Source organism: Bordetella genomosp. 12 (genome assembly GCF_002261355.1).
Classification (GTDB): domain Bacteria; phylum Pseudomonadota; class Gammaproteobacteria; order Burkholderiales; family Burkholderiaceae_B; genus Bordetella.
On record NZ_NEVU01000003.1, the window covers coordinates 1,139,239 to 1,196,909 of the forward strand.

Sequence of the window (57,671 nt, forward strand, 5' to 3'; positions counted from 1 at the left end):
TGCGTCGATCGGCCTGAAGCGGCCTTCATCGTTATCGAGATAATCGTGAGCTACGACTCGCTCAGTGTTCTTCTATTCGTATTGTTCGTCGGCTTACTGCTGGCTGGCGTACCGTTGGCCATTACGCTGGGCCTGGCCGGCACGGCCGTGGTGGTGTTCGCCGACCTCGGTCTGTCATCCGTGCCCCTTAATGTCTACAACAGCATTTCCAAGTACCCCCTGCTGGCGATTCCCATGTTCGTGCTCGCCGGTATCATCTTCGAGCGCGCCGGCATCGCAGGATCCATGGTTCGCTTTGCCTCTTCTATCGTCGGGCCGCGCCGTGGCGGCCTGGCGGCCACGGCGATTCTGGTGGCAATGATCCTGGGGGGAATTTCAGGCTCCGGGCCGGCAGCCTCTTCAGCGGTGGGTGCGGTGATGATCCCGCAGATGCTCAGGGCGGGCTATCCGCGCGGCTACTCCGCCGCCGTGGTCGCCGCCGGCGGATCGACCGACATCCTGATTCCGCCGTCGATCGCTTTTGTGATCTACAGCATGCTGGTACCTGCGGCCAGCGTGCCGGCATTGTTCGCCGCTGGCATGGTGCCGGGCGTGCTGGCCGGCCTGGCTTTGATATTCGGGTCGATCTGGCTGGCGCGCCGCCACAAGCTGGGCAATGAAGCGGATCTGCCTCGGCCGCCGTTCTGGCGCAGCCTGCGCGAAGCCATCTGGGCCCTGCTGGCGCCGGTCATCATTCTGGGCAGTCTGCGCACTGGCGTCGTGACCCCGACCGAGGCGGCCGTACTCGCCGTGGTCTATGGCTTCGTGATTGGCGTGGTGGTGTACAAGTCCCTCACTCCGCGCATCATCTACGACGTCCTGGTCGAGGCGTGTGAAATTTCGGCTGTCATTCTCACCATCCTGGCGATGGCCTCGGTTTTCGCGGTGGCCAGCAATGCCGTGGGGACTTTCGAGCACATGGCCCACTTCATGCTCAGCTCGATTACCTCAGAAGTGCTGATGCTTCTGGCAATCAACGTCATCCTGCTGGTCGCCGGCATGTTCATCGACGGGATATCGATATTCTTCGTCTTCCTGCCGCTGTTCATTCCCATCATGCAGCACTTCCAATGGGACCCCGTGTGGTTTGGCGTACTGATGACGCTCAACATCGCCGTGGGGCAATTCCATCCGCCGGTAGGGCTCAACCTGGTCGTAACCTGCAAGTTCGCCGAGACATCAATGGAGTCCACCACCTATTGGGCTTTCGCCCTGGTCCTGACCATGGTGGCTGTCCTGGTGCTATGTACCTTCGTACCCTCGACCGTGATGTGGCTGCCGCACGCGTTGGGCTACTGATCTGCCAGACCGGAGTGAACAGCCCTTGCCCGGAAGGGATCGTCGAGGCGTCGCGTTCACAGCGCGCTGACGCCTCCGGTCCGCAACCTGCCCGCGGATGCGACAGGCCTACGCTGATCGCAGGCGCGTCGCGCCTCTTTCGAGGCGGCCCATTCGCCGCCGCATCCTGGCGCTTCACTCCACCTTGATACCCGCCTCGCGGATGAGCTTGCCCCATTTGGCGTGCTCGCTCTGTATCAGCTGCGCAAACGCCTCTGGCGTGCCGCCTATGGGTTCGCTGCCTTCGGCCTGCAGCCGCTCGCGCACCTCTTCGCGCCCGACGACGGCGTTGACGGCCTGATTGATCTTGGCCACGATGCCAGCCGGCAAGCCGGCCGGCCCCACCAAACCAAACCACGTGGTCGCGGCGAAACCCGGATAGCCTTGCTCGGCCACGGTCGGGACGTCGGGCAGCCCCTGCAGCCGACGCGAGGACGTCACCGCCAGCGCGCGCATTTTCTTGGCCTGCAACTGCGCCATGACTGCTGGTGCGCTACCGAAATAGGTATCCACTTGCCCGCCCAGCAGATCCGCCATGGCCGGGCCGGCGCCGCGATACGGTACCTGCATCATCTCGATGCCGGCCGCACGGTCCAGCATCTCGCCGGCCAGATGGCCGACCGTTCCCAGTCCGGCCTGCGCGACGGTGTACTTGCCCGGCTCGCGCCGCGCGGCGTCGACGAGTTCTGCCAGCGTATGGAAAGGCGATTCGTTACGCACGACGAGCACCACGGGTTGCGCGCACACCTCGACGATGGGCGTCAGGTCCTTCAACGGATCGAACGGCATCTTGGCGTAGAGCGCCGGATTGATCGCCATATTGGAAGTCTGCGCCATGGCCAGCGTATAGCCATCGGGACGTGCCTTGGCCACCTGATCCAGCCCGATGTTGCCCGCGGCGCCCGGACGGTTGTCCACGATCACCTGCCATTTATCCAGCACCGTCAGTTTCTCGGCCAACAGGCGGGCGGAAGTGTCGGTGCCGCCGCCCGGCGGAAACGGGACGACCAGTTTGATGGGCGAAGCCGGCCAGGCCGCAGCCTCGGCGCGAGCCCAGGCAGGCATGAGCAGGGCCGCACTGGCAGCCGGCAAAAGCGGAGCCGCAACCGCCCCGCGCAAGAAACGACGTCTATTCATTGATATGTCTCCTCACTTTGGCCGGGTCCTCCGCGGATGTCCCGGCAACCAACCATCCGGCCAGGCCGGCAATACGTTCAAACCGGCAAGCCCTTGGCGCGCAGCACGGCGTCGAAGCGCTCCGGATCGGCGCTGCCCGTTCGATTGGCCTCGCGTATCCGGGCTTCTTTCTCCAAGTGGGCGCGGGTACGCCATAACGTTTCGGCCGCCTCCTCGGCACGGACGGCGATGACCCCATCGGCATCGGCGACGATGAGATCACCGGGCAAGACGGCCATCCCCGCGCACACGATGGGCACGTTGATCTCGCCCGGACCGTCCTTGGTCGGGCCCCTGTGCGTATGGCCGCGCGCCCATACGGGCATACCGTCCTCGGCCCACTCGACCAGGTCGCGCACAGCCCCATCGATGACGACGCCCGCCAGGCCGCGAGCCACGCAGGTCGTGCGCATCAGGCCGCCCATCAGGGCCTGCGTCACATCGCCCGCGCCATCCACCACCAGCACGTCGCCAGGCTGCACCAGCATCAAGGCCTTGTGAATCATCAGGTTGTCACCCGGGCGCACGCGCACGGTCAGCGCCGGACCGCACACGGTGGTCTCCAGCCGGGCGTGATACTGGCGCAAGCCCACGGTCCCCACCTGGCGGCTCATGGCGTCACCCACGGCGGCGGCCGGCAGACCTTGAAATCCTTGCACGATGTCCGCGGCCGGCCCGCACGCGCGCGGCTGGATACGGTAGCCCGCAGGCCATGGGGTGGAATGCGTCGGGGTCGATTCCATGCTTCGCTCCTGAGTATGCTGCGATAGAAAAACCAGTGTCCCGGCCGGGCAACGATCAATCCAGCCTGGCGCCCGAACTGTCGACCAGCTTGCGCCATTTGGGGATCTCCGTCGCCACGAAATCCCGCAGCACGGTCGGCCCGCCGGGGGTCAGGTCGATGGAGCGATCAGCGAAATACTGCTTCTCTTTGGAGTCGCCCAGGCCGTCCAGGATGGCGGTGCTGAGCTTTTGCACCACGGCGTCGGGTGTCCCCGCCGGCGCGAAAACCGCGTGCCAGGTCGCCATGCTGTAACCCGGCGCGACCGTCTCGGCAATCGTCGGCACATCGGGCAGCGAAGCCAGACGATGATCGCTGGTGACCCCCAGCGCAATGAGCTTGCCCGACTGGATATGGGGCAAGGCATTGGGCGCGTTCTCGAACATGGCGTCCAGATGGCCGCCCAGCAGGTCATTCATTGCGCCCACACTGCCTTTGTAGGGAATGTGCACCAGATCCGTATGCGTCATGGACTTGAACAACTCCCCCGCCAGGTGCAAGGAGGATCCGTTGCCGGCCGAGCCGAACCGCAGATCGCCGGGATGGCTTCGGGCGTAGTCGGTGAATTCCTGCAAGGTCCTGGCCGACACGCGCTGGGGATTGATCACAAGAATCATCGGGCTGGAGCCCAGTAGCGCCACCGGTGCAAAGTCCTTGACCGGGTCATAGGGCAGATGGGGATAGAGGCTGGCGTTGATGGCGTGTGTGCTGATCGAACCCGCCACCAGGGTGTAACCGTCGGGGGCCGCCTTGGCCACGAAATTCGTGCCGATGACGCCGCCGGCGCCGACCTTGTTCTCGACGATGACCGGTTGCCCGAGGGTCTGGCCCAGTTGCTGCCCGACGCGGCGCGTAATGATATCCACCGGCGAGCCGGCAGGATACGGCGCAATATAGGTGATCGGCCGGGTCGGCCAGGCCGGGGTGTCGGCGTGGGCAGTGGCGGCGCCGGCCAGCGGCAGGCACAGCGCGAGCAAGCGGACGGGGCGCCGCAGCAAAGAAGAAATCATGGTTTGTCTCCGGGTTTTCTGGTGTGAATGTCAAAGGGGCAATAGGCAGGCGGGCGTGGGGCTAGGGATCTCCAGCCATGGCTGCAATGCGCCGCTTGCGGCGTCGCGCGCGTAGGCACGCAGCTGGTCGGCGCCATGGCTGGCCACCCACAGCAGCCGGCCGTCGTCGTGCATGGACATAAAGCGCGGCATCACGCCCGTTCCGGTCTGCCATCCGCTGGCGATCACGGCGCAGCCATCCGCGCTCAGGGTCAAGATGGCGATGGCATCCTGCCCCCGGTTGGTGGCATACACATGCCGCCCATCGGGCGAGACGCACACGGCCGCGCTGATGTTGGCGCCGAACCAGGTCGGCGGCAGCAAGGAGTAGTTCGCGATCGGCTGCAAGCGGGCGTCCGCCTCCCGCCAGGCGAGGATGCTCAGCGAACTGTCCAGCTCATTGACCAGATACACCAGAGGCAGGCTCGGGTGCCAGGCCAGATGCCGGCAACCGGCGCCCGGGCGCTGCACGCACTGACCCGCGATACGCAAGGCGGCGGCGCCGTCAAAGGCCAGCACCCACACCAGGTCGGCGCCGCGATCCGGGACCAGCACGTAACGGCCATCGGGCGTGAAACTGATCTGATGCGGCTGGTTCCCGCTCTGCCCGCGGCGCGGCCCCAGCGCAGACGCCAGGGGCAGCACGCAGGAAGGCGGATGCAGAGCGAGGGAGGCATCCAGCGGCAAGACGGTCACATGACCGCTGCCGAAGCTCGCGGCCAGTACCGCCGAGCCATCGGGCGCGCAAGCGAGATGCGCGGCATTGCGCCCGCCCGTGGCTGCGCGCCCCAGGACCGTCAGGCACGCGTCGTCATCCGACGTGCCTACCTCCAGTGCAGTGACAAAGTCGGCGTCGCTATGGCTGACAAAAACGCGCCGAGGCGCGTGCGGATGCGCCGCGAAGTAAGAGGGGTCGTCCAGCGGCAGCGTCGCCAGCGTCCGGGCTCCCTGCCCGGCCAAATGCAGCAGGCTGACACCCTGGGCTCGCCCGTGTCGTCCCGGGCGCGTGAACCCGCCGACGAGAAGATGGCGCAGGGGAGGCATGCCCATCATGCACGCGCTCGCCGGCGCAGATGCCGCGCATCGAGATCGGCCGGATTGAGCGCGCCCAGCAGGCTCAGGTTGCGCACCATCTCCGTGGCGAGGATGCCCAGGGCATGGGTGATGCCCGCCGCCCCGCCGACGGCTCCGGCATAATTGAAGGGCCGGCCCACGAACACGAACTTCGCGCCCAAGGCCATGGCCATCAGCACATCGCTGCCCCGCCGGATGCCACCGTCCATCATGACGGCGTAGTCTGGCCCGACAGCGGCCACGATGTCCGGCAACGCGCGCAAGGGCGCCAGCGCGCCATCCAGCTGGCGCCCGCCATGGTTGGACACGATGATGCCATCTGCTCCCATGTCGCGCGCCAGCACGGCATCTTCCGGCGACAGGATGCCTTTGATGATGAAGCGTCCGCCCCACCGTTCGCGCATCTGGGCAATATGCGCCCAGCTCAGGTGGTTGCGCGCGCCGAATTCACGCATGACATGCTTGGCGATGATGGGCGCGCCGCGCTTGGCATGCGAGTTCTCGAAGTGCGGCATGCCATGGCGCAGCAGCGTCTTGAGCATGGTGCCGCACAGCCAGCGCGGATGGGTCAGCCCGTCCCAGGCCAGGCGCAGATCCGGGCGCAGCGGCGTGGAGAAACGGGCCCGGATATTGTTCTCGCGGTTGCCGGACACGGCCACGTCGGCGGTCACCACCAGGGTTCGGAATCCTGCGGCCTTGACGCGATCGACCAGCGCGGCGATCCGGTCGGGTTCGCCCGGCACATAAGCCTGAAACCAGGCGCGCGGGTTGGCGGCTGCCACGTCTTCCATGCGGATCAGCGACGAGCCGCTCATGATCGCCGGGATACCCGCCGCGGCGGCTGCCCGCGTCTGAATCAAATCGCCGCGATAGGCCGACAGCGCGCTGATGCCCATGGGCGCTATGCCCACCGGCGCGGCCCATGATTCGCCCAACAAGGTGGTGGTCAGGTTGCGCCCCGACGTGTCATGGAAGACCCGCGTCACCCAGTCGTAGTCGGCAAAGGCCTCCTCGCTGCCGCGCAACGCGCGGTCGGTCTCGCTGCCGCCCTTGATATACGCGAAGATCGGAGCGGGAAGATGCCGGCGTGCCGCCTCCTCGAAATCCGCCAGCGACAGCACGTGCTGCAGGCGACGCGGCACATGCCAGCCGCCGGCGGCGGCGGGCTTGCGCGGCGCGGTGTGGCTGGCGACAGGATAGTCCTGGATGCGAAGTTCGCTTTGCATGGAATAAGCCAAAAAATGATGCTGGCCGAATGCTAGTCCTGGATGCGCAAGAGATGAGCGATAATTTGTCGATCCACATGCAAGCTTTTCTTGACAATGAAACTGCAGTATCTCGCCACCCTGTCAGCCGTCATTGCGCGCGGCAACCTCACTGCCGCGGCCGAGCAGGTCAACCTGACGCGCAGCGCCGTCAGCTTGCAGATGAAACAACTGGAAGCCTGGTTCGGTCAGCCGCTGTTCGACCGTTCCGGGCGCAATGTGCAGCCCACCGCCTTTGCGCGCGACGTCGTGCGCACCATCGACCGTTCCATGGCCGAGCTGGAAGCCTTGCGCCGGCACACGGAAGCCGCGCCGTCCGGACGGGTGCGCCTAGGGATCACGGATTCGGCGCAAACCACCCTGTTGCCGCTCGCCTTCACCGACCTGCTGCGCCGAGCCCCGAAAGTCGAGCTACACATAGAGCGAGGATCGACCCCTTTGCTGCTGGACATGCTCAAGGCCGGCAAGATCGATGTGGCGGTGCTGATCCGCCCGCCCAGAGGCGGCTCGCGCCGCCTGCAATGGACGGAGCTGCTGGATCAGGAGATGGTGCTGGTCGTGCCGCGAACCCTGCGCGCGGCACCGCCGACGCAGATCCTGCGCGAACAACCCTGGATACGCTTTGACAGAGGCTTGGTGGCCGGACGCATGGCCGCCCAGTTCGTCGAGAAGCGCGTGCCGCATTGCCATGCGCTGGTGGAAATCGCGGGGATCGACGCCATCGTGGCCCTGATCGGCGCAGGCGTGGGTGTATCGGTGCTACCCCGCTTGCGCCCGGAGCATCTGCAGGCGCACGCGGTGCGCGAGGTGAGCCTGGGACCGGAAGCGCCTATTCGCCGGACCGCCATGGTCCGCCGCAAGGCCGATGGCGACCACCGCCTGCTGGACTTGGTGGAATCGGCTTTTCGGCAAGCCGCCGACAAGCTGAAACACGAAGGGGCCGGCCCTTGACGGCGGCCGGGGAGCGGCCCGCCCAGCGGGTGCCAGACGCCGCCTGGGCCGTCAGAAACCGAGCTCGCGCTGCAGCGCCGCAGCCAGCGTGCGCAGCCCTATTCCGATCAGGCTTTGCCGCGCCGCGCCCAGCTTCGCCGTGCCCTTGAACTCGCGATCGATCCCCGGAGCGCCATCGCACTCGGCAAATCGCACTTGCCAGGTGGCCTGCAGAGGCACCAGCCTGCGGGTACGGTTATCCCACTCCGCCGAGACCGGCCCGCCGTACACGCTGGCTACGCTCGGCTCGTCCAGCGTGGACAGATTGACCTTGTCGATGGCGGCAACCCGGCAGGTTCGCGCGGGCAGTTCCGGCAAGCTGGCGACAAACACTGCCGGCTCACCCGGATCCAGCCGCCCTACGTCGTCCTCGCTCACATAAGCGTCACCTTTCACGCCCTGCGGCGAAACCAGTTCGAAGAGCTTTTCGCCACGCGGCAGCCAAGTACCCGGCGCCCTGCCCTCGACGTCCGTCTGCACGACGCCATCAAAGGGCGCCCGCACGGTCAACTGTGCGATCTGCGCCTGCAGGCCGGCCACGGTCTGCCGCGATGCGGCCCAACGGCTGACCAGTGCCGTCCCCTGTTGCCGCAATCGGTCATCGAACGATTGTTGATCCGCCAGCCGATGCAGCCGCTTCTCGTCGGCCAGCGCGGCGGCCAGGTGCGCCTGCAGCTCGGGCGAGACCAAGACCGCCAAAATGTCTCCCGCCTGGACCCGTTGGCCGTCCCGAGCCGGCGGCGGCGTGGCGGCGAGGTAGCCCGCCGCCACGGTGTAAAGCCCTTGGGCGCGCTGCGGCTCGAGCACGGCAGGCGCGACAATGCCGCCCTTCCATGGCACGAGGACGAAGGCAGCGATAAACGATGCCAGCACGGCGGTAGCCAGGGTATTCCGGTTCCAGCGCAGATCCTGGCGGCGCGCCCATATCGTTGCGCTCTCCTGCCACACAGGCCGCAGAATGAACCACCACATCTCGACGCAGAACAACAGCATGCCGAGCAACTTAAAAAAGGCGTGATACACGATCAACGCAATACCCAGGAAGACCACCAAGCGGTAGCACCAGGTTGCCACGGAGAAAGCGATCAGGAACCGCCGGCGCGAGGCCCGGCAGGGTTCAGGCTGCGGATCGCCCAGCCCGAAGAGCCGTTCTCGCAGCCACCAGCGGCCCATCGCGAACGCCCGATCGTGCAAATTCGGCATATCCAGCCAGTCCGACAACAAAAAATAGCCGTCGAACCGCATGAAAGGGCTGGCGTTGATCGCCAGCGTGGCGACCCAGGTGGTCGTCGCCAGGAGAAAAACGCCCGAGCGCAGCGAACCGTCGGGCAACAGGCTCCAGGCCAGTGTGGCAAAGGCGGCCAACGCCAGTTCAGCGAGCATGCCCGCCGCGCCGATATGCATGCGCGCACGGCGCTGTTCGACCTTCCACGCCTCGGTCGTATCGGTATAGAGCATGGGAAACATCACCAGCAGAGCCACGCCCATGGTAGGCACCCGGCAGCCGTAGCGCTGGGCGGTGTAAGCATGCGCGAACTCGTGCAACACCTTGCCCAGGCCCAGCGCCACACCAATACCCAACAGCCCGCTCCAGTCGGCATAGCCTTGGAAGGTATGCAGAAACTCTTCCCAGCGCCGCGACACCAGCAGCAGGCCCGTAAGCGCCACGCCCGCGACCAGCCACCAGAAGACCGGCCGAAAGGCGAACGAGACATAGCGCGCCGTGGCCCGCAAAAACCCCATCGGATGCCACAAGGGGATGCGGATCATCAGGTAGTGCTTGAGCAGCCACATCGCCCGCGACGACGCGTGGCGGGCGGCATCATAGTCGGCCAGCCGGGCGGTGTCCGCAGCCGTGGTCGACATCAGAAGGTGTTGCTGGCGCAACAGACGCGCCAGCGCCTCCAGGTCGTCCAGGGTCACCGACAAGGTGGTGTCCCGGTTGACGCTATCGACGATGGCCTGCGGGCTGCCCGACTGCCATCGAGACAGCATTTCGAAGGCAGGCCAGCCTATCTGGAAGAACCGGTTGGCGGCAGGATCATGCAGCATCCATGTGGGCGCGCCATCGGGCGTGGGCGCTCCGGGGGTCAGCGTCAGTTCCTGCCGCAGAGGGGGAAGATAGGCCGTCATCTGTGCGGGCTCACCAGCCCAGCCATTGCCGGACTTGCGTGAGCGGGCGGCGCAGCGCGTAGTAGATGGCCGGCACCCACGGCCCCTGAATACGAGCCGTACCCATGGCGCCCAAGGGCGGTTGCGCGGCCCCGGCCTGCAAACTGGCTCGCACGCGGTAGGCCAGCACGCCGTCCGGCGTCGGCTCCGCCTTCCAGGCGATCGACTCTATCCGGGCGTCATAACTCGCCAGCGGCGAGCTCTTCGGATAAAGCGTGACGGGCGTGCCCGGCTGCACATCGATGTTATCGGCCACCGGCAGCCAGGCCGTCAGTTGCACGCGTGCCGGATCGGCCAGAACGAGCACCTTCTCGCCCACCGCGACGGCCTTGCCCGTCCATTCGTTAGGGTCGCTGAACACCGCCACGGCTGCGTGCGGCGCGTTCACATTGACGCGCGCCAACTGGCGGGCGCTGTAGTCCAGCTCCACGCGGCTCTGATCGAGTTTGCCCTGGCGATCGATCATATCCAGGCGGGTACGATCGTCCGTCACCGCCATCTGCGCCGTCTGCCGATACTCTTGCTGCGCGGTATCGAAGTTCTTGCTGGCCAGGGCATGCCGGGACTGCAGCGTGGTGGCGTCCAGGCTGAACAATGGCGTGCCTGCCTGCACCGGTTGGTTAGGTTGGACATGCAGTTCGGTGATCACACCGTCGAGCGGCGAACGAACCACGAACGGATCCTGTGGCGTGACTTCTGCCGGCGCCAACACCGTCAGCCGGACCGGAATCAAGCACACCACCAGCATTGCCAGCAACACCCGCCGCTGTTGACGGCCCGGCCGCAACAGACTGCCCGCCCGCGCGCGCCAGCTCGCGCGCGGCGCGAAGGCCTGGAAAGCATGCGCCCACACCTGGCCGAGCTCTGTCAGCAACACGGTGTCCACGGCAGTCCAGGGTTGATCCCGGGCAAACACCACCGCACCCAGCGTTCGGCCAGATCGATCCGCCAAAGGCAGCCAAGCCCCGTGAGCGGGCCACCACGCGCTCCACTCGTCGGCCAGAAGGGGCGCTTCGCTGCGCAACTCCTCGGCGGTGAAAAGCCGGATCTGGGCCCGCGGCGGCAGCACAGGGGCGTGCTGCCCCGCGACCTGGGCGGCGGCGGGGTCCGCTTTTGCCGCCGGCCGGGCGCGGATCAAGGTCTTGCACAAGCTGCTCAACCATTGGACATAAGGCGCGTTCGGGTCGCTCTGCGGCAGCCCGGAAACCGCAGCCACCTGTCCTGACCCGTCGCCGCGCCACCAGGCCGCCTGACGGTAAGGGGTCAGCGCGAGCGTTTCGTTAACGACGGTAAAGCCCAGTGTCGCTTCGCTGGCGGCCGCGCGCGCACGCGCGGACAACTGCCAAAGCAGCGCCAGTTGCCGGCCATCCAGCCTTACCTGTTGCGCGGCGTCTTGCGCCGGATTTGATGCGGTCATGCCGTCGTTACTCGATCATTGCGTAAAAACGGCCCATCCGCTCATGCCCGGCAACAGTTCCGAGGCCCCGGCGTTCAGCACGGCCGTCACATCCACCGTCTGCGTGACCGGGTCGACTCTGGCGCCGATACGCGCGACTTTGGCCGGAAAGCGCTTATCCAATTCATCGACCTGAACGTCCAGCGCGTGGCCCGGCTTGAGCCAGGTCAGCCACTTGGAGGGCACGATCATCTTCAACTCCAGGTGGGAGGTGTCGATGATGGTCAGCAAAGGCTTGCCCGGTTCGGCAAACTGCTGCGGCGAAGCGCTGCGCTTGACGACACGCCCCTCGAAGGGAGCGGGAATGCTGCACTTGCCCACCGTCGCCTGCATATAGGCCACTTCGGCCGCACTGCCCTTGTACTTGGCTTGCGCCTGCTGGACCTCCAGATCGCCGATCGAGTTGGTCGCCCGCAGCTTGCGATTCACGGCCAACAGTTCGCGCGCCCCTTCGGCGTCGGCCTGGGCCTTGCGCAGATGGGCGTTAAATAGCGAGCAGTCCAGGGTCACGAGCATGTCGCCGGCCCGGAACATGTCGCCATCACGCAAAGGCAGCGCAGCGATCTTGGCCGCAATTTCGCTCGACACATCGACCTGGTCGCGAGCGACCAGCTGGATGCGGATCCGTGAGGCGGCATCGTCCGGCGCCGGCGTGGCGGGCGAATCTGCCGCCAGCGTTACGGACGACGCCATCGCCATCACCAGCACACCCGCAGCCCAGCGCTGATGCAGGCCTCTCATTTGGCGCTATCTCCAGCCCCCGGCGCGGCGGCCAACGCGGCGGTGTGCGTCGGTGCCTGGGCGGCCAGGTCGTTCCAGCGCTGCTGCTCCTGGGCGATGGACGCGGTCAACGCCGCGAGATCATTACCACTGAGCTTGTCGCCCAGCGGATCCAGCCCCAACGTGGCCAGCATCCTGCCGTAGGCGCTTTCCAGCTCGCCATAGCTCTGGTACTGCCGCAACTCGGACATCATCGCGGCCGTGGAAACCCGAATTTCCTCGAGCTTGCCCTGCGCGGACGCGGACGTGGCGTTTTGCGTATGCCGCAGAATCTGCTGATCGACGTCGTTGGCTTCCTTGAACAGGTTGTACTGACGCGTCTTGGCCGCCAACTGATTCCGGGCGATATGCACTTGCGACAGCACCGCCATGCTCAACGCCATGCGCTGGGTCTGTGCCACGTCCAGCTGCGCCTGCGCCGCATCGCGGATATTGCCTGCATTCAGCAGGTTGAGCAGGTTCCAGCTGATACGCACGCCGGCCGAGCGCCACGAGTTATAAACCAGAAAGCTATTGCTGTCGTAATGCGTGCCCAGGCTCAGTTCAATGCCGGGCAACAACTTGGCGATCGCCTTATGCGTTTCATTGACGCCGATGCGCTCGTTGTAGCTGGCCTCGACCAGCTCAGGCCGACGCTGCAAGGCCATGTCTTCCATTTTTTCCATGGGCATGTCGAACACCGGCACGATGAACGCATCGCTGGACGCCAGCGTGAAATCCGTGCCCGGATCCATGTTCATCAAGGCAGCCAGACGCGGCTTGGCCTCTTCGAGCTGGTCGCGCACGGCTTCGAGCTGACGCATCAGGTCCAACAACGTGCGCTGGTAATTCAGCGTGGTGATCGGTGATCGCAGCCCCTGCGACTGTTCCCGGCGAGAGTCAGCCAGCGCCGCACGGGCCTGGTCGAGCAAGGGGCCGATACGGTCGCGCAGGCGCTGCGCTCCCAGCGTCTGCCAATAGCTCTCGCGCACCTGCTGCATGAGCATCTGCACTACTTTGCGGCGCCGCTGTTCCAGCACGAGCACATGGTCGGCCTGCTGTTGCGCCTCGAAGTAGCTGACGCCGAAATCCAGAAGATTCCAGGAAAGGCTCAGGTCAGCCGTGCGCGAGTCCTTGTCGGTGGAGAAAGACGGAATCAGCGATTCCTGGCCCGTGTAAAGGCCTTCTGAGCCGGAAGCCAGCTCCCGGTTGCGATTGGAATAACCGGCCTGCGCCGTCAATTTGGGCAACAGATTAAAGTTAGACAGGTCCAGTTGCCGTTGCGACAACGCCTCCTCCATCATCTTCAGTCGATGGTCGAGGTTGTAGCGGACGGCGCGCGCCATGGCTTCGTCCAGCGTAATGGGCCCGGTGACCGGCTGCTGGTTGACGAACAGGACACTGCGCTCATTACGCGCCGTGGCGGCCCTTTCGGCATCGCTGAATGGCTTGGGCTGAATCGCGCAACCGGACAAACCCACGACGGCCATGGCCGCCACCAGCATGGCAAGACGCGGCACGCGTCGATGCGAAGTCTCGTTCTTCACGTTGGCGATACTCTCAGAGGATGTGGCGTAGGAATAGGTGAAGTCAAGAATCATGACCGATGCTCATTGGGTGTGGCCGCAACATGCTGAACGTGCGGGAGGTCGCCGTGCGCAACGTGATCGCGAGACACGTGCAACATGGCCAGGGCGTTGGCAAACTGGGTAGCGAGCGACGACTTGCCCGGCGGCGGGGCGCTACTGGCGCCAGCCTGAGGACGTTGAGCAGGCACGGCATTGACGCCGCTGCCGTCGAGCTTCACGATAATCTCGCGGCTGACCGTGTTGCCGGCGGCATCGGTGCCGATAAGCAGGAGGCGGACTTCGTTCAGGCCAACGGGCGGTTTACCCGTCAACATGCCTAGCTCGGCGTCGAAGTGCAGCCAGGCCGGCAGCCGCGCGCCGTCCGCCAGCGAGACGCTGACAGATACCGCATCCGCCCTGGCTTGCGGCGCACGCAACAGCGACGCGATGCTCAATGCAAACCCGTTATCCGTCTCGCGCAGGGGCCGGACCTCCGCGCGGGGCATCGTCTCGCTCCGAGGCGGCGATACGACGTGATCCGCCATCAAAGCGCCCAATGCGGGCACCTGGGTCTGGCCAAGACGGTTATCGCGCGCGCCCTCAACAGAGAAGGTATAGAGCACCGGCGGCAGAATCGTGCCGATGCCCAGGCCTTGTTCGTGAGCATCCATGACGATGATGGGACTGGATACGGGATCGTAGCGGCCATCGATATCCGTCGTGTTCAACGCCCGCTGGCCGTCCGGACCGCTCACAGCCCCCGGTATCGCCGCTTGCATCCCCGCGGCGCCGAGAATGGGGACGCCAACCGGGCTAGTACCGGCGACAACCTGCACGGTGCGTGAGAGCACGGCGCTGGTCCGATCTCCATTGCTAACCGTGAATACCAGTGTGCGTGCCGCGGCGACCGACTCGGCTTGGGTGTCACGGTAAGTGAGCGCTGCCAGAGCGGCCTGCCACTGCGCCAGCGATGCCGTGCCGCTGGCGGAGGTCAGCGTCAGTACACCTCGCGCCGCGTCATAGCGAGCTACGATATCCCCCGTGGCCGCATCGGCCAACAAGCCCAGTACATCGTGCAGCGCATCGAACTGCCCCGCGAATGCCACCGTCGCCGACGTGGGAGGCGTGGCATTCAGGTCGGTCAAAGTGATCCCGGCGCCTACCAACACCGCCGAGCTGACTTTGCCGTCAGCCGTATAAATCACAGCGCGGCCATCATCGCTGAGCAACGGGGTCTGGTGGGTTGCGGTGATGGCGACGTCTCGCAACAGGGTAGCGCTGGACTTCTGGCCGTCGTTGATGACGAAAAGGACGCTGCGCGCAGCACCACTGGGCGTGACTGCCGTATCGGTATAGGTCACCGAGCGCAGGGCGGCTTGCCACTGCGCCAAGCTGGCGGTGCCGCCCGCCGAGGTCAGCGTCAGCACACCGGTCGCGGCGTTATAGCTGCCAATGATGTTGCCCATGGTGGCGCCATTATTGACGAAGCTCAGCACATCCTCGCCCGACTGGAAGCCCGAACCGATACTCACCGTCGCCGAGGCCAACGTCGTATTGTCCAGATCCGACAGCACAATGCCGTCGTCCACGACGACCGGCGTGGACTGCGCGTTGTCACCCGAGACGAAGGACGCTGAACCGCTGTTGCCGGAGCTGATGATCGGCGTCTGATCCGTGGCCGTCACCGTCACATCGCGCGTGAGCGCCGTGCTGGTCTTGATGCCGTCGTCCACCGTAAAGCTGATCGTGCGCGTCGCAGCGTCGGGCGTGACCGCCGTGTCGGTGTAAGTCACCGAACGCAGGGCGGCTTGCCATTGCGCCAGCGTCGCCGTGCCGCCTGCCGAGGTCAGCGTCAGCACACCGGTGAAGGCGTTGTAGCTGGCGGTGATATTGCCCATGGTGGCGCCATCGTTGACAAAGCCCAGCACATCTTCGCCTGGTTGGAAGCCGGCGCCAATCTGCACGGTGGCGGTATTTAGCGTCGCATTGTCCAGATCCGACAGCACAATGCCATTGTCCACGACGATCGGCGTGGACTGCACGTTGTCACCCGAGACGAAGGACGCTGAACCGCTGTTGCCGGAGCTGATGATCGGCGTCTGATCCGTGGTCGTCACCGTCACATCGCGCGTGAGCGCCGTGCTGGTCTTGATGCCATCGTCCACCGTAAAGCTGATCGTGCGCGTCGCAGCATCGGGCGTGACTGCCGTGTCGGTGTAAGTCACCGAACGCAGGGCGGCTTGCCACTGCGCCAAGGTGGCGGTGCCGCCCGCCGAGGTCAGCGTCAGCACACCGGTTGCGGCGTTATAGCTGCCAACGATGTTGCCCATGGTGGCGCCATTATTGACGAAGCTCAGCACATCTTCGCCCCATTGAAAGCCCGAACCGATACTCACCGTCGCCGAGGCCAGCGTCGCATTGTCCAGATCCGACAGCACAATGCCGCCATCCACGACGATCGGCGTGGACTGCGCGTTGTCACCCGAGACGAAGGACACTGAACCGCTGTTGCCGGAACTGATGATCGGCGTCTGATCCGTGACCGTCACCGTCACATCGCGCGTGACCGCCGTGCTGGTCTTGACCCCATCGTCCACCGTAAAGCTGATCGTGCGCGTCGCAGCATCGGGCGTGACCGCCGTATCGGTGTAAGTCACCGAGCGCAGGGCGGCTTGCCACTGCGCCAAGGTGGCGGTGCCACCCGCCGAGCTCAGCGTCAGCACGCCGGTGAAGGCGTTGTAGCTGGCGGCGATGTTGCCCATGGTGACGCCATCGTTGACAAAGCCCAGCACATCTTCGCCTGGTTGGAAGCCCGAACCGATACTCACCGTCGCCGAGGCCAACGTCGCATTGTCCAAATCCGACAGCACAATGCCGCCATCCACGACGATCGGCGTGGACAGCGCGTTGTCACCCGAGACGAAGGACACTGAACCGCGGTTGCCGGAGCTGATGATCGGCGTCTGATCCGTAGCCGTCACCGTCACATCGCGCGTAAGCGCCGTGCTGGTCTTGACCCCATCGTTCACCGTAAAGCTGATCGTGCGCGTCGCGGCATTGGGCGTGACCGCCGTATCGGTGTAGGTCACCGAGCGCAGGGCGGATTGCCACTGTGCCAAGGTCGCCGTGCCGCCTGCCGAGATCAGCGTGAGCACACCGGTCGCGGCGTTGTAGCTGCCGGTGATGTTGCCCATCGTAGAAGCATTGGGAACAAATCCGAGAACGTCTTCACCCGACTGGAACCCGGTACCAATCTGCACGGTCGCGGTATTCAGCGTCGCGTTGTCCAGATCGGACAGCACAATGCCGCCATCCACGACGATCGGTGTGGACTGCGCATTGTCACCCGAGACAAAGGACGCTGAACCGCTGCTGCCAGAGCTGATGACCGGCGTCTGATCCGTGGCGGTCACCGTCACATCGCGCGTGACCGCCGTGCTGGTCTTGACCCCGTCGCTCACGGCAAAGCTGACCGTGCGCGTCGCGGTCGTGGGCGTGGCCGCCGTGTCGGTGTAAGTCACCGAACGCAGCGCTGCCTGCCACTGCGCCAAGGTGGCGGTGCCGTCCGCGGACGTCAGCATCAGCTCGCCGGCCGCGGCGTTGTAGATGCCCATGATGCTGCCCATCGTGGCACCATCATTGACAAAACTCAGGATATCTTCGCCGGGCCTGAACCCTGCGCGGATCGTCACTAAAGCCCATTGCAACGTGCTGCTATCCCGGTCCGTCACCGTGATTTGATCATCAATGACAATGGGCGCGGCCGCCGAATTGTCTCCCGCGACAAAAGACGTTGACCCACTATTGGAGGTACTCAGCTGTGGCGTCTGCTCGGGCACGCTGATCGCGATATCACGCGTAACCGGTGCGCTGGATTTGATGCCGTCGTTAACCGTGATACTGATCGTGCGGGTAGCCGTATCCGTGACCAGTGAATTGGAGTATGTCACTGCCCGTAGCGCAGCCTGCCACTGCGCCAGCGTCGCCGTGCCGTCGGCCGAGGTTAGCGTCAGCACGCCGGTCACGGCGTCGTAGCTGGCGCTGATGTTGCCCATGGTGTCGCGATAGGCAAAACCCAAACTATCTTCGCCGCTATGGAAGTTCCCGTCGATACGCACGGTCGCCGAATAAAGCGAGATGTTGTCCAGATCTATCACGGTGATACCCGCGTCGATGACGACGGGCGTCCCTGGTGCATTGTCTCCGGCCACGAACGATACGGAGCCGTTCGAACTCAAGCTAAGCACTGGCGCCTGGTCTGTGGCGGTGACCGTAACATCGCGCATATGCGCAGCGCTGATACCGGTGCCGTCACTGACCTGAAACGCGATGGCTCGCGTGACCGTACTTGGTATGGTCACGGTATCGGAATAAGTCACCGACCGCAGGGCGGCCTGCCACTGCGCCAACGTCGCCGTGCCGCCCGCCGAGTTCAGCGTCAGCACGCCAGTCGCGGCGTTATAGCTGCCACTGATGTTGCCCATGGTGGCGCCGTCATTGACAAAGCCCAGACTATCCTCGCCAGGGGCAAAGCCCGCGCCTATCGCCACCGTTGCAAAGGCCAGTGTGGCGTCGTCCATATCCGACAGCACGATACCGTTATCCACGACGACAGGCGCAGATGGTGCGTTGTCGCCCGCGACAAACGATGTCGAATCGCTATTGGCGGATCCGATGACCGGCGTCTGGTTCGTGGCGGTTACCGTCACATCGCGCGTGAGCGCCGTGCTGGTCTTGACCCCATCGTTCACCGTAAAGCTGATCGTGCGCGTCGCGGCATTGGGCGTGACCGCCGTATCGGTATAGGTCACCGAGCGCAGGGCCGCCTGCCACTGCGCCAGCGTCGCCGTGCCGCCCGCCGAGGTCAGCGTCAACACCCCAGTGAAGGCGTTGTAGCTGGCGGAGATGTTGCCCATGGTGGCGCCATCGTTGACAAAACCCAGCACATCTTCGCCTGGCTGGAAGCCCGAACCGACGATCACCGACGCCGAGCCCAGCGTCGTATTGTCCAGATCGGACAGCACAATGCCGCCATCCACGACGATCGGTGTGGACTGCGCATTGTCACCCGAGACAAAGGACGCTGAACCGCTGCTGCCGGAACGGATGACCGGCGTCTGATCCGTGGCGGTCACCGTCACATCGCGCGTGAGCGCCGTGCTGGTATTGCTGCCGTCGCTCACGGTAAAGCTGATGGTGCGCGTCGCGGTCGTGGGCGTGGCCGCCGCATCGATGTACTTCACCGAACGCAGCGCTGCCTGCCACTGCGCCAAGGTGGCGGTGCCGCCCGCCGAGGTCAGACTAAGCACGCCGGTCGAGGCGTTGTAGACGCCTAAGATGCTGCCCATCGTGGCACCATCATTGACAAAACTGAGGAAATCTTCGCCGGACCTGAACCCTGCACCGATGCTCACGGAAGCCCATCCCAACGTGCTGCTATCGCGGTCCGTCACCGTAATTTGATCATCAATGACCATGGGCGCGCCCGCCGAATTGTCACCCGCGACAAAGGACGCTGAACCACTGTTGCCGGAACTGATGATCGGCGCCTGATCCGTGGCCGTCACCGTGACATCGCGCGTCAGCGTCGAGCTGGTCTTGATGCCGTCGTCCACCGTAAAGCTGATCGTGCGGGTGGCGGTATTGGGCGTGGCTGCCTTGTCGGTATACGTCACCGCGCGCAGCGCTGTCTGCCACTGCGCCAACGTCGCCGAGCCACCCGCCGATGACAGCGACAGTACGCCGGTAAAGGCGTTATAGCTGGCTTCGATATTACCCATCGTAACGCCATCATTGGCGAAACTCAGCGTGTCCTCGCCCGGCTGGAAGCCGGCGCCAATCGTGACCGTGGCGGAAACCAAGGTGCTGCTGTCGAGGTCGGACACAACGATGCCGTCGTCAACGGCGACAGCGGTAGACGGTGCATTGTTGCCCGCGACGAAAGACGCTGCCCCGCTGTTGCCAGAGCTAAGGATCGGCGTTTGGTCCGTGGCGCTCACCGCCACATCGCGCGAGAGCGCCTGGCTCCAAGTGCTGCCATCACTCACCGTGAAGCTGATCGTGCGGGTCGCGGTATTGGGCGTGACCGCCACATTGGTGTAGGTCACCGAGCGCAGCGCCGCCTGCCACTGCGCCAAGGTAGCGCTGCCGTCTGCCGAGATCAGCGCCAGCACGCCGGTGGCATTGTTATAGACGGCAAGGATATTTCCCATGGTGATGGGATTCGGCGTAAATCCGAGGATATCCTCGCTCTGCTGAAAACCGGCGCCGATCGTCACTGTCGCCGAAAGCAAGGTACTGCTGTCGTAATCTGACACCACGATGCTATCGTCCACCGCAATGCCGGGGGACGGCCCATTGTCCGCAGCCACGAATGATGCAACGCTCCCATTACCCGAGACGAGGACCGGCGACTGCTCGGCGAGCGACACCGTCACATCGCGCGTGACGGCGGCGCTCGACGTGGATCCGTCGCTCACCGTGAAGCTGATCGTGCGGGTTGCGGTATTTGGCGTGATCGCCGTGTCGGTGTAGGTCACCGCACGCAGGGCGGCCTGCCACTGCGCCAACGTTGCTATTCCTCCGTCCGAGCTCAGAGTCAGCACGCCCGTGAGCGTGTTGTAGAGGGACCTGATGTCGCCCATCGTGGAGCCGTCGTTGATGAACGACAGCACATCTTCACCGGTATGCAGGTTGCCGGTGATCGCAATCGTCGCGCTTGTGACGCTATTGCTCACGCTCGTCACGGTCAAGCTGGGGTCGACGACGACGGATGATGATGCGGGATTGTCTGCCGACACAAAGGCCACGCTGCCGGAACTCGACGACCCGATCGCCGGAGCAGCGCTGATCACGTCGATGGAGTACACCACCTCCTTGCTGTTGCGCTCGCCATCGTTGACAGAGAACGAGATGGTGCGGGTACCGGCCGCGTTCGAAGAGCCCGCCATGAATTGGACAGCCGACAACACGGTCTGCCATTGCTCCAGCGACAACGCGCCGTTTGCGGTCAGTGTCAAGTTGCCGGAGTTGGTCTGGTAAGTAGTGGTGAGGCCGCTTTCACCCACAACAGCGCCCGAGAGAACAAGCAGATCGCCGGGCTGTAAACCCGACGTGATCTTCACCGTCGCCGACTGCAAGGTCGTGTCGTCCGCATCGCTGATGTGAATACTATCGACAACGGGCGCGCCCCCGTTACCCAGGACATAAACCGAGCTCGAAGCGCCACTTTCCACCAGAACGGGTGACTGCCTCGATGCCACCAGAGAGATCGTCTGCGTAGCGACGTTGCTTGAGTCATAGCCATCGTTGAACGAGAACGAAATGGTGCGCGTGGCACCAGAAGACGTAAGGCCCGCCCCTGTACTCGAAAAGGTGACCGACCTGAGCACGCTTTGCAATCGATCCACCGAAACCCCGCTGTCCCCCTCTATCGAGAGAATGCCGGAGGATGTGTTGAAGGTGACGGAAACGCCACCTTCATCCGTGCACGACAACACGTCTCCGGCCTGGAAGCCACCACTGATCTGGACGGTGACCGATATCAGGTTGTAGCCGTTAGAGTCGCTCATCACCAGACCGGGCGCCACGACGATAGGCTGCCCCCCAGTGCCCGCGCCCGCATCGGCGGAGGTCCACGTCACGCCGCCGCCGCCAATGTCGATTGACGGCAGCCACGGATCGCGCACAGTCGGGATCACGCCCAGCAATCCGTCGAACTCGGCATACGCCCCCGCCGGATCGTTCAGCGTGGGATGTACGGCACCCACCTCGTACTCCAGCGTCCAATCGCCGCCCAAGGCAGCGGCGCCCGTATCATCGATGGACGCCGCGACGTTCAAATGGGAGATGTCTGCAATCTGTTGCACCAGCCACTGGCCATCGGCCTGCTGCGCCACGTCGCAACCGTAGATCAGAAAATCACCGCCGGGCTTCATGGCGGCGCCGATCTGCGTCAGCTGGGCCCGAAAACTCTCCAAGGATGCGGCAGTCAGCCATGCCGATCCCGCCTGAATGGCACCGTCTTCGCCATGGGACAACAAACTGATGGATTCGATACCCTGATGCGACGTCAGATACTGCGCGATCTGCGCAAACCCGTCCGTACTCGCGTCAAGCAGAACGTACTGCGTACCCGCCGGCAAACCATCAATCAGCGCCTGGTAATTGCCAATGCTGGGATCGATGAAAACGACTTGCGAAGATAAACCGGCAGCAGGCGCTTCGGCCTGCTGACTCTTCTCACCAGCCTGAGTGCCGTCGTTGCCCGCCGGGCGGCCGGCATGCTGGACCACCGCAGGCGGGGTGGCATCGGCCGCTCGGTCGGGCGCGGCAGAGCCCGACGGCGGCGAGCCGGGATCCTTAAGCGCCGGATCGGCCAAAGGGTCGCTGTGATGAGCAACCCCTGCAGCCGGTTCAGCGCCCGGCGGTTGCGCAGCAACCGCCGCGACCGATGCGTCGTAAACGACCCGAGGCTCGAGCGCCATCAACAAAGGGGAGCCCGCCACGCCCGGCCGAGGGCTGATGCCCTTGCTCATACGGCGCGCCAACCACTGCTTGACCATCTTCATGACCTGCTTCTCCATGCGGGCCGCGGTTGCCGCGAACTGAAGCCGGCTTATCCCGGCTCGGGCGCACCACTATTCGTCAGATATGTACAATTTTGATACAAACCGCCAAGCACAGTGTATCTGATGTAACACATGAAGATAAACAAAAGATAAACCGAAACAATGCCCTTTCAAACCGAATATGAGACCTGGGCATAAACCCGCGCGGTCCTGGGGGCATAAAAATAAACGCGCTATTTTTCAAAGCATTGCGCTAGACGCGAGGACTTAAACGCGGCGGCTGGCAGCCCCGGCGAAGGCGGCCATCGGCCACCCTGCGGACAACATCGCGGCCTCCTCGGCGTATCTAAGGGTTAACGATATGTGTCGGCCGGCGCCCCTGCAGAACATCGACGATCTGTTGGGCCACCGCGATCGCCGTCCGCGCCAGGGCTTCTTCCGTGCTACCTCCCGCATGCGGCGCCAGCACGACGTTGGGGCAATCCAGCAGAGGATGGCTGACTGGCGGCGGCTCCTCGGAAAAAACGTCAATTCCCGCCCCCCCGAGGTGACCCGATTTCAGCTGCGCGGCCAACGCCGACTCATCGACCAGGGAAGCCCGGGCGGTATTGATCAACAGCGCGCCCGGCTTCATGCCTGCCAGGGCGGCTGCATCCATCAAAGCGTGGGCGCCCGGATTACCGGGCCGATGCAATGAAACGATGTCGGCCCGCGCCAGCAAACTGGCAAGCTCTGCCTCCCGTTCGCAACCAAGAGCCGTGATCTGGGCAGCAGGCACCGATGGCGAGTACACCAACACGCGCATGCCGAAACCGTGAATCGCCATACTGGCCAGGGTACGCCCGATTTGCCCGAACCCCACAATGCCCAAGGTCATCCCCGACAGCTCGCGCAGCCCCCCCTCGAAGCGGGCATCCCAATGCCCCGTCCGCACAGCACGATCCAATGTGACGGTCCGCTTGACCAAGGCCAAAGCCATCGCCATGACGAGCTCGGCCACCGAGCGCGCATTGGCCCCTGGCGTATTGACCACCAAGATACCGGCCTCAGAGGCCGCCTTGACGTCGACCATATTGGTCCCCGCCCCGTGACTGCCGATAATGCGCAACTTGGTTCCGGCGCGCACCGCCCTGCCATCGAGACCGGCGTTGCGCGTGATCACTGCCTCGCAGTCGCCGATGGCACGGGCCACATCGTCCATACTGGCCGAAACGGGCTTGACGCAGGCAATGCCGGCCTCTTCCAACAGGGCAATGCCTGCCTGGTGAATCGGTTGAACGATAAGACATTTCATACTGTTTTCTCCGCCAGGCCACCGCCTGGCTCATCACGGGCCAGAATGCCGGCCAGCAGGCAGGCTCCGAGCCCAAAATCATCGAGGCTCATCGCCTCGTCGGGATTGTGTGAACCATTCTCATTGCGCACGAAAATCATGGCGGATCGCACGCCCTGCTGCGCAAAAACCGCCGTATCATGGCCCGCTCCGCTCGCCATCAACTTCGCCGCAATGCCAAGATCGGCCGCGTCAGCCTGCAGCTGCCTGACCAGCGCCGCGTCCATCAGGGCCGGGCTGGAACCCGTCTGCGGCCCGAAATCCACCTGCGTGCGGGTGCGCTGCGCGGCCTCGGCCGCGCTTGCGCGCACGAGCCGGTCGAAATCGAGCAGCACGTCCGCGCTCTGGCTGCGCACATCCAGGCAACAATCCACCTCACCCGCCACCTTGCTGAAAGCATGTTCACGCGGGTTGGTCGAAATCTGGCCCACGGTCACCACCAGATCCGCGCCCGCATGCTCCCATTGCTCCCATGCGTCGTCCATGGCTGCCATCCAGCGCGGCAGCGCGGACCGAAAATCCAAACGAGCCCAGAGGGATTGAGTGGTCCGGGCCAATACCTTATTTGATTTTGATAGCGACGTGAAATGGCGCGCATTGTCGCAGTAACGCAGGCAGCGAGGAACTCAGGATCGCGGAATGCTGATGCATAGAAGCCACCGGCGCGTGTCATGGCACGCCGCAATGCGAACCGACCGGCGACTGTGCGTTGCCTATCCTCGGAGCCGCAGGGGCGATTTCTGGGCACGCCACGAGTTCAATGCCGGTCCACGAATGCGCGCGAGTCGAGCTGCCGAACATAAGAGATACCGCAGCCCGGTCACGAAGAAACCATCAGACCGTTTCAATCGCGCGGCAAATGGCTAGTCCGGCCTCTGCCGTCGAAGCGTTGCCTCCAAGGTCAGGCGTCACGTCACCGGCAAGCAAGGTCTTCTCGATAGCGCGCAAGATAGCATCGTGCGCCTCTCGATATCTGCCTTCGCCGTGTCCTAGAAAATCCAGCATCATCGCCCCAGACCAGATCATGCCGATCGGGTTCGCGATGTTCTGACCATAAATATCGGGCGCCGAGCCATGGACCGGTTCGAACAGCGACGGAAAATCGCGTTCCGGATTCAGGTTAGCGGACGGAGCGATACCGATGGTTCCCGTGCATGCGGGACCCAGGTCTGAAAGGATGTCACCGAACAAGTTTGAGGCCACGACAACGTCAAAGCGTTCCGGGCTGAGGACAAAGCGGGCGGCCAGGATATCGACATGATATTTGTCCCAGCGAACCTCCTGATACTGTTTGGCCATGGCCTCCACCCTCTCATCCCAATACGGCATGCTGATTGAAATGCCGTTGGACTTCGTCGCCGAGGTCAGATGCCGCTTAGGACGGCTCTGAGCCAACTCAAAAGCATATTTCAGAATACGATCGGTACCCCGGCGAGTGAAGACCGACTCCTGCAACACGAATTCATTTTCGGTGCCCTCGAACATTCTCCCGCCGACCGACGAGTACTCTCCCTCAGTGTTCTCGCGGACCACATAGAAATCGATGTCGCCGGGCTTGCGGCCAGCCAACGGAGACGGCACCCCCGGCATCAGCCGCACCGGGCGTAAGTTCACATACTCATCGAACTGACGCCGAAATTTCAGTAGCGAACCCCAGAGCGAAACGTGATCGGGAACTGCGGACGGCCAGCCCACTGCGCCAAAATACAGCGCCTCGCACCCCTTCAACTGGTCGAACCAATCCTCGGGCATCATATCGCCATGTTCGGCGTAATAATCACAACTGGCCCATTCGATGTGCTTTAAATCCAATTGAATGGAGAACCGCCTCGCCGCGGCTTCCAACGCACGCACCCCCTCGGGCATGACTTCTTTGCCTATACCATCACCGGGGATGACGGCAATTTTGTGAGGTTTCATATGGCCTCTGGCTCAGCAAACGCGTTGAAAAGCACGAGTCAGGGCGTCAAATGCCTCATCCAGTTCGGCATCGGAGACGACCAGCGGCACCAGGCAGCGGATCACATTTCTTTTCACTCCGCACTTGATGGCAAGAACGCCTTCTTCCCGCGCGGCATCCAGAAGCTTCTGCGTCATCGCGGCATCCGCAGCGCCAGAGCCCGGATCAGTAATCGAGATAGCAACCATCGGTCCCAGTCCGCGTACATCGCCGACGAAATTGAAACCATCCTTCAACTGTTGGAACCCTGCCCACAATCGACGGCCGACCTCCTGCGCCCTTGGCAAGAATGTGGGTTGCTCCATGATGTCCAACACGGCGAGAGCGGCCGCGCAGGCAACCGGATTTCCGCCATAGGTCCCGCCGAGCCCGCCCGGAAGCGGGGCATCCATGATCTTGGCACGGCCCACCACGCCTGATAGCGGCAGCCCTCCGGCAAGACTCTTTGCCACGGTGATCAAGTCCGGCTGAACGCCCAGCTGCTCGAAGGCGAAGAGACTGCCTGTGCGTCCAAACCCCGTCTGGATCTCATCGCAGATAAGAACGATCCCGTGCTCGTCACACAGGTTGCGCAAGGCTGCCATAAAGCTAGCTGGAGCCATGCGAAAGCCACCATCGCCCTGGATGGGCTCGATCAAGATGGCAGCGACGCGAACTGCCGCCACGTCGACATCGAACAGATTTTGCAGCGCGGCGAGAGAGCGCTCTGCGCTACAGTCCAAGGACGCATCCGGAAAAGGCACATGGTAGATGTCGGGAGCGAACGGCCCGAAGTTCTGCTTGTAAGGTTCACTCATCCCGGTCAGGCTCATGCCCAGCAACGTTCGGCCATGAAAGCCACCGCTGAACGCCACGACGGCACTGCGCTGGGTGTGAGCACGTGCGATCTTGATCGCATTCTCAACAGCCTCGGCCCCCGTCGTCAAAAACACTGACTTGTAGGGTTCTCCCCCACCGACCAACTTATTCAGTCGACTCGCCAACTGCATGTAGGGAGCATAAGTGGCAACTTGAAAAGCGGTATGGGTCAACTCGGCCACTTGCTTGCCCACGGCTTCGACAACCGCTGGGTGACAATGGCCGATGTTCAGCACTCCGATACCGCCGACGAAATCAATATAGCGGGTTCCATCCGATCCCCAGAGTACGGCGCCCTCACCCCGGGCAACGTCGATCGGGTGGGCCGTCATCACTCCCCGGGCGATAGGATACGGATCAATCATGTTGGTTTTCTGCATGAGATTAGCGGCTCAATAAGAGAAGACCGGGCGAGGCAACGCCGTACCGCACGGCACGCCCTGGTCAAGGGTAAGTAAAGACGTTCGGATCAGAGATTGGCGGCATCCGGCGCGGCGCGTTCGAACACAGCCTGCGTTCCGGGCGCGGGAGAAAAGGAAAAGTCGCCCTTGGCCTGGATGACGGACTTCCCGCCATGTTTTTCCAGCAGTGCGCTCTGATCGGATTTGGCGAGATCATTGATGGCTTCCGGATCGCATATTGAGCGCAGCTCGGCATCAAGCCGCTCGATGACCGGCACCATCTCCGGTTCTGCTGCCACATCGCGCAGTTCTTCCGGGTCAACCAGGAGATCAAACAACTGCGCGGGATATCCTACGTAATAGACATACTTGTAACGTTCGTCTCGAACCATGTACGAGCCGGTCCGCGAGCCCATTCCGTGAAACTCCGCGAATACCACCCGATTAGCCGGGACCGTGGCCGAACCGGCGAGCGATGCTCCGCGCAGGCCCGCCACTGGTGGCTGCGCCAAGACGCCTAAACTGTCCAGCACGGTGGGAAAAAGATCCACATGCGTCACGGGCCCGCGGTGTACCGCCCCCGCGTTAAAGCTCGGCCCGGCTGCTATCAGCGGCACGCCCACGGACTCCTCATACATGGTGGTTTTCCCCCATAGCCCGCGCGCTCCGAGGTTCTCGCCATGGTCGCTGGTGTAGATAACATCGGTGCAGGAGGTCAACCCGACCGCGTCCAACTCTCCGAGAATGAGCCCGACTTGCTGGTCGAGAAAAGATACCAAGCCGTAGTAGCCCGCCATCGCCCGGCGCACTTTATCGTCGGTATCGAAGTGGCTGTCATAGTCCAGACTCCGGGCGTAATCGACAATGTACGGATGGCGAGGCCGCTCCGGCGCGGCGTACTGTTTTGGCCAGGGAAGGTCAGGGTCATCGTAGTACCGGAAGTAGAACTCTTCGGGAGCCGTAAGGGGGAAATGGGGCGCCACCAGAGAGATAAAGAGCGCCCACGGGGCTGCGTCGGGCGTTGCGCGCGTGCGGATCCACCGCCTCGCCTGCTCAGCGATGTCACGGTCATACTTCGTATAGGTGGACTCTCCGGGGCCGGCCTGATTCGCCATCTCGGCGACCCCTCCCCTAATGTTCAACTCGTCCCGGATCAAGTCACCCAGATCCCCCACGCCATCCACCACATGCATGGGGATGATCTCTTCGCTGAACCCATTGTCGTCCTCCACCGATCTGAAATGCAGCTTTCCGATCGAAGCGACCTCGACCCCCGCATCCCGCAGGACGCGATGCCAACTGATGGGATTCCCCATGTACGGGTGCGCGTTGTCCCACGACCTCACATCATGCGCATAACGACCCGTAGCCAGGACGGCCCGGGCCGGCACGCAAGCGGGCGAATTGCAGTATGCGGCGGGGAACCGGGTTCCTCTGGCCGCGAGTTGGTCCAGATTAGGCGTCAGCACCAGCCTGTCGCCGGAGCAACCCAGAATCTTGGGGTTGTGTTCGTCAGAAATAATAAATACCAGGTTCTTTGCGTGCTTCACAAGATCACCGTTCGAGGATCGTTGCCGACCACATAGTTGCTCCGGCGAGCCGCTCGCCGGAGAAAGTCATTGGCTGCCGAATCCAGCCGTCGTCGCTAGCGCATTCCACGCCTTTTGGCTCTCGGATATGTATTCCTTAACCTCCTGCTGGGTCATGGGTTCTGGCTGCACCTGCCCGACGGAACTGAGCGCAGCTTTCCACTCCTCCGAAGCCGTAATCTGGCCAATCCATGCGTGCAACTTCTCAATATCGGCCTTGGCCATGCCAGGCGGCACGCCGATCGCGGACCAGCTGCCCGCGTCATAGCCCTCAACGCCTTGTTCTTCGAATGTCTCCACATCAGGCAGGCCTGCGAATCGAGTCCGCGTCGTAATTCCGAACGCTTTCAGCTTGCCGTCCTTGATGTAGGTCTGCACAGGCAGCACACCCAGCACTGCCAGAGGCGCCACGCCGCTCACAACATCGATCACCGCCTGAGCGCCGCCTCGATAGGGAATATCCTGCAACGGCAACTGCAGCTTGGTCGCGAGCAAGGCTCCAGCGAGATGTTGAGTGGAGCCCTTCCCTGAAGTCGCATAGCTGTAACCAAGAGGATCCTTGCGCATGAGAGGAACAAGCTCACGGAGATTGTTGGCAGGATTCGAGGCCGGCCCAACCAGCAGCAGCGGTCCATTCGCTATCATGCTCGCCGCCAGCAGATCCCGTCCCATCACTGGCGCGCCAGACTCGAGAATGACGGGACCCGTCATATAAGCCAGCGTATAACCATCGGGCTTGGCTTTAGCCACATGGCGCAGTGCCAGAACGCCGGAGGCGCCAGGTTTGTTCTCGACGATCACCGTCTGCCCACTCAAGGCCTCTAGCTTGCGCGCGAGTAGACGAGTCAACATGTCCGCAGCCCCGCCCGCGGTGTAACCCACAGCGATGGTGATCGGCTGCGCTTTCGGCCAATCGGCCGCTTGGGCCGTCGCCAAAGGAAGAGACAATGCCAACGTAGTTGCCACTCTTCTCCACATACCTGACTTAGTTTTAGTGCTCATGACTACCCCTTGGAATTGAGTTTTTCGAACTCTTTTTAAATTACGCACTGAACGGCGCTTAAAGCCTTCTCTATATCTTTGCCCGCAGCGATGCAGAGGTCCTCGCGGAATCGACCCGCCAGGACTTGGACACCGTTTGGCACGCCATCGGACGGCCGAGTTGCACATGCCAATCCTGGTATGCCAACGAAGGCCGTACCGATCAGCGGACTCTGTGCATCCCAAACGTACTGATAATCCGCTACGGATCTGATATCTCTGTCCTCTTCGAACGGCAACGCGCCAGACACTGGCAGCAGCAGTACGGCATACCGCGCGAAGCATTCCTGCCACAGGCACATGAGTTCATAACGGCGCCGCAGAACCTGAGAAAATCTGGCGCCATCCAGCTCCCGGCCTCTATGGGCTTGCCCTTGCAATGCCGTTATTGCCCCGGTATCACCCTCGGCCAGCGCCTCGCGCAATTTCGCCTCATATCCATCGCCCATCCAGAGATAGACATGCAGCTCAGAAGCCTCACGTAAAGGAGGAGTCGCCTGAATTTCTTCGACCTCCCAGCCAGCGCTAGCCAGCGACAACGCCGCAGCTTCCACTTCTGCCGCGACCTCAGGCTCGACGGCCATGCCATCCGGCGCGCGGCAGAACGCAGCACGCTTGGCGACCGGCGAGCCCGCCAGGGGCGCGGGAACCCAAAGCGGATCGTCGTGACCGGCTACGCTCATCACCTGTAAAGCCAACTCGAGATCAGCAATCGTGCGAGCTAGCGGCCCTGTCACTCCCATCATCTGCTGGCCAATGGGGCGTGAAGGAGATGTTCTGTTGAACGCCGGAATGCGCCCCGGCGTGGGACGTAGACCGTGCACACCACATGCGTACGCGGGGTAACGCACGGAGCCCGCAATGTCAGTGCCATGCGCAATGGCCCCCATCCCGGCCGCCACGGCGCTGGCAGCACCGCCCGATGAGCCTCCCGCAGTGATGCGACTCAGGTGCGGATTGCGCGTTCGGCCATGAAGCTGATTCGATGTGAACCATCGATAAGAGAAGGCGGGAGTATTTGTGCGACCCACGACGACCGCTCCCGCATCCTTCATATTCCGGACGGAAGGGCTGTCGTAATCAGAAATATTGTCGACTTTGCTCCTGAGCCCGTGGGTCGTCGCATATCCGACTTGATCGGCCGTCACTTTGATCGTCACTGGCACCCCGGCCAGCGGCAGCCCCGTTCTGGTGACGACGTCCATGGCATCGACCGCAGCGGCTTCGACCAAAACCCGTTCTGGATCGCACTGCACAATCGCATTGAGGCTCCCGTTGACCTGCGCGATTCGTTCCAGCGTACTTTGAGCAATCTCCACCGCCGTGGCACGCCCGGACTGGACTAAGGTGGCTAAATCGGAGGCCGGATAGCTCCAATAGGGTTTCATGGCAGGATCTCGGATCAATAGTTAGAGGTTGCAGATGTGCCGCGCGGCCAGGCCTCAGGGGCAAGGTCGGACCGTCATCTGTCGATATCAGCAATGCAGATATGCTTTAGCTCGACGTACTCCTCAATGCCATGCGCCGATCCCTCTCTGCCGATTCCTGACTGTTTGATCCCGCCAAAAGGCACGTGTTCAACAGCAATCACGCCGGCATTGACTCCGACCATGCCGGATTCCAACGCCTCCGATACACGGAATATCCTGCCAACATCACGGCTATATAAGTAGCTCGCCAACCCGAACTCCGAGCGATTGGCCGCCTCGATAGCCTCGGCCTCGGTATGAAAGCGAAATACGGGGGCCAGCGGCCCGAACGTCTCTTCTTTTGCACAAAGCATGTCCGCTGTCGCATCAGCAATGACGGTTGGACGGAAGAACTGGCCGCGCATTTTTTCTCCAACGGTCACCACCCGTGCTCCCTTGGCTACAGCATCGTCCAGATGGCGTTGGACCTTCTCCACAGCCGCCGGCTCGATAAGGGGCCCTTGCGTGACGTCCTCGTCGAAACCATTACCAACCTCTAACTGAGCGACTCGCGCCGCCAATCTCTGCACGAAGTCATCGTAGATCGCGTCTTGCGCGTAGATGCGATTGGCACACACGCAAGTCTGCCCCGCGTTACGGTATTTGCTCGCCATCGCGCCTTCGACCGCTGAGTCGAGGTCGGCATCATCGAACACCAAAAAAGGGGCGTTTCCTCCCAACTCGAGACTCAACTTTTTGACCGTGGGTGCGGACTGCGCCATCAGAATCCGGCCCACCTCGGTACTCCCCGTAAACGAAAGGTGACGTACATCCGGGCTTTCGCAAAGTGCCCTGCCGACGGCGATGCTATTTTCATTTCCGCATGTCAGGACGTTGAGGACACCGGGAGGAACCCCCGCACGCAGCGCCAGCTCGGCAGCGGCCAGCGCGGTCAGGGGCGTTAGTTCGGAAGGTTTGACCACGATCGTGCATCCCGCCGCCAAGGCGGGAGCAACTTTTCTCGTGATCATCGCCAAGGGAAAGTTCCAGGGCGTAATTGCAGCGCATACACCCACTGGCTGTTTGATGACCAGTAGACGACGGTTTTTTTCGAATTGCGGCAAGGTCTCGCCGTTGACGCGCTTGGCCTGCTCCGCAAACCACTCGACGAAGCTCGCGGCATAACGCACTTCGCCCTTCGCTTCAGCATAGGGTTTCCCCTGCTCTGCCGTCATGAGGCGGCCAAGATCGTCCTGGTGCTCCATCAACAAGCCATACCACCGCAGCAAGATCGCGTGCCGCTGCTTTGCCGTCTCCGAGCGCCAATGCAGAAACGCCTTGCTGGCTGCGCCAACCGCAAGCTCCGCGTGGCGGACGTCCATATCGGTTACCGATGCGATCTTCATTCCGGTGGCAGGATCGGTAACGTCGTACCGAACCTCGCCCAGCACCCATTGACCGTCTATCAGCCCCCCTGACCGCAACAACGACTTATCAATCAGATCGTCGGTCGGGTTGCGCAACTGGACGGCGCCCTCGGCCCGCTCGCAGCCCTCCCCGATCAACGATGAATTCGCGTCCTGCCTGAACATTTCCCAACTCCTACGTAGGGTTTACTCCGTTAACCGAGATTGCATCATCGCGGTGGCCTACAATCGAGTGCCGCCTTGTGTTTTCTTCTGGTGCCAATTGAAGTCATTGCTGACCGACGTCATCGCCGAGCGCTTCGGCACCGCACGCGACAACCATCCCGAACGCCCGCTACACGCGTTGTTGTTCGAGTGCCTGCGACATTGCGTGCTGGACGGCTCGCTTCCGGCCAGCAGCCGTCTGCCACCCACACGCGACCTGGCGACGCAGCTCGCCTTGTCGCGCAATACTGTTGCCGGCGCCTACGACCAATTACGAGCGCAGGGCTACACTCGAGCGGTGACAGGCAGCGGCACCTTCATTTCTGATCAGATCCCCGACGAACTTCGAGCGCCGACCGTCCAAGAGGCGCTACGCATAACGCCGTTCGGGCGAGACGCCCATGCCGCGCTGTCGCGGCGGGGACGGAATATGCTGAACGCGGAATCTGAGACCCGGGACGCATTCGGTGCATTCGTCCCCGGTGCCCCGGACCTTGCCAGGTTCCCGCGCAGGAAGTTTTCAGCGCTCGTGGCCAAATGGTGGAAGCAGGCACCTCCGGAAGCCCTGAGTTATGCACCGGGAGGTGGACATCCGGCCTTACGCGAAGCCCTCAGCCGATATTTGCGTCAAGCGCGATCCTTAAACTGCGAACCGGACCAGATCATATTGACGGATGGCGTCCAACAAGCTTTGGATCTAATCGTCCGTCTGCTAGGCGACAACGGAGATTCTGCGTGGATCGAGGATCCCGGCTACTGGGGCGTGCGTAGCGTGCTGCGCGGCAACGGCATTAATCCTCTGCCGCGTCCGATCGACGCGCAGGGCATGGTCATCCCCAATGAGGTGGGGCCGCATGCCCCCCAACCACGCCTGATCTTCGTCACGCCCTCGCATCAGTATCCTCTGGGTGCCGTTATGAGCGTGGAGCGGCGCACGGCGCTCCTTCAGGTCGCACAGAGACTGGGGAGCTGGATCGTGGAAGACGACTACGACAGCGAGTTTCGTTTCTCGAACCTGCCCGTACTGCCGCTGTACGGCATGGCCACCGAAGAGCGCGTCATTTACACGGGCACATTCAGCAAAACCCTGTATCCGGGAATCCGCACTGCCTACATGGTGGTGCCGCGCCATCTGGCTGCCGCGTTCCGCCGTGCGCAAGCCCGGCTGTATCGCAGCGGCAGCTTATTGATGCAGCTGGTACTGGCTGAGTTTGTCGATACTGGCCAATACTCCTCATACATCAGAGAGATGCGGCTGACTTACGCGGCTCGCCGCGCCTTCTTGCGACAACTTATCGAGGAGGCGTTTGATGCTTCGTGGATACATCAGTACGACACGCCCGCAGGCCTGCACTTGACGCTTAAGCTTCCCCAGCATGTCGACGATGTCGCGCTTGAGGCTGCTATTGCACAGCACGGTGTCCAGACACGCGCATTGTCGCAATACTATTTCGACTCCACGACCGCGGAGAAGGGATTGCTATTGGGCTTTGCTGGCACTTCGCCGCAGAACATGCGGGCGCCATTTTCCATCGTTGCACAATGCGTGCGCAACGCGGCTGGCTAAAGGGGCCCTCATCTAAAGGGGCTCCAGGGCGAAGAGCGTCCTCCCGCCCCGGGGACTTTCTGCGCTACTTCAAAAGGCGCAACGCCGACTGCCAGGCCAAGAGGTTTATCCTGGGGCTGTCCGGGCGCCGGAACTGCATGGCAGTGCGCTCACATACTTCCTCACTAGGAATCGTCAGTGCCTGCCCGCCAGCCTGGGCCTTGATCTGCGCCTGACATGCCCGCTCAAGGAAGAAAATATTCATGAACGCCTCAGCAATGCTCCTCCCGCCGGCGAGCAAGCCATGATTGCGCAGAATCATGGCATCGTGTTCACCAAGGTCGGCAACCAGCCGGAGGCGCTCGGCTTCACTTAATGCGATACCCTCGTAGTCGTGGTACCCCAAACGGTTATAGAAGCGCAGCGCGTGCTGGCTTATCGGCAGCAAGCCGCTTTTCTGTGCGGATACGGCAATACCATCGGCAGTGTGCGTATGGATCACGCAGGCAAGATCGTGACGCGCATTGTGAATGGCCGAATGGATGATGAACCCGGCAGCGTTAACTCGCAGGTAATCGGGATCTCCGTCTTCGACGATGGCGCCTGCAGCATCCACGCGCACCAAATCGGCGGGCGTCATCTCTTCAAATAGGACGCCGTATCGATTGATCAGGAAATGATTTTCCGGCCCAGGGACTCGAGCACTGATATGGGTGTCGATCAGATCCGTCATCCGGAAATGCGCGACCAGACGGTACAGTGCAGCCAAGTCCTCTCGGACTTGCTGTTCACTGACCAACACGGTTTCGGAGTAATTCATTTAAGGCAGCTGTTGAGAGGTGAAATAACAGAGTTTCTTACTGCATCTTGATCTGGCGCTTCTGCGCGATCTCGGTGTAGCGGGCGTTCTCTTCCTTCAGAAAAGCCTGCAATTCGTCACCCGCCATAAACTTCGCTTCAATGGCCATGGCAGTCAGTTTTTCCTTATAGGCCGGATCGCTAGTCACCTTCCTGAGAGCCGCGACCAAGCGCTGGCGGGTTGAGGCGTCAACATGAGCAGGCAGATAGATCGCGATCCAGTTCGTGAACAGCACGTCCTCATAACCAGGAGACTCGCTCAGCGCGGGAATATCAGGGGCCAATTCGCTGCGAGTCTTGGACGCAATAGCGATGGGACGCAATTTCCCGCTCTCTATCAAGGGAAGTGCCGCACTGATACCGAATATCCCCAGACTCACCTGGCCTCCGACGACAGCACTGATCGCAGGCGCAGACCCGCGAAACGGGACATGCAACATGTTGATGCCGGCGGCAGCATTGATCGACTCGCCAGCAAAATGGCTGGGCCCGCCGGCCCCCGGTGTGCCGTAAGAGAGATCGGAGGTCTTGCCGTGTGCCACCAGTTGAGCAACGGTATTCACGCCCAGTGCAGGGTTGCTTACGATCACGGCCGGAATATCACCGACCAGCGCGACCGGCGTCAGATCTTTGTCTGGGTCGTAGGGCAGCTTCTGGCCAGCCGCCCGGTTCACGACGATTTCAGCAGGCGAGGCCAGGAACAGGGTATAACCGTCTGGCTGCGCCCTGGCAACAGAACCGGCCCCGATCACGCCGGATGCACCCGACTTGTTCTCCACCACGATATTTTGATTCAGTTCCTTACCCAAGAACTGGGCAACCAGCCGCCCGACCGCGTCATAGCCGCCTCCGGGCGGGTATCCCACGACCATCGTGATCGGATGATCATTAGGCCAATCCTTTGCCATTGCAGCGGACGACATGGCCAACAACGCCGTGGAGGCAAGAAACAGACCTGCGATTCTCTTGCTCGATAGAAAAGTGACAGACATAGTGCAACCCCTTGCGATGTGCAGCCGCACAGACGCTCTACGGCGTCCGGTACGGGACGTGAATGATGAGAGAGGAGAAAAGCGGTCAGCTAATGACGACAGCCGCGGTCCCGGGAGCAGGAGAGAAGGCAAAATCCGAGTACTTCATGACGCCGTCTCTACCGCCGTTGTCAGCCAGCAATACGACCTGCCTCTGCTTGGCGGCACGATCGACGGCAACCGGGTCGCAGATGGCCAGAAGCGCTGCATGGCACTCTTGCAAGATGTGCTCATAAGCGGGGTCTTCCGCGACGTCGCGAAGCTCCTCGGGGTCCGCCTCGAGATCAAACAACTGCGGAGCATACTTAACGTAATAGACGTACTTGTAGGCCCCGTGTCGAATCATGAAGGCCCCCGTCGTAGAGCCCATCGCGTGGTATTCGGAGAGCACGGTACGGTCAGGTTTGGCGCCATTGGCTAGCTCAATGAGGTCCACGCCCGGATGTCCATCGTTGACCGACTCAAACGGCACACCGCTACAGTTCAGAATGGTAGGGAAGCAGTCCACATGGCTGACGGGCTGGTCGACGACCACCCCCTCGGGGACTCCCGGGCCACTGATGATCAGCGGCACCCCGGCGCTTTCCTCATACATGGTGGACTTGCCCCACATCCCACGTGTACCCAGGTTATCGCCGTGATCGCTGGTGTACAAAACATTGGTGTTGTCCGCAAAACCGGAGTCGGCAAGCGCGGCCAGAACCTTGCCAATGTTTTCATCGAGAAACGACACCAACCCGAAGTATCCTGCCAGCGCACGCTTCACGCTCTCTGGGCCATCGAAATAGTCGTCATAGCCGAGGCTGTGACGATAGTCGTTGAGAAAGGGATGGTCCGGCCGTTCGGCTTTTGCATACAGCTTCGGCATAGGCAAATCCTGATCCCAATAGCGATAGTAGTGCTCTGGCGGCGCCGTCAACGGGAAGTGCGGTGCAACCAGAGACACGAACAGCACCCAAGGCTGGTCTCCAGCCTTGCGGGCCTGCTCACGCAACCAGATCTGCGCACGCGACGCGATGTCGTTGTCATACACCGTATACGTCGACTGCCCCGGCCCCGCCATTTCCGCCATTTTCCCGCAATAGCGGCGCGGCAAATCATCCCGAATCAGACCGACCAGGTCGCCCTTGCCTTCGATGATATGCAACGGAATCTGCTCTTCCGTGAAGCCATGATCCTCGCCCACAAGGCGAAAGTGCAGCTTGCCAATCGAGTCTACACGCCGGCCATTCGCACGCAGGACATGATGCCAACTCGGCACACTTCCATCATATGCATCTGCGTTGTCCCAGAATCCGATCTGATGGTTGTACTTCCCGCATGCAAAGGCTGCCCTGGCTGGGATGCACACGGGGCTGGCGGTATAGGCGGAGGTGAATCGTGTGCCGGAGGCCGCCAACCTGTCCAGATTCGGAGTCTTGACGATGGGGTGTCCCGCACAGCCCATCACTTTCGGGTTGTGCTCATCGGACATAATGACTAAGAGATTGCGGGGGCGCATGGTTATTCCAGGGTGAAGCTAGAAGTGAAGTTCGGGCATTGCGTACAACGGGGTAGGCCTGCCATTCAAGCTAGATTGGCCGGACCGTTTTGAAGCTCGTCGGACAGCCGCGCCTGAATGCCCAGCAGGTGAACCATCATGGCGTGTCGCGCCTTGACGGCATCCTTTGCCAGAATGGCCGATAGGATTCGGTCGTGCTCATCGCAAGCCATCGCCCAGACGCGGTCATTGACATAGTGCTGGCTGAACCGTTGAGACAACTCACTGTGCTCTGACATATCCCAGAGCTGGGTCACCAGCGCGGCCAAAGCCATGTTGCTGCAGCCCGCAGCAATCGCCTCATGGAACGCTCGGTGGGCCGCGCCATCCGACATCGCATCGCCATTGACATGGCTGTGCCCTTCCATCACCCGGTGCGCCGCGGCGATGGCTTCGCGTTCGTCAGGCGTGGCGTTTTGCGCGGCCAAGGCCGCAACCTCCGGCTCGACCAGCAGACGCGCCTCGATCAACTCGTAAGGACCGATTGCGGTCGGCACGGCTTGCGCCGCTTGGCCCACGTCGGGCTCTGCGGCACCGGTCTGGCTGCTCTCGACCTTTACGTAGACGCCACTGCCCACCCGGATTTCCACAATGCCGCCGATTTCCAAGGCGATGAGCGCCTCTCGAATGGTCGATCGGGCCACGTCAAACTGCTCTGCCAAGTCCCTCTCCGCGGGCAGACGCGTACCGGGCGCGAACGCGCCACTCGTAATCTGCGCAGAAATGCGGTCCGCGATCAGGCGGTAAAGACGAGGAACACTCACTTGTTCAAATTTCATAGCAAACCTACCTGTTGGTCCGGCCAATTATGCAATATTTTCTACAAAAAAATACACACCGAAGGGAAAACACCTATATTCGGACCGGTGGTCCGGCCAATTTGTGTGAAATATCTGCTCCGGTATTGAGGAATCGTCCTGTTTCCTTCCTGCGAAACACCGCCGCGTACGCCAGCTAACAGGTAACGCGCCCCCTCCATCTCGCCCTCGATGGCGTCGCCCGCCTGCGAGGCGCCGCTATTGAATAGCGGGCAGGCCCGCGATCCCAATATGTTACGAACGGCCGTTACCTGAATCGGTTATCCTCGCTCCCGCCGGTTTGCGGCATCACTCCTATGCCCTCGCGGCCCTTTCCTGCATGATCCGTTTTCAGCAAGTCTCGCTGGCAAGAGGCGTCAAGCCCTTGCTGGACAAAGTCGACCTCCTCCTTAACCCCGGTGACAAGATCGGCCTGATCGGCGCCAATGGCGCGGGCAAGTCCAGCCTGTTCGCCTTGCTGCGCGGCGAACTGCACGCCGATCAGGGGGATCTCAGCTACCCGCCGAACTGGCGCGTGGCCTACGTGGCGCAGGAAACGCCCGCCTTGGATCGCTCGGCCATCGAGTACGCGATCGACGGCGATGTGGGGTTGCGCCGCCTGGAAGCGCGGCTGGCCGAGGCTGAGGCTGCCGCCGACACGCCCGAGAACGGCCTGCTGATCGGCGAGTTGTACGGCGCCCTGGCCGATGCCGACGCCTACACCGTCCGCTCGCGGGCGGAGCAACTGCTGACCGGCCTGGGCTTCTCGATGGCGCAGATGGACCAGCCCCTGACCAGTTTTTCGGGCGGCTGGCGGATGCGGCTGAACCTCGCGCAAGCGCTGATGTGCCCCTCCGAACTGCTGCTGCTGGATGAACCCACCAACCACTTGGATCTGGATGCTATCCTTTGGCTGGAAGACTGGTTGAAACGTTATCCCGGCACTTTGCTGGTGATTTCGCACGACCGCGACTTCCTCGACGAAGTGGTCAACGTGGTGGTGCACGTCGATGAGCGCAAACTGAAGCGCTATGCCGGCAACTACTCCGCCTTCGAACGCCAGCGCGCCGCCCAACTGGAACTGGCCGCCGGCGCCATGGAAAAGCAGCTGCGCCAACGTGCGCATCTGCAGTCGTTCATCAATCGCTTCAAGGCCCAGGCCTCGAAAGCGCGCCAGGCGCAAAGCCGGATCAAGGCACTGGCAAAGATGGAAGAGTTGGCCCCGTTGCGCGCTGCGGCCGAGTTTTCCTTCGAATTCCGGGAGCCGGAACGTGCCCCCGATCCACTCTTGCGCATGGACGCCGTTCTAGCCGGATACCCGGGTGCGGAAGATGGCGGTGCCGACAAGATCATCATCAAGGACATCCATTTCTCGCTCCAGGGCGGCCAGAGAATTGGCCTGCTGGGCGTAAACGGAGCGGGCAAGTCCACCTTCATCAAAACCATTGCAGGGGAATTGCAGGCCCTGGGCGGCGAGGCAATTTTTGGCAAGGGCTTGTCGATCGGCTATTTCGCCCAACATCAGGTCGAGATGCTGCGCCATGATGAATCGCCCCTGTGGCACATGATCAAGCTGGCCCCCGGCACGCGCGAACAGGAGCTGCGTAATTTCCTGGGCCGCTTCAACTTCGCAGGGGCGATGGCAACCAGCAGCATCGCGCCCTTCTCGGGTGGCGAAAAAGCCCGTCTGGCCTTGGCGCTCATCGTATGGCAACGGCCCAATCTGCTGTTGCTGGACGAACCGACCAATCACCTGGATCTGGAAACCCGCGAAGCGCTCACCATGGCGCTGGCGCAGTTCGAAGGCACCCTGGTGCTGGTGTCACACGATCGCCACCTGCTGCGTGCCACCACCGACCAGTTCGTCATCGTCGCCGACGGCAAGGTCGAACCCTTCGATGGCGACCTCAACGACTACCGCGACTGGCTGTTCAAGACCAAGCTGAACGCCAAGGCCAGCACGATCCAGCCATAAAGCGCGCCGCCTGCGTTCAGCTCCAGGCTGCCGCAGCGAGCCGCATGGACCGTGCCCCCGAGCCTGCATGCTATCTCGGTACCGTGCTGAGTCGAGGAGCACGTCAGCTGAATTTTGAACCTTGCAGGCCAAATCGGGTTTAAACCCGCGTGGACTAGGCATCGACACATGTGTCAGCCGCCAACTTGAGTGAACCAAATCTCAAGTTGAATGAAATTCGACAGTTCGACAGCAGGCGCCTGCCCCGTCAGCGCAAAACGGGGTCGAACCAGCCAATATGTAACAAGCCTGGCCTGCCCCCTTGAAGCCTGCTGAGTCATCCCTATAATTAGCACTCGTCGTCGGTGAGTGCTAACAGCTCTCCCGCGCCAACTACCGATCAATGTTCTAGTTATCCAACAGGAGTTCCTCATGGCCCTGCGTCCCCTGCACGATCGCGTGATCGTCAAACGCCTGGACAACGAGCGTAAGACCGCTTCCGGCATCGTCATTCCCGACAGCGCCGCTGAAAAGCCCGATCAAGGCGAAGTGCTGGCCGTCGGCCCCGGCAAGAAGACGGAAGACGGCAAGGTTCTGCCGGTCGACCTGAAGGTCGGCGACAAGGTCCTGTTCGGCAAGTATGCCGGCCAAAGCGTCAAGGTCGATGGCGACGAACTGCTCGTCATCCGCGAGGAAGAAATCCTCGCCGTGATCCAGTAATAGCGCTCATCCCTATCTTCAAAGGAAGCTGAAAATGGCTGCCAAGCAAGTTCTGTTTGCCGATGATGCCCGCGTTCGCATCGTTCGCGGCGTGAATGTTCTCGCCAACGCTGTTAAGACCACCCTGGGCCCCAAGGGTCGCAACGTCGTGCTGGAGCGCTCGTTCGGCGCCCCGACCGTGACCAAGGACGGTGTGTCCGTCGCCAAGGAAATCGAACTGAAGGACAAGTTCGAGAACATCGGCGCCCAGCTGGTCAAGGACGTTGCCTCCAAGACCTCCGACAACGCCGGTGACGGCACCACGACCGCCACCGTGCTGGCCCAGGCCATCGTTCAGGAAGGCCTGAAGTACGTTGCCGCCGGTTTCAACCCGATCGACCTCAAGCGCGGTATCGACAAGGCTGTGGCCGCTGCCGTGGCTGAGCTGAAGAAGGCTTCCAAGCCGGTCACCACCAGCAAGGAAATCGCCCAGGTTGGCTCGATCTCGGCCAACAGCGACAGCTCCATCGGCCAGATCATCGCTGACGCGATGGACAAGGTCGGCAAGGAAGGCGTCATCACCGTCGAAGACGGCAAGTCGCTGGAAAACGAACTGGATGTCGTCGAAGGCATGCAGTTTGACCGTGGCTATCTGTCGCCCTACTTCATCAACAACCCCGACAAGCAAGTCGCCGCTCTGGACGATCCGTTCGTCCTGATCTACGACAAGAAGATCAGCAACATCCGTGATCTGCTGCCGGTGCTGGAGCAAGTCGCCAAGTCGAGCCGTCCGCTGCTGATCATCGCTGAAGACGTCGAGGGCGAAGCCCTGGCCACCCTGGTGGTGAACAACATCCGTGGCATTCTGAAGACCACCGCCGTCAAGGCGCCTGGCTTCGGCGATCGCCGCAAGGCCATGCTGGAAGACATCGCCATCCTGACCGGCGGCACCGTGATCTCCGAAGAGACCGGCATGTCCCTGGAAAAGGCCTCGCTGCAAGAACTGGGCCAAGCCAAGCGCATCGAAGTCGCCAAGGAAAACACCACGATCATCGACGGCGCCGGCGACGGCAAGTCGATCGAAGCGCGCGTCAAGCAGATCCGCACCCAGATCGAAGAAGCCACTTCCGACTACGACCGTGAAAAGCTGCAAGAACGCGTGGCCAAGCTGGCCGGCGGTGTTGCCGTGATTCGCGTCGGTGCTGCCACCGAAGTCGAAATGAAGGAAAAGAAGGCCCGCGTTGAAGACGCCCTGCACGCGACCCGCGCTGCTGTGGAAGAAGGCGTGGTTGCCGGCGGCGGCGTTGCGCTGCTGCGTGCCAAGCAAGCCATCACCGGCCTGCAAGGCGACACTCCCGACCAGAACGCCGGCATCAAGCTGATCCTGCGTGCTGTCGAAGAGCCGCTGCGCACCATCGTGACCAACGCCGGCGAAGAAGCCAGCGTCGTGGTGAACACCGTTCTGGCCGGCAAGGGTAACTACGGTTACAACGCCGCCACCGGCGAGTACACCGACCTGGTCGAGCAAGGCGTTCTGGATCCCACCAAGGTGACCCGCACCGCCCTGCAAAACGCCGCTTCGGTGGCCAGCCTGCTGCTGACGGCTGAAGCCGCCGTGGTGGAACTGGCAGAAGACAAGCCCGCTGCCCCGGCCATGCCGGGTGGCATGGGCGGCATGGGCGGCATGGACTTCTAAGTCCCGCCTCCCGGCCTGGAGCGCCGCGTACCTTCGCCACGCGGTTCTCCATTTGCGATCAAAACCCCGGCTCACGCCGGGGTTTTGTTTTGTGCGCGGCTTGCATACGGCCCCACTTTGATGCCTACAATGGGCCTGACACTGCTGGAGGGACGAGATGCGTTTTCCCACGCTGCTGAGAATTTGCCATCCGAGAGAACTGGGCGGGCTGCTGATGGATTCGGCCAGGCAATGGTCACGCCACCGCGCCGCGAGCAAGGGCGCCGCCCTGGCGCTATACATGGTGTTCTCGCTGGCGCCCATGCTGATTCTGGTGATTGCCGTGGCCGGCGCCTTTTTTGGCGAGGAGGCCGTGCGTTCGGAGTTATTCGACCAGGTGCGCGACCTGACGGGTGAGCGCGGCGCCGAGGTGATTCAGACCGTGTTGGCCAGCGCGCATGAGTCCGGCAAGGGCTGGGTAGCCGCCTTGCTGTCGGTCGGGGTGTTGATTTTCAGTGCCACGACCGCGTTCTCCGAACTCAAGGCGAGTCTGGACGAGCTCTGGGAAGTGGACGCGGACAGCGCGGGCGGCATCCAGGGGCTGGTGCGCAGCCGGGTGCTGTCGTTCGGCCTGGTGCTGGTGCTGGCCTGCTTTCTGCTGTTTTCGCTGGCGGTCAATGCCGCCATGGGCGTGGCGCGCGGCTACTACGGCGAACTCTGGAGCAATTCCCTCGTGGCGCTGGTGGGTGACTGGCTGGCGAATCTGTTTTCGTTTGCGGTGGTCACGGCCTTGTTCGCGGTGATTTTCAAGCTGCTGCCGTCGGTGACCGTGCTGTGGCGCCATGTCATTCCGGGCGCGGTAGTGACCGCGGCTTTGTTTCTATTGGGTAAATGGGGCATCGGGCTGTATCTGGGCCGCGGCGGGGTGGCGTCGGCCTATGGTGCGGCGGGTTCGCTGATCGCGCTTTTGCTGTGGATCTACTATTCGGCGCAGATTTTCTTCTTTGGCGCGGTGATCACGCGGCAGTATGCGTTGCGCGCCCAGCGCCTGGAAGCCGGCCAGCCGATGGATGCCGCGCCGCAGCCGAGCCACTGAAGCCGCGGGGGCCGAAGCGCCCGCTGTGGCCGGCCCGTGATACGGGCGACACCTGAATCTGTTAAAAAGCCGCAGACCCGATTCTCGTATCGCCCCATGACTCCACACCCTTCGCCCTATAAGAGCACCGGCGGCCTGCGCCGCATCCTGAACGCCCTGCGCTATTCCTGGCAGGGGCTGAAGGCGGCCGTCAAGTACGAGGCGGCGTTTCGCCAGGAGCTCGCCCTGGCCGTGCTGCTCATCCCCGCCGCCTTTTTCCTGGGCCGCACGACCGATGAAGTCTTCATGCTCATCGCTTCGGTCGTGCTCGTGCTGGTGGTGGAGTTGATCAACTCGGCCATCGAAGCGCTGGCCGATGCGTTGTCGGTCGAGACCCACCCGCTCTTGGGACGCGCCAAGGACCTCGGCAGCGCCGCGGTCATGCTGATGCTGATTTTTACCGGCGCCGTCTGGGTCGCCGTGGCGGTCAGCCGTTTTGTCCTGAGCTGAGGCAAACGTTTGCAGGCAGCGGGCATGCTTCTATACTGAAGCTCCATGCCCTCTTCCGATGCCCGCATGACGTCTGCTCTCTCATCCTCGGAACGTATCGTGATTGTCGGCGGTGGCGCCGGCGGCCTGGAACTGGCCGCGCAGCTCGGCCGCGCCTATGGCCCTGAGCGCGTGCTGCTCATCGACAGCCGCCCTTTTCATATCTGGAAGCCTTCGCTGCACGAAGTGGCCGCCGGCACGCTGGACATCCACCAGGAGGGGCTTTCCTATCTCATGCTGGCCCGGCTGGCGGGCTTTAGCTTCGCCCAGGGCGAATTGCTTGCGGTCGATCGCGCCGCGCGGCGCATCCGCATCGGCGCGGTCAGCGACCAGCGCGGCCAGGAGATCCTCGGGCCGCGCGAGTTCAGCTACGGCAACCTGGTGCTGGCCTTGGGCAGCGCCTCGAATTTTTTCAATACTCCGGGTGCGGCGCAATACGCCGTCACGCTGGACAACACCGAGAACGCCGAGGCGTTTCGCCTGACGATCCTCAAGGCCATGGCCCAGGTCGATCAGGACAAGCTGCGCAATCCTTCGGCGCGGCTGGACCTGGTGATCGTGGGCGGCGGCGCCACCGGCGTCGAACTGGCGGTCGAGCTGACCGAGGCCAGCCATGTGGTGAGCACCTATGGCCTGCCGAATTTCCGGGTCGAGCGCGATATGGCCATTACCCTGGTCGAGGGCGCCCCGCGCATCCTGTCGGCCTTGCCGGAGAAGATCTCACGTGCCGCCACGGCCCGGCTGACTGAACTGGGTATCCGGGTGGAGGCCAATTGCCGCGTCGCCGAAGTCGGCCCGGACAGCGTCAAGACCGCCGATGGCCGCAGTTTTCCGGCGTCGCTGTGCCTGTGGGCCGCCGGCATCCGGGGGCCGGACCTGCTCACGCAACTGGGCCTGCCGCTGAACCGGGCCGGCCAGTTGATCGTCAACGAACGCCTGGAAACCGAAGATCCTTATGTGCTGGCCTTGGGCGACTGCTGCGCCGCGCCCTGGCAGGGCGAGCGCATCGTCCCCGCACGCGCGCAAGCCGCGCACCAGGAGGCCAGCTACCTGGCCAAGAAACTCGGCGCCCGCCTGTCGGGCAAGGAAGAAACGCAACAGGCCTATGTCTACCGCGACTACGGCTCGCTGGTATCGCTGGGCCAGGGCGCGGGCGTGGGCAGCCTGATGGGCAAGCTGGCCGGACGCGGCCTCTTCGTAAGCGGTACACTGGCACGCCTGATGTACATGAGCCTGCACCTGATGCACCACCGTGCGGTGCTGGGCGTCTCGCGCACCGCCACAATGGCCCTGGCGCGCCTGTTGATGCGGCGCACCCATCCCAGGGTCAAATTGCACTGATCCCCATGAATTTCCTACAAAAACTCGAACACGCCTGGGCTACCCAGAACTCTCTGCTACAGGTCGGTCTGGATCCGGATCCGCTGCGCTTTCCGCATGAGCTGCAGGGCAAGCCTGAAGCCATTCTGGAATTCTGTCGCGGCATCGTCGACGCCACCGCGCCGTATGCCAGCAGTTTCAAGCCGCAGATTGCTTATTTCGCCGCGCATCGCGCCGAAGATCAGCTCGAAGCCTTGTGCGCGCATATCCGCAGCGCGCATCCGGATTTGCCCATCGTGCTCGATGCCAAGCGTGGCGACATCGGTTCGACGGCCGAGAACTATGCGCGCGAAGCCTTCGAACGTTATCAAGCGCATGCCGTGACCGTCAGCCCCTATATGGGCCTGGATTCGGTCGAGCCCTATCTGGCCTGGCGCGACCGGGGCGTGATCGTGCTGTGCCGCACGTCCAATCCGGGCGGCTCGGACCTGCAGTTCCTGCAGATGGCCGACGGCCAGCCGCTGTATCTGCACGTGGCCGGTCTGGTGGCCGAGAAATGGAACAGCAATGGCCAATGCGGGCTGGTGGTCGGGGCAACCTTTCCGAATGAGCTGGCCGCGGTGCGCAAGCGTATCGGCGACAGCATGCCCCTGCTGGTGCCGGGCATCGGCGCGCAGGGCGGCGACATCAACGCCACCGTGCAGGCCGGCGCCAACCAGGCCCGCGCCGGGATGATGATCAATTCGTCGCGCGCCATCATTTACGCCAGCAGCGGCGAAGACTGGCGCGAAGCGGCCGCCAAGGCCGCCGCCAGCCTGCGCGACGCGATCAACGCGGTGCGTTGATCGCCGGGCGCACGTTCAACGCCGGTTGGCCGGCGCGCCCAAAAACTCCAGGATGCCGCGCAAGGCAAACTCGACGGCAGCCTGACGCACCTGATTGCGATCGCCCGCGAAGACGTGCGTCACGGCGCGCGAATGGATGCCTTCCTGCGCGCGCGTGGCAAAACCAAAACACACCATGCCCACCGGTTTGCCGGTGGTCGCTCCGCCCGGGCCTGCGATGCCGGTCGTGGAGATCGCGACATGGCAGGCCGGCGCGGCCAGCAACACACCCTGCGCCATCTCCAGCGCGACTTCCTCGCTGACCGCACCGAAGTGATTCAAGGTGTCGGCCGACACCTGCAAGGCGTCGACCTTGGCGGCATTGCTGTAGGTGACAAAGCCGCGCTCGAACCAGCCGCTCGACCCGGCCACCGCCGTGACAGCGCCGGCCAACAAGCCGCCGGTGCATGACTCGGCCGTGCCCAGATACCAGCCGTGCTCCTGCAGCGCGGGCCCCAATTGCTCGGCCAGACCAAAGGCCGTGGCGGCGCTCAACGCCGCGGGCGCCAGCCCGGTGTTGTTCTGCAAACTCATGCCAACCCTCCTAAGCGAACGACGAGCGCCATGACCAGCAGGGCATAGACGGCCGCCAGAATGTCATCCCACATGACGCCAAAGCCGCCCGACAGCCGGGCATCGAACGCCTTGATGGGCGCAGGCTTGACGATGTCGAAGAACCGGAAAAGCACAAAAGCCAGGGTTTGGGCGAGCCAGCCGCTGGGCACCAACCAGAGCACCAGCCAGAAGGCCACCATTTCGTCCCACACCATTCCGACGTGGTCGTGGACGCGGAGTTCCCGCCCGGCGTAGCCGCAGGCCCAGCAGCCGTAGGCGAAGGCCACCAACAGCAGAATCCCCATGACGAGATTCGGGATGGGGGGCAGCAGCAGCCAGATGATCCAGGCGGCCAGGGTGCCCCAGGTGCCCGAAGCCGGGCGGATCAGGCCGCTGCCCAGGCCGAAGGCCAGAAAGCGCCCAGGGCGGGCGCAGATCCAGGCCAGGCTGGGGTAGTCCACGCGCGAACGCTCGCGCATCGAGGGGGAATGAGGGTCGGTCATAGTCCGGCGTGTCATGCCCGAAGCGGGCGTGCCCGGGATGGTATCAGGCCACGCCGCCGAAATGATCAAATCCGCCGGGGATGTGCGGCAGAGCCTGGCCTTGCGCATCGAGCACGCAAAGCCCGTCTGCGGCCACGATGCGGCCGATGCGGGTGACAGGCGTCTGGCTCGCGTGCGCGGCCTGCATGACCGCGTCACGGCGCTGTGCGGGCGCGGTAAAACACAGTTCGTAGACGTCGCCGCCGCCCAGCAACGCCCGCTGTAGCGTCGCCTCGTCCAGGCCTTCCAGCCCGGCGGCGCGCGGCAGATCGGCGTAGCGCAATTCGGCGCCTACACCGCTGGCGGCAAGGATGTGGCCGAGGTCTTGCGCCAGGCCATCGGAGATATCGATGGCGGCATGGGCCAGGCCGCGCAGGCCTTGCCCCAGCGCCAGACGCGGCTGCGGCCACTCGAGCGCGCGGCGTGTGCGCGCCAGGCGCGCCGCGTCGGCCGGCAGTTGGCCGTCGAGCAGGCGATAGGCGATATCTGCCGCGCCCAACTCACCGGAGATCCAGATGTCGTCGCCCGGGCAGGCGGCATCGCGCCGCAGCGCGGCATGAGCCGGCACGGCGCCAAAAACCGTCACGCTGAGGGTGAGGTCGTGCAGGCTGCGCGTGGTGTCGCCGCCGATCAACGGGCAGCCGCTGGCTTGCGCCAGCGCATGAAAGCCGCGGGCATAGGCGGCCAGCCAGGCTTCGTCCATGCTGGGCAAGGCCAGGCCCAGCAGACACCCCAGGGGCTGCGCCCCCATGGCTGCCAGGTCGGAGAGATTGACCGCCAGCGACTTGTGGCCCACCGACACGGGATCGGCGTCGGGATAAAAGTGGCGCCCGGCGATCAGCAGGTCTTTGCTCACCGCCACCTGCATGCCTGGCGGCACCGGGAATAGCGCGCAATCATCGCCCACGCCCAGGATGTCCCCGGGCGCGGTGCGAGTGAAATGGCGCGCGATGAGATCGAACTCGGAGGCCACCGCCGGCCCGCGCCTTAACGCCGCTGCTGAGCCGCGGCCTGAACCTCGGCAGTGCGCACGTCAGCGGCCAGCTTGTCGAGCACGCCGTTGACGAACTTGAAGCCGTCCGTGCCGCCAAAGGACTTGGCCAGTTCGACCGCCTCGTTGATGGCGACCTTGTACGGCACTTCGACGTGATGCACCAGCTCATAGCTGCCGATCAGCAAAATGCCGTGCTCCACGGGCGACAGCTCGGCCAGCGGGCGGTCGATGTAAGGCGTGAACCGCTCGCGCAGGCCGGGAGCCTCGCGCAACACGCCGTGCAGCAAGGTCTTGAACCACTGCGCGTCGGCTTCGGAGAAGTCCTCGGCATCGCGCAGATGGGCATCGATCTCGCCGGCGTCCTGGGTGCCCTCGCCGCCGCGCAACAGCCACGCATAGACGCCCTGCAGCGCAAACTCGCGCGCGCGGCGGCGCGCGCTGCGCGCATTGGCACGCGCAGCGCCGGCGTTGGCGGCACCCAGCGGGGCCGCCTCGGGGCTATCAGCGCTCGTCTTCTTCGTCGTCAAAATCTTCGTCCTCGTCGTCTTCGTCTTCTTCCTCGGGCTCCAGCGCGGCAACCAGATTGGCCATTTCGACAGCCACCTGAGCGCAATCGCGGCCCTTGCCTTCGGCACGGGCTGCGGCCTGCTCGTCGGTGTCGACCGTCAGCACGCCATTGGCTACCGGGATGCCGGTTTCCAGGGAAATACGGGTGATAGCAGTGGCCGTTTCATTGCTGACCACTTCAAAGTGATAGGTTTCGCCACGAATCACGGCGCCCAGCGCGATCAGGGCATCGAACTCGAACGATTCGGCCATGCGGGCCAGGGCCACGCCCAGCTCCAGGGCGCCCGGCACGGACACGACCATGACGTCGCGCTCGTCCACGCCCAGCTTGCCCAGTTCTTCCAGGCAGGCGGTCAATTCGGTCTGGCCGATCTCTTCGTTGAAGCGGGCGCGCACGATACCAATGTGCAGCCCTTCGCCGTTGAGGTCGGGGGTAAGGATGTAGGGGTTCATTCGTCGGCCTTATTCGTCAGTGTTGCGGGGCGGGGGGCAATCGTAACCCGTAATGGTCAGGGCAAACCCGGCCATGCTGGGCATCTTGCGCGGACGCGCAAGCAGCCGCATCTGGCCGACGTGCAGATCGCGCAGTATCTGCGCGCCAATACCGTAGGTGCGCAAACCGAAACGGTCGCCGTCCTGGGCCGGGGCCTGTTGCGCCGAACCACCCCAATGAGCGATCTGGCCAAACAGGTGTTCGGTCGAGGACTGGCAATTCATCAGCACCATCACGCCGGCCGGCGCCGCGGCAATCGCGGTCAGGGCCTGGCCCAGGCCCCAGCTGTGCGGGCTGGCGCCGGTGTCCAGCGCGTCGAGCAGCGAAGCCGGCTCATGCACGCGCACCAGGGTTTCCTGGCTCGGATCGATCTTACCGTGGACCAGGGCCAAATGGGGGGCTCCGGTCGCGTCGTCGCGGTAGGCGATGGCGCGGAACTCCCCCCAGGGCGTGTGCATCTGACGCTCGCCCACGCGCTGCACGATGGACTCGTGCTCGCTGCGGTACTGAATCAGGTCGGCAATGGTGCCGATCTTGAGGTCATGCTCGCGGGCGAAGCGCACCAGATCCGGCAGCCGGGCCATGGTGCCATCCGGCTTGAGGATCTCGCAGATCACGGCGGCCGGCGTCAGGCCGCCCATGGCGGTCAGATCGCAGCCGGCCTCGGTATGGCCGGCGCGCACGAGCACGCCGCCGGGCACGGCGCGCACCGGGAAGATATGACCCGGTTGCACCAGGTCGCTGGGTTTGGCGTCGCGCGCCACGGCCACCTGGATGGTGCGGGCACGATCCGCGGCCGAAATACCGGTTTCCACGCCCACCGCCGCTTCGATGGACTGGGTAAAATTAGTGCCGTATCGGGTGCCGTTGCGGCTGGCCATCAGCGGCAGATCCAGCTGGCGGCAGCGCTCTTCCGTCAGTGTCAGACAGACCAGCCCGCGGCCGTGCGTGACCATGAAGTTGATCGCTTCGGGCGTGACGAACTCGGCGGCCATGACGAGGTCGCCCTCGTTTTCGCGGTCTTCTTCGTCAACCAGAATGACGATGCGGCCGGCGCGCAGCTCGGCAATGATCTCGGGTACGGAAGCAATGCCGAAGTCCGAAACGGCGTCGGCGGCAACGGAAGATATCTGGGCGGACATGAGAAAGGTAGCCAGCGGGCGGGAAAGTCCGAATTTTACCGCCCTTGGCCGCTTCGCGCCCCCGGGAGCAAAATGCGGGCCGCAGGTACACTGCATCGGCCTGCCGCCAGAACAACGCTGACCTAAAGGAACGACATGCAACCCCTCGCCGCCCTGCCCGGCCCCGTCGCGGCCGCGGTACGCACGGTGCTGACGGATATTGACGATACCGTCACCACCGATGGCCGGCTGACCGCCGACGCCTATACGGCGATGGAGCGCCTCGAGCTGGCCGGCATCCGGGTCATCCCGATTACCGGCCGGCCCGCCGGCTGGTGCGACCATATCGTACGCATGTGGCCGGTGCGGGCCGTGGTCGGCGAGAACGGCGCCTTCTTCTATGCCTATGACCGCAGCGCGCATCGCATGAAGACCCATTACTGGGCCGACGAGGCCACCCGCCGCGCCAACCGGGCACGGCTCAACGCCATCGCCGAGCAGGTGCTGCGCGAGGTTCCCGGCACCGCGCTGGCCAGCGACCAGGCCTATCGCGCCGCCGATCTGGCCATCGATTTCTGCGAGGATGTGCCCGCCCTGCCCCAGGCCGGGATCGACCGCATCGTCAGCCTCTTCACGGCGGCCGGCGCGCAAGCCAAAGTCAGCTCGATTCATGTCAATGGCTGGTTCGGGGAGTACGACAAGCTCAGCATGACGCGCCGGCTTTTCGAACGCGAGCTGGGCCAGAGCATCATGCAGGCGCTGCCCACGACGCTGTTCATTGGCGATTCGCCCAACGACGAACCCATGTTCGAGTTTTTTCCGCTCTCGGTGGGCGTGGCCAATATCCGCGCGCAACTGCACCGCATCAAACACCCGCCGGCGTTCGTGACGCCGTCGCGCGGCGGCGCGGGCTTTGTGGAAATGGCCGAACGCCTGCTTGCCGCCCGGCGCGGCCACGGAGGTTGACACCATGGCAACCGCCAATGATGGGCGCCGCAGCATTCAATCGGTGGAAGTCGGGTTTCCGCTGCTGTCGGCCCTGGTCGATGCGGCCCGCCCGCTGACCCTGCGCGATCTGGCCGCCGCCGCCGGCATGACCTCGGCCAAGGCCCACCCGTATCTGGTGAGCTTCATCCGGGTCGGTCTGGTGCAGCAAGATAGCGTCAGCGGCCACTACGAACTGGGGCCCTTCGCCTTGCAGATGGGCCTGGTGAGCCTGCAACGTCTGGATCCGGTCCGCATGGCCTTGCCGGAGATCGCGCAGTTTCAGGCCGAGATCGGCCACACCGTGGGCCTGGCCGTGCTGGGCTCGCATGGCCCGACCATGGTCCATATCGCCGAGGCCAGCTACCCGGTCCACGTGAACATGCGCCAGGGCACGGTGATGTCCATGCTCAACACCGCCACCGGCCTGGTGTTTGCCGCGTGGCTGCCCCCCAAAGTGGCCGAGCATTACATCGCCCGCGAGGCCAACGATACCGCCGTGACCTCGACGCTGGCCACGCCGCTGAAGGCGGCGCGCCCCGACCATCTGCAAGCCATGTTGGCCGACATCCGGGTCCATGGCATGGCGCGCGCAGTGGGCAATCCCCTGCCCGGGGTGGATGCGCTGTCCGTGCCGGTGTTCGATCATGCGGGCAAGCTGGCGCTGGCGATCACGGCCATCGGCCCCAGCGGGCTGTTCGACGTCGCCTGGAACGGCAGCATCGCTCAACCGCTGCAGCGCTGCGCCCAGGAGATTTCGCGCAAGCTGGGCTGGCGCAACTGAGCAAAGGGGCCCCGCGCCCCTTTGCCGCCTGGCTACGCTCAGAACGTGCCGCGCACCGTCAGCGTCGCATTGCGGGGGTCGCCGTAGAAGCTGCCCCAACCCGGCGCGCCGATGGTCTGGTAGTAGGTCTTGTCGAACAGGTTGTTGATGTTCAACGCCGCGGTCCAGTTCTTGTTGATTTTGTAGCTCACGCGCGCATTCCAGACGGCGTACGACGATTGCGACACCCGCACCCCGCGCGTTTCCGTGTAGCTGCCCGTCTGGTAGTTCACGCCCGCGCCCAGGGTCCATGCGGAGAGCTCGCCCGGCAGGCGGTAATCCGACCACAGACGCAGCATATGCTTGGGCGTGAAGGTGCGGCCGAAGTTGGTGTTGGACACCGTGGTGTCGTCCAGGAACTTCAGGGTGTTGAAGGTGTAGCCGGCGAACATCTGCCAGCCCGGCAGGACTTCGCCACTGATCTCGGCCTCGACCCCCTGGCTGCGCACCTTGCCGCTGGAGACATAGCAGACATCGCCCACCGAGCAGATGCCGGCCAGATCCTGCTGCGCGCGATTTTTCTGGTCGATCCGGAACACGGCCAGCGAGGTGTTCACCCGCCCGTCCATCAACTCGCCCTTGACGCCCACTTCATAGTTTTTGCCCACCATGGGGTCGAGCAACTTGCCGGAGGCATCCAGCGCATTCTGCGGCTCGAAAATCTCCGCGTAGCTGACGTAACCCGACCACTGCGGGTTGAAGGCATAGATCAGGCCGCCATACGGCGTGACCACGCCGTTTTCTTTGTACGGATCGGTATAGCGCTCACCGCCATCGCGATAGTGGGCGGTGTTTTCATACCAGCTCACCCGGGCGCCGGCCACCAGGGTCAGCGGATCGGCCAGACGGAAGCGGCCGACCCCATACACGCCGGTCTGCTTCATTTTGATGATGGTCGCATCACCCCGATAGGCGTTCTCGCGCAGCCAGTCATCGGTGGGCTCGGGCACGTCATGATCGGGATTCCAGACGTCCATGACGCGTCCCAGGCGCGCCGTCGCGAAGTCGTTCTTGCTGGTCAGGTGGTTGACGCTGGCGCCGAAGCTGACCGAATGTTTGCGGCCGAGCGCCTCGAAGGCGCCATCGACGTCCAGGTTCAACGCCTTGTTGTGCGTGGAGAAATCGAAGATACCGGCGTACATCGTCGGCCCCGACCCGGTCAGCGGATTGACCGCGCCCTCGGTGAAGGCATATTTGGTGTCGTTGGACTCGTGCGTGGTGTTGCCGGTCAGCTTGACCGACCAATCCTGGTTGAAGCGGTGCGCCAGTTCGGCGAAAGCCGTGGTCTGCTTGCCGTCCCAGCGGTTCCAGCGCTGCGCGAACGAGGTGGAGCGCTTGAGCCCGATATCGTCGCCGTTGGTGTAATGCGGCAGGCCGTGGAAGAACGGCGTGGACCGCAGGTCCTCATAGCTGACACCGCCGGTGATGGTGGTCGACGGGCTGATGTCGTAGCTCAGCACGCCATACAGGACGGTATTGCGGCTCTTGGCCACATCGTAGAAGTAGTCGCGGTCGTTGTAGCTGGCCACGGCGCGCCCGCGCAAGGTCCCGGATTCGTTCAGCGGGCCGGTGGCATCGATGTCGGTGCGGTAGTTATCCCACGAGCCGGCGCTGGCCGCCACCTGCAACTGGTTTTCCGCCAGCGGGCGTTTGCGCACCAGATTGATCGACGCGCTGGGCGACCCCGCGCCTTGCAACAGGCCGGTGGAACCGCGCACGATCTCCACCCGGTCCAGAATCACCGTGCTGCTGGTGAAGCTGTTTGCCTGGGGATAATAGAACTCGCGATTGACGCCATCGAACTGGTAGGTATCGACGCGAAAGCCCCGCGAGAAGACATAGTTGCCGCCCATAGGGCTTTTATAGAGCGTCATGCCCGTGCTGTTGGCCAGCACATCATCGAGGCTGTTGGCGTTCTGGTCATCCATGCGCTGGCGCGTCACTACCGTGACCGACTGCGGGATATCCTTGACCGATTGTTTGCCCTTGCCGATGGTGACAATGCCGCTGGTGTAGCTGCCGCTGCCTTCGGTCGTGGCCGAATCGTAGGCGCCGGTCACCGCCACCGGTGCCAGCATCGATACGCCGGCGCCGTCCTGCGGCATGCGGCGCAACTGGTAGCCCTCGCCGTTGGGGTTGGCCACGGCCTGCAAGCCGGTGCCGGCCAGCAACTGGGCCAGGCCCTGCTCGGGCGTGTAACGGCCCGACAAACCTTGCGTCATGACGCCGCGCGTCAGGGCAGGCGAGGCGGCAACCGTGATTTTTGCGGCGGTGCCGAACTGGCCCAGGGCCTGGTCCAGTGTGGTGGGCGCGATGGCGAAAACGATGTCGGCGGCCGGGGCGGTCTGGGCCCAGGCCAGCGCCGGGGCGGCCAGCGCGAGTTGAACGGCAAGACACAGGCGCGCGGGGCGCGCGCCTAGCATCGTTGCGAAAAGGGTTGAGGACTGGCGTGATGCCATGACTGGGATTCCTGGTTCGTCTGATGAAAGGACCAGACCTCGGGCGCCTCGAAGTCTGTTTATCTACCTAACGAACGAGAATCGATAATCTTCGCGGTTGTTACAACTTTCTGCCCGGGCCATCCGGTTGGCCCACGCTGACCCAATAACGCGTGTGATACCGAAGCTGCAGGCCCAGCACGCTGGCCAGCACCTCCAGGGCGCGATCGGTGTCGTCGACCCGGAACGCGCCCGTGACTTCGCGGCTGGCCACCTCGGCGTCGCAACGCAGCACGCCCGGGCGATAACGCCCCAGTTCGGCCAGAAAGCGATCGAGCCGCATGCGATTGGCCACGAGCATGCCGTTGGCCCACGCAGGCTGGTCTTCCGCCACCGCGGCGGCAAACAGCAAGCTGTGGTCGTCGAGTTCGGCCATCTCGCCGGCATGGACCACGCGCGCGGCCTGGGCCCGCTGCGCGGGCTCGGCGCGCACGGCGCCCTCGAAGACGGTCAGACGAGTGATGCTGCGGCCGTCGTCCAGTTGGCGCACGGCAAACCGCGTGCCCAAGGGCGTGAGCCAGGCATTGGGCGTTTTCACGCTGAAGGGCCGCCCGGCGGGTTCGGCCGCCGTGGCGATCATGATCTCGCCTTCACGCAAAACCAGTTGGCGGCGCACGGCGTCGTAGCGCAGGCTCACGACCGAGCCGGTGTTCATGGTCAGCACCGTGCCATCCGGCAAGGTCAGCGTCCGCTGCTCGCCGGTCGCGGTCCGGTAGACATCGCTGCCATCCCACAGCCCCTGGCGCGCGCCCAGCCATCCACACGACCCCAGCACGACGCCGCCCGCTATCCACTTGAGCGCACTGCGGCGCGAACGCTGATCGCAATAACGCAAGATGGTTTGCCCCGCCGCCGCGCCGGAAACCGGCCCGGCCGTGGCCGCCCCCAGATCCTGGCTGATGCCCTGCAAGCGCTGCCAGGCCAGTTCGTGGCGCGAGTCGGCCTGCCGCCAGGCCGTACAGGCCGCTTCCAGATCGGCATCGAGCGCACCGTGCGTGCGCATCATCCATTGCGCGGCCTGCTCAACGATGGCAGGGTGCAAGCGCTCAGTCCGGGCGACGCTCATGCGTACAACACGCCGTAGCAATGCTGCCAAGCCTTGACCATATCGCGCTGCACGGCCTGCACCGACACGCCCAGGGCCTCGCTGACTTCCTTGTACGTCAGGCCCTCGACCTGGGCCAGCACGAACACCCGCCGCACGCGCGGGGGCAATTGCTCCATCATGCGGCAGACCGCATCCAGCGCTTCGATCACCAGCACCTGCGTCTCGGGGCTGGCCACCACATCCTCGGCGCGCGCGGCCAGCGTTTCGAGATAGGCCTGCTCGATCGCCCGGCGGCGGGACTGATCGATCAGCAGCCGCTTGGCCACGGTGGTCAGAAAGCCGCGCGGTTCGGCAAACGCCGCGCGCGACCCGCTGCGCATGACACGCTCGAAGGTGTCGTGAGCGAGGTCGGCCGCATTGTCTGGCCCGCCGCCCAGGCGGCGGCGCAACATCTGCACCAGCCAGCCATGATGCTCGCGGTACAGGCTGACAAATTCGTCGGAGGACGCGTAATCGACAGGTTGCACGAGGGGACTTTCCGTAAACGCTAATAGGAATTATTGCTAATTTTAAATGATCCCCGCTCGGCACGCGCCGCAGGCTGCAAAACCGCCCGCCCGCCGGGCCTGGAAGGCCGCAAGCGAACGTAAAACGAAAAAAACGAATAAAACACGCAAAAAAAGATCGGGAACCCCCCAAGTTTGCGGCGCGTTTTTTTGTGTTTGAATTTCAAGACAAGGTTCATGACCAGTAAAAAAACCAACGGAGACAAACCCATGCAAGCCAAGCGCATGCTGCAAACCGCTTTCTTCCTGGCTCTGGCCTCAGGCGCCCAGGCCGCGTTCGCCGCCGACACCTGCCCCAACCGGGGCGATCTGGATGTCATGTACTGCGACGCCAACAAGGATCTGGTGGCCGATACCCCGACCGATGCGGCCAAGCAGAAAACGCCGTCGACGCTGGTCTTTACCTACACGCCCGTCGAAGACCCCGCCGTGTATGAAGACATCTTCAAGCCGTTTACGCAGCACCTGGCGCAATGTACGGGCAAGCGCGTGGTCTTCTACCAGGTGCAAAGCAACGCCGCGGAGATCGAAGCCATGCGCTCGGGCCGTTTGCATGTAGGCGGTTTTTCCACCGGCCCCACGGCTTATGCGGTGAATATCGCCGGCGCGGTGCCGTTTGCGGTCAAGGGCTATGCCGATGGATTCCAGGGCTACAACCTGATCGTCATCGTCAAGAAAGACAGTCCCTATCAGAAGCTCACCGACCTCAAGGGCAAGAAGCTGGCGCACACCGCGCCGTCGTCCAACTCCGGGCATATGGCGCCGGTCGCGCTGTTTCCCAAGGAAGGCCTGACGCCCGACAAGGATTACAAGGTGGTGTTCTCGGGCAAGCATGACCAATCGGTCATGGGGGTGAACTCCGGCGATTACGACGCGGCCGCCGTGGCCTCGGATGTGTTCAAGCGCATGGCCGAGCGCGGCCAGATCAAGGAAGAGGATTTCCGCGTCATCTACCGCAGCGAGAAATTCCCCACCTCGTCTTTTTCATACGCGCACGATCTGGAACCGAAGTTCCGCGATCAGATGCTCAAGTGCTTCTACGACTATCGCTTCCCCGATGAGATGAAGAAAGCCTTCGACGGCGCCGATCGCT

Annotated in this window: 45 protein-coding genes (2 of these 45 only partly in view); 14 read left to right on the top strand and 31 right to left on the bottom strand. The window is 63.3% G+C overall.

The window, feature by feature from the left end:
* Together CAL22_RS17415 and CAL22_RS17420 are read left to right on the top strand one after the other, a co-directional pair.
* Positions 1 to 17 carry the 3' end of a TRAP transporter small permease gene (locus CAL22_RS17415; protein WP_094815427.1) on the top strand. It extends 475 nt beyond the left edge of the window, so the window shows 17 of its 492 coding nt (coding positions 476-492); its start codon lies off the left edge, out of view; its stop codon occupies positions 15 to 17.
* A gap of 28 nt (positions 18 to 45) precedes the next feature.
* Positions 46 to 1,338, top strand: a complete 1,293-nt coding sequence (locus CAL22_RS17420) for a TRAP transporter large permease (RefSeq protein WP_094815429.1) — start codon at positions 46 to 48, stop codon at positions 1,336 to 1,338.
* A gap of 174 nt (positions 1,339 to 1,512) precedes the next feature.
* Here the strand turns inward: CAL22_RS17420 and CAL22_RS17425 are convergent, their stop codons facing one another.
* The 5 genes from CAL22_RS17425 to CAL22_RS17445 form a co-directional block, all read right to left on the bottom strand.
* Positions 1,513 to 2,514 (bottom strand): Bug family tripartite tricarboxylate transporter substrate binding protein, encoded by a 1,002-nt coding sequence (locus tag CAL22_RS17425; RefSeq protein ID WP_094815431.1) that lies wholly within the window; start codon positions 2,512 to 2,514, stop codon positions 1,513 to 1,515.
* Positions 2,515 to 2,591: 77 nt separating this feature from the next.
* On the bottom strand, positions 2,592 to 3,296 hold the full coding sequence (locus CAL22_RS17430) for an RraA family protein (RefSeq protein ID WP_094815433.1): 705 nt from the start codon (positions 3,294 to 3,296) through the stop codon (positions 2,592 to 2,594).
* A 55-nt stretch (positions 3,297 to 3,351) separates the two neighbouring features.
* Positions 3,352 to 4,344 carry a Bug family tripartite tricarboxylate transporter substrate binding protein gene (locus CAL22_RS17435; RefSeq protein WP_094815435.1) on the bottom strand — a complete coding sequence of 331 codons (993 nt, stop codon included), beginning with the start codon at positions 4,342 to 4,344 and terminating at the stop codon, positions 3,352 to 3,354.
* A 30-nt stretch (positions 4,345 to 4,374) separates the two neighbouring features.
* A complete protein-coding gene (locus CAL22_RS17440; RefSeq protein ID WP_094815437.1) occupies positions 4,375 to 5,436 on the bottom strand; it encodes a lactonase family protein in 1,062 nt (353 codons plus the stop codon).
* Positions 5,433 to 6,683, bottom strand: coding sequence for an alpha-hydroxy acid oxidase (locus tag CAL22_RS17445; RefSeq protein ID WP_094815439.1), 1,251 nt, complete (start codon positions 6,681 to 6,683; stop codon positions 5,433 to 5,435). The genes CAL22_RS17440 and CAL22_RS17445 overlap by 4 nt, the downstream gene beginning before the upstream one ends.
* Before the next feature lie 96 nt (positions 6,684 to 6,779).
* On the opposite strand from CAL22_RS17445, the gene CAL22_RS17450 reads away from it, so the two are divergent.
* A complete protein-coding gene (locus CAL22_RS17450) occupies positions 6,780 to 7,673 on the top strand; it encodes a LysR family transcriptional regulator (protein ID WP_094815441.1) in 894 nt (297 codons plus the stop codon).
* A 51-nt stretch (positions 7,674 to 7,724) separates the two neighbouring features.
* Here the strand turns inward: CAL22_RS17450 and CAL22_RS17455 are convergent, their stop codons facing one another.
* From CAL22_RS17455 to CAL22_RS17515, 13 genes are all read right to left on the bottom strand, one after another.
* On the bottom strand, positions 7,725 to 9,845 hold the full coding sequence (locus CAL22_RS17455; RefSeq protein ID WP_094815443.1) for an efflux RND transporter periplasmic adaptor subunit: 2,121 nt from the start codon (positions 9,843 to 9,845) through the stop codon (positions 7,725 to 7,727).
* A 10-nt stretch (positions 9,846 to 9,855) separates the two neighbouring features.
* On the bottom strand, positions 9,856 to 11,301 hold the full coding sequence (locus CAL22_RS17460; RefSeq protein WP_094815445.1) for an efflux RND transporter periplasmic adaptor subunit: 1,446 nt from the start codon (positions 11,299 to 11,301) through the stop codon (positions 9,856 to 9,858).
* Positions 11,302 to 11,316: 15 nt separating this feature from the next.
* The gene (locus CAL22_RS17465; protein WP_094815447.1) at positions 11,317 to 12,081 is read right to left on the bottom strand and encodes an efflux RND transporter periplasmic adaptor subunit; all 765 of its coding nucleotides are present in this window, start codon (positions 12,079 to 12,081) and stop codon (positions 11,317 to 11,319) included.
* Positions 12,078 to 13,700: a TolC family protein gene (locus CAL22_RS17470; protein ID WP_094815449.1), complete on the bottom strand. Its 1,623-nt coding sequence runs from the start codon at positions 13,698 to 13,700 to the stop codon at positions 12,078 to 12,080. Before CAL22_RS17470 ends, CAL22_RS17465 begins: the two co-directional genes overlap by 4 nt.
* Entirely contained in the window at positions 13,697 to 22,237 is an 8,541-nt protein-coding gene (locus tag CAL22_RS17475; protein WP_167383676.1) for a DUF4347 domain-containing protein, read from the bottom strand. The genes CAL22_RS17470 and CAL22_RS17475 overlap by 4 nt, the downstream gene beginning before the upstream one ends.
* Positions 22,238 to 22,583: 346 nt before the next feature.
* Positions 22,584 to 23,531, bottom strand: a complete 948-nt coding sequence (locus CAL22_RS17480; protein ID WP_094815453.1) for a hydroxyacid dehydrogenase — start codon at positions 23,529 to 23,531, stop codon at positions 22,584 to 22,586.
* Positions 23,528 to 24,055: a M20/M25/M40 family metallo-hydrolase gene (locus CAL22_RS17485; protein WP_244193930.1), complete on the bottom strand. Its 528-nt coding sequence runs from the start codon at positions 24,053 to 24,055 to the stop codon at positions 23,528 to 23,530. The genes CAL22_RS17480 and CAL22_RS17485 overlap by 4 nt, the downstream gene beginning before the upstream one ends.
* Positions 24,056 to 24,404: 349 nt before the next feature.
* On the bottom strand, positions 24,405 to 25,490 hold the full coding sequence (locus tag CAL22_RS17490; RefSeq protein WP_094815457.1) for a tartrate dehydrogenase: 1,086 nt from the start codon (positions 25,488 to 25,490) through the stop codon (positions 24,405 to 24,407).
* 12 nt (positions 25,491 to 25,502) lie between these two features.
* Positions 25,503 to 26,768: a 4-aminobutyrate--2-oxoglutarate transaminase gene (gabT, locus tag CAL22_RS17495; RefSeq protein WP_094815459.1), complete on the bottom strand. Its 1,266-nt coding sequence runs from the start codon at positions 26,766 to 26,768 to the stop codon at positions 25,503 to 25,505.
* Positions 26,769 to 26,857: 89 nt separating this feature from the next.
* The gene (locus CAL22_RS17500) at positions 26,858 to 28,339 is read right to left on the bottom strand and encodes a sulfatase-like hydrolase/transferase (RefSeq protein ID WP_094815461.1); all 1,482 of its coding nucleotides are present in this window, start codon (positions 28,337 to 28,339) and stop codon (positions 26,858 to 26,860) included.
* A gap of 66 nt (positions 28,340 to 28,405) precedes the next feature.
* On the bottom strand, positions 28,406 to 29,380 hold the full coding sequence (locus CAL22_RS17505) for a Bug family tripartite tricarboxylate transporter substrate binding protein (RefSeq protein ID WP_094815463.1): 975 nt from the start codon (positions 29,378 to 29,380) through the stop codon (positions 28,406 to 28,408).
* Between the two features lie 35 nt (positions 29,381 to 29,415).
* Positions 29,416 to 30,807, bottom strand: coding sequence for an amidase (locus CAL22_RS17510; protein WP_094815465.1), 1,392 nt, complete (start codon positions 30,805 to 30,807; stop codon positions 29,416 to 29,418).
* Positions 30,808 to 30,881: 74 nt separating this feature from the next.
* Complete coding sequence (locus CAL22_RS17515) at positions 30,882 to 32,420, bottom strand: NAD-dependent succinate-semialdehyde dehydrogenase (protein WP_094815467.1); 1,539 nt, start codon at positions 32,418 to 32,420, stop codon at positions 30,882 to 30,884.
* Positions 32,421 to 32,517: 97 nt separating this feature from the next.
* On the opposite strand from CAL22_RS17515, the gene CAL22_RS17520 reads away from it, so the two are divergent.
* Positions 32,518 to 34,026, top strand: coding sequence for a PLP-dependent aminotransferase family protein (locus CAL22_RS17520; protein ID WP_143276985.1), 1,509 nt, complete (start codon positions 32,518 to 32,520; stop codon positions 34,024 to 34,026).
* Positions 34,027 to 34,090: 64 nt separating this feature from the next.
* On the opposite strand, the gene CAL22_RS17525 is transcribed toward CAL22_RS17520, so the two are convergent.
* From CAL22_RS17525 to CAL22_RS17540, 4 genes are all read right to left on the bottom strand, one after another.
* Entirely contained in the window at positions 34,091 to 34,825 is a 735-nt protein-coding gene (locus tag CAL22_RS17525) for a class II aldolase/adducin family protein (protein WP_094815470.1), read from the bottom strand.
* 37 nt (positions 34,826 to 34,862) lie between these two features.
* Positions 34,863 to 35,855: a Bug family tripartite tricarboxylate transporter substrate binding protein gene (locus tag CAL22_RS17530; protein WP_094815472.1), complete on the bottom strand. Its 993-nt coding sequence runs from the start codon at positions 35,853 to 35,855 to the stop codon at positions 34,863 to 34,865.
* Positions 35,856 to 35,940: 85 nt separating this feature from the next.
* Positions 35,941 to 37,401: a sulfatase-like hydrolase/transferase gene (locus CAL22_RS17535; RefSeq protein ID WP_094815474.1), complete on the bottom strand. Its 1,461-nt coding sequence runs from the start codon at positions 37,399 to 37,401 to the stop codon at positions 35,941 to 35,943.
* 59 nt (positions 37,402 to 37,460) lie between these two features.
* Positions 37,461 to 38,213, bottom strand: a complete 753-nt coding sequence (locus CAL22_RS17540; RefSeq protein ID WP_094815476.1) for a FadR/GntR family transcriptional regulator — start codon at positions 38,211 to 38,213, stop codon at positions 37,461 to 37,463.
* 358 nt (positions 38,214 to 38,571) lie between these two features.
* Between CAL22_RS17540 and CAL22_RS17545 the strand changes: the two genes are divergently transcribed.
* The 7 genes from CAL22_RS17545 (at position 38,572) to pyrF (ending at position 46,348) form a co-directional block, all read left to right on the top strand.
* On the top strand, positions 38,572 to 40,206 hold the full coding sequence (locus CAL22_RS17545; protein ID WP_094815478.1) for an ABC-F family ATP-binding cassette domain-containing protein: 1,635 nt from the start codon (positions 38,572 to 38,574) through the stop codon (positions 40,204 to 40,206).
* 411 nt (positions 40,207 to 40,617) lie between these two features.
* Positions 40,618 to 40,905 carry a co-chaperone GroES gene (locus CAL22_RS17550; protein ID WP_029578378.1) on the top strand — a complete coding sequence of 96 codons (288 nt, stop codon included), beginning with the start codon at positions 40,618 to 40,620 and terminating at the stop codon, positions 40,903 to 40,905.
* A gap of 34 nt (positions 40,906 to 40,939) precedes the next feature.
* Positions 40,940 to 42,580, top strand: coding sequence for a chaperonin GroEL (groL, locus tag CAL22_RS17555; RefSeq protein WP_094815480.1), 1,641 nt, complete (start codon positions 40,940 to 40,942; stop codon positions 42,578 to 42,580).
* Positions 42,581 to 42,737: 157 nt separating this feature from the next.
* On the top strand, positions 42,738 to 43,655 hold the full coding sequence (locus CAL22_RS17560) for a YihY/virulence factor BrkB family protein (protein ID WP_094815482.1): 918 nt from the start codon (positions 42,738 to 42,740) through the stop codon (positions 43,653 to 43,655).
* A gap of 96 nt (positions 43,656 to 43,751) precedes the next feature.
* Positions 43,752 to 44,144: a diacylglycerol kinase gene (locus CAL22_RS17565; RefSeq protein WP_094815484.1), complete on the top strand. Its 393-nt coding sequence runs from the start codon at positions 43,752 to 43,754 to the stop codon at positions 44,142 to 44,144.
* Positions 44,145 to 44,189: 45 nt separating this feature from the next.
* Positions 44,190 to 45,524 carry an NAD(P)/FAD-dependent oxidoreductase gene (locus CAL22_RS17570; protein ID WP_094815486.1) on the top strand — a complete coding sequence of 445 codons (1,335 nt, stop codon included), beginning with the start codon at positions 44,190 to 44,192 and terminating at the stop codon, positions 45,522 to 45,524.
* Positions 45,525 to 45,529: 5 nt separating this feature from the next.
* Positions 45,530 to 46,348 carry an orotidine-5'-phosphate decarboxylase gene (pyrF, locus tag CAL22_RS17575; protein WP_094815488.1) on the top strand — a complete coding sequence of 273 codons (819 nt, stop codon included), beginning with the start codon at positions 45,530 to 45,532 and terminating at the stop codon, positions 46,346 to 46,348.
* A 15-nt stretch (positions 46,349 to 46,363) separates the two neighbouring features.
* Here the strand turns inward: pyrF and CAL22_RS17580 are convergent, their stop codons facing one another.
* From CAL22_RS17580 to ribBA, 6 genes are all read right to left on the bottom strand, one after another.
* Positions 46,364 to 46,921, bottom strand: a complete 558-nt coding sequence (locus CAL22_RS17580; protein WP_094815490.1) for a CinA family protein — start codon at positions 46,919 to 46,921, stop codon at positions 46,364 to 46,366.
* Positions 46,918 to 47,421, bottom strand: a complete 504-nt coding sequence (locus tag CAL22_RS17585) for a phosphatidylglycerophosphatase A family protein (RefSeq protein ID WP_094815492.1) — start codon at positions 47,419 to 47,421, stop codon at positions 46,918 to 46,920. The genes CAL22_RS17580 and CAL22_RS17585 overlap by 4 nt, the downstream gene beginning before the upstream one ends.
* Before the next feature lie 67 nt (positions 47,422 to 47,488).
* Entirely contained in the window at positions 47,489 to 48,457 is a 969-nt protein-coding gene (gene thiL, locus CAL22_RS17590; protein ID WP_094815494.1) for a thiamine-phosphate kinase, read from the bottom strand.
* A gap of 14 nt (positions 48,458 to 48,471) precedes the next feature.
* Positions 48,472 to 48,960, bottom strand: coding sequence for a transcription antitermination factor NusB (gene nusB, locus CAL22_RS17595; RefSeq protein WP_094816760.1), 489 nt, complete (start codon positions 48,958 to 48,960; stop codon positions 48,472 to 48,474).
* 19 nt (positions 48,961 to 48,979) lie between these two features.
* Complete coding sequence (gene ribH, locus CAL22_RS17600) at positions 48,980 to 49,498, bottom strand: 6,7-dimethyl-8-ribityllumazine synthase (protein WP_094815496.1); 519 nt, start codon at positions 49,496 to 49,498, stop codon at positions 48,980 to 48,982.
* A 9-nt stretch (positions 49,499 to 49,507) separates the two neighbouring features.
* Positions 49,508 to 50,680: a bifunctional 3,4-dihydroxy-2-butanone-4-phosphate synthase/GTP cyclohydrolase II gene (gene ribBA, locus CAL22_RS17605; RefSeq protein ID WP_094815498.1), complete on the bottom strand. Its 1,173-nt coding sequence runs from the start codon at positions 50,678 to 50,680 to the stop codon at positions 49,508 to 49,510.
* Positions 50,681 to 50,815: 135 nt separating this feature from the next.
* Here ribBA and CAL22_RS17610 point away from each other — a divergent pair, with 135 nt between their 5' ends.
* Together CAL22_RS17610 and CAL22_RS17615 are read left to right on the top strand one after the other, a co-directional pair.
* Positions 50,816 to 51,625, top strand: coding sequence for an HAD-IIB family hydrolase (locus tag CAL22_RS17610; protein WP_094815500.1), 810 nt, complete (start codon positions 50,816 to 50,818; stop codon positions 51,623 to 51,625).
* Between the two features lie 4 nt (positions 51,626 to 51,629).
* Positions 51,630 to 52,427: an IclR family transcriptional regulator gene (locus CAL22_RS17615; protein WP_094816762.1), complete on the top strand. Its 798-nt coding sequence runs from the start codon at positions 51,630 to 51,632 to the stop codon at positions 52,425 to 52,427.
* A gap of 38 nt (positions 52,428 to 52,465) precedes the next feature.
* Here CAL22_RS17615 and CAL22_RS17620 read toward each other — a convergent pair whose 3' ends face one another.
* The 3 genes from CAL22_RS17620 to CAL22_RS17630 all read right to left on the bottom strand — a co-directional run bounded on the left by CAL22_RS17620 (position 52,466) and on the right by CAL22_RS17630 (position 56,539).
* Positions 52,466 to 54,925, bottom strand: a complete 2,460-nt coding sequence (locus CAL22_RS17620) for a TonB-dependent siderophore receptor (protein ID WP_094815502.1) — start codon at positions 54,923 to 54,925, stop codon at positions 52,466 to 52,468.
* Between the two features lie 100 nt (positions 54,926 to 55,025).
* On the bottom strand, positions 55,026 to 56,030 hold the full coding sequence (locus tag CAL22_RS17625) for a FecR family protein (RefSeq protein WP_094815504.1): 1,005 nt from the start codon (positions 56,028 to 56,030) through the stop codon (positions 55,026 to 55,028).
* Positions 56,027 to 56,539 carry a sigma-70 family RNA polymerase sigma factor gene (locus CAL22_RS17630; RefSeq protein ID WP_094815506.1) on the bottom strand — a complete coding sequence of 171 codons (513 nt, stop codon included), beginning with the start codon at positions 56,537 to 56,539 and terminating at the stop codon, positions 56,027 to 56,029. Before CAL22_RS17630 ends, CAL22_RS17625 begins: the two co-directional genes overlap by 4 nt.
* A 249-nt stretch (positions 56,540 to 56,788) precedes the next feature.
* On the opposite strand from CAL22_RS17630, the gene phnD reads away from it, so the two are divergent.
* Positions 56,789 to 57,671, top strand: the 5' portion of a protein-coding gene (gene phnD / locus CAL22_RS17635) for a phosphate/phosphite/phosphonate ABC transporter substrate-binding protein (protein WP_094815508.1). Its footprint extends 122 nt past the window's final position; the window shows 883 of its 1,005 coding nt (coding positions 1-883); the start codon lies at positions 56,789 to 56,791; its stop codon lies off the right edge, out of view.

Bases quoted from the DNA above. Each gene is read 5' to 3' on its own strand.
- CAL22_RS17565 (WP_094815484.1), top strand. From the start codon at position 43,752: ATGACTCCACACCCTTCGCCCTATAAGAGCACCGGCGGCCTGCGCCGC.
- CAL22_RS17550 (WP_029578378.1), top strand. From the start codon at position 40,618: ATGGCCCTGCGTCCCCTGCACGATCGCGTGATCGTCAAACGCCTGGAC.
- CAL22_RS17480 (WP_094815453.1), bottom strand. From the start codon at position 23,531: ATGAAATGTCTTATCGTTCAACCGATTCACCAGGCAGGCATTGCCCTG.
- ribBA (WP_094815498.1), bottom strand. From the start codon at position 50,680: ATGTCCGCCCAGATATCTTCCGTTGCCGCCGACGCCGTTTCGGACTTC.
- CAL22_RS17435 (WP_094815435.1), bottom strand. From the start codon at position 4,344: ATGATTTCTTCTTTGCTGCGGCGCCCCGTCCGCTTGCTCGCGCTGTGC.
- CAL22_RS17425 (WP_094815431.1), bottom strand. From the start codon at position 2,514: ATGAATAGACGTCGTTTCTTGCGCGGGGCGGTTGCGGCTCCGCTTTTG.
- CAL22_RS17610 (WP_094815500.1), top strand. From the start codon at position 50,816: ATGCAACCCCTCGCCGCCCTGCCCGGCCCCGTCGCGGCCGCGGTACGC.
- CAL22_RS17490 (WP_094815457.1), bottom strand. From the start codon at position 25,490: ATGAAACCTCACAAAATTGCCGTCATCCCCGGTGATGGTATAGGCAAA.
- CAL22_RS17545 (WP_094815478.1), top strand. From the start codon at position 38,572: ATGATCCGTTTTCAGCAAGTCTCGCTGGCAAGAGGCGTCAAGCCCTTG.
- CAL22_RS17445 (WP_094815439.1), bottom strand. From the start codon at position 6,683: ATGCAAAGCGAACTTCGCATCCAGGACTATCCTGTCGCCAGCCACACC.
- CAL22_RS17620 (WP_094815502.1), bottom strand. From the start codon at position 54,925: ATGGCATCACGCCAGTCCTCAACCCTTTTCGCAACGATGCTAGGCGCG.
- CAL22_RS17585 (WP_094815492.1), bottom strand. From the start codon at position 47,421: ATGCGCGAGCGTTCGCGCGTGGACTACCCCAGCCTGGCCTGGATCTGC.
- CAL22_RS17525 (WP_094815470.1), bottom strand. From the start codon at position 34,825: ATGAATTACTCCGAAACCGTGTTGGTCAGTGAACAGCAAGTCCGAGAG.
- CAL22_RS17515 (WP_094815467.1), bottom strand. From the start codon at position 32,420: ATGTTCAGGCAGGACGCGAATTCATCGTTGATCGGGGAGGGCTGCGAG.
- CAL22_RS17530 (WP_094815472.1), bottom strand. From the start codon at position 35,855: ATGTCTGTCACTTTTCTATCGAGCAAGAGAATCGCAGGTCTGTTTCTT.
- CAL22_RS17560 (WP_094815482.1), top strand. From the start codon at position 42,738: ATGCGTTTTCCCACGCTGCTGAGAATTTGCCATCCGAGAGAACTGGGC.
- CAL22_RS17475 (WP_167383676.1), bottom strand. From the start codon at position 22,237: ATGAAGATGGTCAAGCAGTGGTTGGCGCGCCGTATGAGCAAGGGCATC.
- CAL22_RS17510 (WP_094815465.1), bottom strand. From the start codon at position 30,807: ATGAAACCCTATTGGAGCTATCCGGCCTCCGATTTAGCCACCTTAGTC.
- CAL22_RS17450 (WP_094815441.1), top strand. From the start codon at position 6,780: ATGAAACTGCAGTATCTCGCCACCCTGTCAGCCGTCATTGCGCGCGGC.
- CAL22_RS17465 (WP_094815447.1), bottom strand. From the start codon at position 12,081: ATGAGAGGCCTGCATCAGCGCTGGGCTGCGGGTGTGCTGGTGATGGCG.
- CAL22_RS17615 (WP_094816762.1), top strand. From the start codon at position 51,630: ATGGCAACCGCCAATGATGGGCGCCGCAGCATTCAATCGGTGGAAGTC.
- gabT (WP_094815459.1), bottom strand. From the start codon at position 26,768: ATGCAGAAAACCAACATGATTGATCCGTATCCTATCGCCCGGGGAGTG.
- CAL22_RS17540 (WP_094815476.1), bottom strand. From the start codon at position 38,213: ATGAAATTTGAACAAGTGAGTGTTCCTCGTCTTTACCGCCTGATCGCG.
- CAL22_RS17485 (WP_244193930.1), bottom strand. From the start codon at position 24,055: ATGGACGACGCATGGGAGCAATGGGAGCATGCGGGCGCGGATCTGGTG.
- CAL22_RS17470 (WP_094815449.1), bottom strand. From the start codon at position 13,700: ATGATTCTTGACTTCACCTATTCCTACGCCACATCCTCTGAGAGTATC.
- CAL22_RS17430 (WP_094815433.1), bottom strand. From the start codon at position 3,296: ATGGAATCGACCCCGACGCATTCCACCCCATGGCCTGCGGGCTACCGT.
- CAL22_RS17570 (WP_094815486.1), top strand. From the start codon at position 44,190: ATGCCCTCTTCCGATGCCCGCATGACGTCTGCTCTCTCATCCTCGGAA.
- groL (WP_094815480.1), top strand. From the start codon at position 40,940: ATGGCTGCCAAGCAAGTTCTGTTTGCCGATGATGCCCGCGTTCGCATC.
- pyrF (WP_094815488.1), top strand. From the start codon at position 45,530: ATGAATTTCCTACAAAAACTCGAACACGCCTGGGCTACCCAGAACTCT.
- CAL22_RS17460 (WP_094815445.1), bottom strand. From the start codon at position 11,301: ATGACCGCATCAAATCCGGCGCAAGACGCCGCGCAACAGGTAAGGCTG.
- CAL22_RS17625 (WP_094815504.1), bottom strand. From the start codon at position 56,030: ATGAGCGTCGCCCGGACTGAGCGCTTGCACCCTGCCATCGTTGAGCAG.
- CAL22_RS17580 (WP_094815490.1), bottom strand. From the start codon at position 46,921: ATGAGTTTGCAGAACAACACCGGGCTGGCGCCCGCGGCGTTGAGCGCC.
- CAL22_RS17440 (WP_094815437.1), bottom strand. From the start codon at position 5,436: ATGATGGGCATGCCTCCCCTGCGCCATCTTCTCGTCGGCGGGTTCACG.
- CAL22_RS17505 (WP_094815463.1), bottom strand. From the start codon at position 29,380: ATGAGCACTAAAACTAAGTCAGGTATGTGGAGAAGAGTGGCAACTACG.
- CAL22_RS17455 (WP_094815443.1), bottom strand. From the start codon at position 9,845: ATGACGGCCTATCTTCCCCCTCTGCGGCAGGAACTGACGCTGACCCCC.
- ribH (WP_094815496.1), bottom strand. From the start codon at position 49,498: ATGAACCCCTACATCCTTACCCCCGACCTCAACGGCGAAGGGCTGCAC.